The organism is Corynebacterium auris, from assembly GCF_030408575.1.
Classification (GTDB): domain Bacteria; phylum Actinomycetota; class Actinomycetes; order Mycobacteriales; family Mycobacteriaceae; genus Corynebacterium; species Corynebacterium auris.
The window spans coordinates 335,800-391,953 of record NZ_CP047047.1 but is presented as its reverse complement, the minus strand read 5'-3'; the positions used below and the strand labels follow the sequence as shown (position 1 = coordinate 391,953).

At 65.2% G+C, this 56,154-nt stretch carries 56 protein-coding genes and 4 tRNA genes (2 of these 60 cut by a window edge); 19 read left to right on the top strand and 41 right to left on the bottom strand.

Annotated features, from left to right (window positions below; genetic code table 11):
- The 8 genes in view from rpsC to rpsJ are tightly spaced (at most 56 nt apart) and all read right to left on the bottom strand, a layout consistent with a single transcriptional unit that may run on beyond the window.
- Positions 1 to 690, bottom strand: the 5' portion of a protein-coding gene (gene rpsC / locus CAURIS_RS01970; RefSeq protein WP_290342553.1) for a 30S ribosomal protein S3. The gene continues 54 nt to the left of window position 1, outside the view; only the first 690 of its 744 coding nucleotides appear in the window; it begins with the start codon at positions 688 to 690; its stop codon lies beyond the left edge, outside the window.
- Positions 690 to 1,049, bottom strand: a complete 360-nt coding sequence (gene rplV / locus CAURIS_RS01965; protein ID WP_290342552.1) for a 50S ribosomal protein L22 — start codon at positions 1,047 to 1,049, stop codon at positions 690 to 692. The genes rpsC and rplV overlap by 1 nt, the downstream gene beginning before the upstream one ends.
- Positions 1,050 to 1,052: 3 nt before the next feature.
- Positions 1,053 to 1,328, bottom strand: a complete 276-nt coding sequence (gene rpsS / locus CAURIS_RS01960) for a 30S ribosomal protein S19 (RefSeq protein WP_018017481.1) — start codon at positions 1,326 to 1,328, stop codon at positions 1,053 to 1,055.
- A 16-nt stretch (positions 1,329 to 1,344) separates the two neighbouring features.
- Positions 1,345 to 2,181 (bottom strand): 50S ribosomal protein L2, encoded by an 837-nt coding sequence (rplB, locus tag CAURIS_RS01955; RefSeq protein ID WP_290342551.1) that lies wholly within the window; start codon positions 2,179 to 2,181, stop codon positions 1,345 to 1,347.
- Positions 2,182 to 2,206: 25 nt separating this feature from the next.
- A complete protein-coding gene (gene rplW / locus CAURIS_RS01950; RefSeq protein WP_290342550.1) occupies positions 2,207 to 2,512 on the bottom strand; it encodes a 50S ribosomal protein L23 in 306 nt (101 codons plus the stop codon).
- Complete coding sequence (gene rplD / locus CAURIS_RS01945) at positions 2,512 to 3,177, bottom strand: 50S ribosomal protein L4 (protein ID WP_290342548.1); 666 nt, start codon at positions 3,175 to 3,177, stop codon at positions 2,512 to 2,514. Before rplD ends, rplW begins: the two co-directional genes overlap by 1 nt.
- Positions 3,174 to 3,830, bottom strand: coding sequence for a 50S ribosomal protein L3 (gene rplC / locus CAURIS_RS01940; RefSeq protein ID WP_290342547.1), 657 nt, complete (start codon positions 3,828 to 3,830; stop codon positions 3,174 to 3,176). Before rplC ends, rplD begins: the two co-directional genes overlap by 4 nt.
- Before the next feature lie 56 nt (positions 3,831 to 3,886).
- Complete coding sequence (gene rpsJ, locus CAURIS_RS01935) at positions 3,887 to 4,192, bottom strand: 30S ribosomal protein S10 (RefSeq protein WP_290342546.1); 306 nt, start codon at positions 4,190 to 4,192, stop codon at positions 3,887 to 3,889.
- 540 nt (positions 4,193 to 4,732) lie between these two features.
- Here rpsJ and CAURIS_RS01930 point away from each other — a divergent pair.
- The 6 genes from CAURIS_RS01930 to CAURIS_RS01905 are packed head-to-tail and all read left to right on the top strand — an operon-like array spanning position 4,733 to position 7,578.
- Complete coding sequence (locus tag CAURIS_RS01930) at positions 4,733 to 5,191, top strand: Asp23/Gls24 family envelope stress response protein (RefSeq protein WP_290342545.1); 459 nt, start codon at positions 4,733 to 4,735, stop codon at positions 5,189 to 5,191.
- Between the two features lie 2 nt (positions 5,192 to 5,193).
- Positions 5,194 to 5,496: a hypothetical protein gene (locus tag CAURIS_RS01925; RefSeq protein ID WP_290342544.1), complete on the top strand. Its 303-nt coding sequence runs from the start codon at positions 5,194 to 5,196 to the stop codon at positions 5,494 to 5,496.
- A 43-nt stretch (positions 5,497 to 5,539) separates the two neighbouring features.
- Positions 5,540 to 5,740 carry a hypothetical protein gene (locus CAURIS_RS01920; protein WP_290342543.1) on the top strand — a complete coding sequence of 67 codons (201 nt, stop codon included), beginning with the start codon at positions 5,540 to 5,542 and terminating at the stop codon, positions 5,738 to 5,740.
- Positions 5,740 to 6,444 (top strand): Asp23/Gls24 family envelope stress response protein, encoded by a 705-nt coding sequence (locus CAURIS_RS01915; protein WP_290342542.1) that lies wholly within the window; start codon positions 5,740 to 5,742, stop codon positions 6,442 to 6,444. The genes CAURIS_RS01920 and CAURIS_RS01915 overlap by 1 nt, the downstream gene beginning before the upstream one ends.
- Positions 6,434 to 7,021, top strand: coding sequence for an Asp23/Gls24 family envelope stress response protein (locus CAURIS_RS01910; RefSeq protein WP_290342541.1), 588 nt, complete (start codon positions 6,434 to 6,436; stop codon positions 7,019 to 7,021). Before CAURIS_RS01915 ends, CAURIS_RS01910 begins: the two co-directional genes overlap by 11 nt.
- A complete protein-coding gene (locus CAURIS_RS01905; protein WP_290342540.1) occupies positions 7,018 to 7,578 on the top strand; it encodes a hypothetical protein in 561 nt (186 codons plus the stop codon). The genes CAURIS_RS01910 and CAURIS_RS01905 overlap by 4 nt, the downstream gene beginning before the upstream one ends.
- A 5-nt stretch (positions 7,579 to 7,583) precedes the next feature.
- On the opposite strand, the gene CAURIS_RS01900 is transcribed toward CAURIS_RS01905, so the two are convergent.
- The 5 genes from CAURIS_RS01900 to rpsL form a co-directional block, all read right to left on the bottom strand.
- Positions 7,584 to 8,282, bottom strand: coding sequence for a hypothetical protein (locus CAURIS_RS01900; RefSeq protein WP_290342539.1), 699 nt, complete (start codon positions 8,280 to 8,282; stop codon positions 7,584 to 7,586).
- Positions 8,283 to 8,349: 67 nt separating this feature from the next.
- A complete protein-coding gene (gene tuf / locus CAURIS_RS01895; RefSeq protein WP_290342538.1) occupies positions 8,350 to 9,540 on the bottom strand; it encodes an elongation factor Tu in 1,191 nt (396 codons plus the stop codon).
- A 353-nt stretch (positions 9,541 to 9,893) separates the two neighbouring features.
- Positions 9,894 to 12,014, bottom strand: a complete 2,121-nt coding sequence (gene fusA, locus CAURIS_RS01890; protein WP_290342537.1) for an elongation factor G — start codon at positions 12,012 to 12,014, stop codon at positions 9,894 to 9,896.
- Between the two features lie 286 nt (positions 12,015 to 12,300).
- Complete coding sequence (gene rpsG / locus CAURIS_RS01885) at positions 12,301 to 12,768, bottom strand: 30S ribosomal protein S7 (protein WP_019193926.1); 468 nt, start codon at positions 12,766 to 12,768, stop codon at positions 12,301 to 12,303.
- Between the two features lie 6 nt (positions 12,769 to 12,774).
- Positions 12,775 to 13,146, bottom strand: a complete 372-nt coding sequence (gene rpsL, locus CAURIS_RS01880; RefSeq protein WP_019193925.1) for a 30S ribosomal protein S12 — start codon at positions 13,144 to 13,146, stop codon at positions 12,775 to 12,777.
- Positions 13,147 to 13,342: 196 nt separating this feature from the next.
- On the opposite strand from rpsL, the gene CAURIS_RS01875 reads away from it, so the two are divergent.
- Positions 13,343 to 13,936: a DUF1707 SHOCT-like domain-containing protein gene (locus tag CAURIS_RS01875; protein ID WP_290342535.1), complete on the top strand. Its 594-nt coding sequence runs from the start codon at positions 13,343 to 13,345 to the stop codon at positions 13,934 to 13,936.
- A gap of 11 nt (positions 13,937 to 13,947) precedes the next feature.
- Here CAURIS_RS01875 and CAURIS_RS01870 read toward each other — a convergent pair whose 3' ends face one another.
- A complete protein-coding gene (locus tag CAURIS_RS01870; protein ID WP_290342534.1) occupies positions 13,948 to 14,337 on the bottom strand; it encodes a hypothetical protein in 390 nt (129 codons plus the stop codon).
- A gap of 791 nt (positions 14,338 to 15,128) precedes the next feature.
- On the opposite strand from CAURIS_RS01870, the gene CAURIS_RS01865 reads away from it, so the two are divergent.
- The 6 genes from CAURIS_RS01865 to CAURIS_RS01840 all read left to right on the top strand — a co-directional run bounded on the left by CAURIS_RS01865 (position 15,129) and on the right by CAURIS_RS01840 (position 19,677).
- The gene (locus tag CAURIS_RS01865) at positions 15,129 to 15,410 is read left to right on the top strand and encodes an uberolysin/carnocyclin family circular bacteriocin (protein ID WP_290342533.1); all 282 of its coding nucleotides are present in this window, start codon (positions 15,129 to 15,131) and stop codon (positions 15,408 to 15,410) included.
- Between the two features lie 259 nt (positions 15,411 to 15,669).
- Positions 15,670 to 15,999: a hypothetical protein gene (locus tag CAURIS_RS01860; protein ID WP_290342532.1), complete on the top strand. Its 330-nt coding sequence runs from the start codon at positions 15,670 to 15,672 to the stop codon at positions 15,997 to 15,999.
- 715 nt (positions 16,000 to 16,714) lie between these two features.
- On the top strand, positions 16,715 to 17,083 hold the full coding sequence (locus tag CAURIS_RS01855) for a hypothetical protein (protein WP_290342531.1): 369 nt from the start codon (positions 16,715 to 16,717) through the stop codon (positions 17,081 to 17,083).
- Positions 17,084 to 17,088: 5 nt separating this feature from the next.
- Entirely contained in the window at positions 17,089 to 18,639 is a 1,551-nt protein-coding gene (locus CAURIS_RS01850) for a hypothetical protein (RefSeq protein ID WP_290342530.1), read from the top strand.
- Positions 18,636 to 19,301, top strand: coding sequence for an ABC transporter ATP-binding protein (locus CAURIS_RS01845; RefSeq protein ID WP_290342529.1), 666 nt, complete (start codon positions 18,636 to 18,638; stop codon positions 19,299 to 19,301). Before CAURIS_RS01850 ends, CAURIS_RS01845 begins: the two co-directional genes overlap by 4 nt.
- A gap of 67 nt (positions 19,302 to 19,368) precedes the next feature.
- Complete coding sequence (locus CAURIS_RS01840; RefSeq protein ID WP_290342528.1) at positions 19,369 to 19,677, top strand: LiaF domain-containing protein; 309 nt, start codon at positions 19,369 to 19,371, stop codon at positions 19,675 to 19,677.
- Positions 19,678 to 19,688: 11 nt separating this feature from the next.
- On the opposite strand, the gene CAURIS_RS01835 is transcribed toward CAURIS_RS01840, so the two are convergent.
- From CAURIS_RS01835 to CAURIS_RS01815, 5 genes are all read right to left on the bottom strand, one after another.
- Positions 19,689 to 20,078, bottom strand: coding sequence for a hypothetical protein (locus CAURIS_RS01835; RefSeq protein ID WP_290342527.1), 390 nt, complete (start codon positions 20,076 to 20,078; stop codon positions 19,689 to 19,691).
- A 128-nt stretch (positions 20,079 to 20,206) separates the two neighbouring features.
- Positions 20,207 to 24,205 carry a DNA-directed RNA polymerase subunit beta' gene (locus tag CAURIS_RS01830; protein WP_290342526.1) on the bottom strand — a complete coding sequence of 1,333 codons (3,999 nt, stop codon included), beginning with the start codon at positions 24,203 to 24,205 and terminating at the stop codon, positions 20,207 to 20,209.
- Positions 24,206 to 24,313: 108 nt separating this feature from the next.
- Positions 24,314 to 27,811 carry a DNA-directed RNA polymerase subunit beta gene (gene rpoB / locus CAURIS_RS01825; RefSeq protein ID WP_290342525.1) on the bottom strand — a complete coding sequence of 1,166 codons (3,498 nt, stop codon included), beginning with the start codon at positions 27,809 to 27,811 and terminating at the stop codon, positions 24,314 to 24,316.
- 348 nt (positions 27,812 to 28,159) lie between these two features.
- On the bottom strand, positions 28,160 to 29,125 hold the full coding sequence (gene pgfA / locus CAURIS_RS01820) for a cell envelope lipid trafficking protein PgfA (RefSeq protein ID WP_290342524.1): 966 nt from the start codon (positions 29,123 to 29,125) through the stop codon (positions 28,160 to 28,162).
- Positions 29,126 to 29,186: 61 nt separating this feature from the next.
- Positions 29,187 to 30,683: a succinic semialdehyde dehydrogenase gene (locus CAURIS_RS01815; RefSeq protein WP_290342523.1), complete on the bottom strand. Its 1,497-nt coding sequence runs from the start codon at positions 30,681 to 30,683 to the stop codon at positions 29,187 to 29,189.
- A 92-nt stretch (positions 30,684 to 30,775) separates the two neighbouring features.
- On the opposite strand from CAURIS_RS01815, the gene CAURIS_RS01810 reads away from it, so the two are divergent.
- The gene (locus CAURIS_RS01810; protein WP_290342522.1) at positions 30,776 to 31,567 is read left to right on the top strand and encodes an SDR family oxidoreductase; all 792 of its coding nucleotides are present in this window, start codon (positions 30,776 to 30,778) and stop codon (positions 31,565 to 31,567) included.
- 63 nt (positions 31,568 to 31,630) lie between these two features.
- Here CAURIS_RS01810 and rplL read toward each other — a convergent pair whose 3' ends face one another.
- From rplL to CAURIS_RS01755, 11 genes are all read right to left on the bottom strand, one after another.
- The gene (gene rplL, locus CAURIS_RS01805) at positions 31,631 to 32,020 is read right to left on the bottom strand and encodes a 50S ribosomal protein L7/L12 (RefSeq protein ID WP_290342521.1); all 390 of its coding nucleotides are present in this window, start codon (positions 32,018 to 32,020) and stop codon (positions 31,631 to 31,633) included.
- A gap of 67 nt (positions 32,021 to 32,087) precedes the next feature.
- Positions 32,088 to 32,609 (bottom strand): 50S ribosomal protein L10, encoded by a 522-nt coding sequence (gene rplJ / locus CAURIS_RS01800; RefSeq protein ID WP_290342520.1) that lies wholly within the window; start codon positions 32,607 to 32,609, stop codon positions 32,088 to 32,090.
- Between the two features lie 366 nt (positions 32,610 to 32,975).
- Entirely contained in the window at positions 32,976 to 33,686 is a 711-nt protein-coding gene (rplA, locus tag CAURIS_RS01795) for a 50S ribosomal protein L1 (RefSeq protein ID WP_290342519.1), read from the bottom strand.
- A gap of 77 nt (positions 33,687 to 33,763) precedes the next feature.
- Positions 33,764 to 34,192 (bottom strand): 50S ribosomal protein L11, encoded by a 429-nt coding sequence (gene rplK, locus CAURIS_RS01790; RefSeq protein WP_019193905.1) that lies wholly within the window; start codon positions 34,190 to 34,192, stop codon positions 33,764 to 33,766.
- A gap of 179 nt (positions 34,193 to 34,371) precedes the next feature.
- Complete coding sequence (nusG, locus tag CAURIS_RS01785; RefSeq protein WP_290342518.1) at positions 34,372 to 35,316, bottom strand: transcription termination/antitermination protein NusG; 945 nt, start codon at positions 35,314 to 35,316, stop codon at positions 34,372 to 34,374.
- Between the two features lie 140 nt (positions 35,317 to 35,456).
- On the bottom strand, positions 35,457 to 35,777 hold the full coding sequence (gene secE / locus CAURIS_RS01780) for a preprotein translocase subunit SecE (RefSeq protein WP_290342517.1): 321 nt from the start codon (positions 35,775 to 35,777) through the stop codon (positions 35,457 to 35,459).
- A 24-nt stretch (positions 35,778 to 35,801) separates the two neighbouring features.
- Positions 35,802 to 35,877: transfer RNA gene (locus tag CAURIS_RS01775), tRNA-Trp, on the bottom strand.
- A gap of 67 nt (positions 35,878 to 35,944) precedes the next feature.
- Positions 35,945 to 36,016, bottom strand: a tRNA-Met gene (locus CAURIS_RS01770).
- A 31-nt stretch (positions 36,017 to 36,047) separates the two neighbouring features.
- Positions 36,048 to 36,120, bottom strand: a tRNA-Thr gene (locus tag CAURIS_RS01765).
- Between the two features lie 222 nt (positions 36,121 to 36,342).
- Positions 36,343 to 36,424, bottom strand: a tRNA-Tyr gene (locus CAURIS_RS01760).
- Between the two features lie 74 nt (positions 36,425 to 36,498).
- Positions 36,499 to 37,515, bottom strand: a complete 1,017-nt coding sequence (locus CAURIS_RS01755) for a polyprenyl synthetase family protein (protein ID WP_290342516.1) — start codon at positions 37,513 to 37,515, stop codon at positions 36,499 to 36,501.
- 153 nt (positions 37,516 to 37,668) lie between these two features.
- Here CAURIS_RS01755 and CAURIS_RS01750 point away from each other — a divergent pair, with 153 nt between their 5' ends.
- Positions 37,669 to 38,892, top strand: coding sequence for a geranylgeranyl reductase family protein (locus CAURIS_RS01750; protein ID WP_290342515.1), 1,224 nt, complete (start codon positions 37,669 to 37,671; stop codon positions 38,890 to 38,892).
- Here the strand turns inward: CAURIS_RS01750 and CAURIS_RS01745 are convergent.
- The 7 genes from CAURIS_RS01745 to CAURIS_RS01715 all read right to left on the bottom strand — a co-directional run bounded on the left by CAURIS_RS01745 (position 38,889) and on the right by CAURIS_RS01715 (position 46,167).
- The gene (locus CAURIS_RS01745) at positions 38,889 to 39,578 is read right to left on the bottom strand and encodes a demethylmenaquinone methyltransferase (protein WP_290342514.1); all 690 of its coding nucleotides are present in this window, start codon (positions 39,576 to 39,578) and stop codon (positions 38,889 to 38,891) included. The genes CAURIS_RS01750 and CAURIS_RS01745 overlap by 4 nt on opposite strands.
- A 32-nt stretch (positions 39,579 to 39,610) precedes the next feature.
- Positions 39,611 to 40,810, bottom strand: a complete 1,200-nt coding sequence (locus CAURIS_RS01740) for a glycosyltransferase family 4 protein (protein ID WP_290342513.1) — start codon at positions 40,808 to 40,810, stop codon at positions 39,611 to 39,613.
- A 61-nt stretch (positions 40,811 to 40,871) separates the two neighbouring features.
- Positions 40,872 to 41,273: a DUF3592 domain-containing protein gene (locus tag CAURIS_RS01735; RefSeq protein WP_290343279.1), complete on the bottom strand. Its 402-nt coding sequence runs from the start codon at positions 41,271 to 41,273 to the stop codon at positions 40,872 to 40,874.
- 2 nt (positions 41,274 to 41,275) lie between these two features.
- Positions 41,276 to 42,889, bottom strand: a complete 1,614-nt coding sequence (gene menD / locus CAURIS_RS01730) for a 2-succinyl-5-enolpyruvyl-6-hydroxy-3-cyclohexene-1-carboxylic-acid synthase (RefSeq protein ID WP_290342512.1) — start codon at positions 42,887 to 42,889, stop codon at positions 41,276 to 41,278.
- Entirely contained in the window at positions 42,890 to 43,420 is a 531-nt protein-coding gene (locus CAURIS_RS01725) for a hypothetical protein (RefSeq protein WP_290342511.1), read from the bottom strand.
- Between the two features lie 104 nt (positions 43,421 to 43,524).
- On the bottom strand, positions 43,525 to 45,105 hold the full coding sequence (locus tag CAURIS_RS01720) for an SLC13 family permease (protein WP_290342510.1): 1,581 nt from the start codon (positions 45,103 to 45,105) through the stop codon (positions 43,525 to 43,527).
- A 102-nt stretch (positions 45,106 to 45,207) separates the two neighbouring features.
- Positions 45,208 to 46,167 carry an o-succinylbenzoate synthase gene (locus CAURIS_RS01715; protein WP_290342509.1) on the bottom strand — a complete coding sequence of 320 codons (960 nt, stop codon included), beginning with the start codon at positions 46,165 to 46,167 and terminating at the stop codon, positions 45,208 to 45,210.
- Between the two features lie 283 nt (positions 46,168 to 46,450).
- Here CAURIS_RS01715 and CAURIS_RS01710 point away from each other — a divergent pair, with 283 nt between their 5' ends.
- The 4 genes from CAURIS_RS01710 (at position 46,451) to CAURIS_RS01695 (ending at position 53,456) form a co-directional block, all read left to right on the top strand.
- Positions 46,451 to 47,725, top strand: a complete 1,275-nt coding sequence (locus tag CAURIS_RS01710; RefSeq protein ID WP_290342508.1) for an LGFP repeat-containing protein — start codon at positions 46,451 to 46,453, stop codon at positions 47,723 to 47,725.
- A gap of 54 nt (positions 47,726 to 47,779) precedes the next feature.
- On the top strand, positions 47,780 to 48,676 hold the full coding sequence (locus CAURIS_RS01705; RefSeq protein WP_290342507.1) for an AbfB domain-containing protein: 897 nt from the start codon (positions 47,780 to 47,782) through the stop codon (positions 48,674 to 48,676).
- Positions 48,677 to 48,763: 87 nt separating this feature from the next.
- On the top strand, positions 48,764 to 52,465 hold the full coding sequence (locus CAURIS_RS01700) for an HNH endonuclease (protein ID WP_290342506.1): 3,702 nt from the start codon (positions 48,764 to 48,766) through the stop codon (positions 52,463 to 52,465).
- Positions 52,466 to 52,478: 13 nt separating this feature from the next.
- The gene (locus tag CAURIS_RS01695) at positions 52,479 to 53,456 is read left to right on the top strand and encodes an SMI1/KNR4 family protein (protein ID WP_290342505.1); all 978 of its coding nucleotides are present in this window, start codon (positions 52,479 to 52,481) and stop codon (positions 53,454 to 53,456) included.
- A gap of 472 nt (positions 53,457 to 53,928) precedes the next feature.
- Here CAURIS_RS01695 and CAURIS_RS01690 read toward each other — a convergent pair whose 3' ends face one another.
- From CAURIS_RS01690 to istB, 4 genes are all read right to left on the bottom strand, one after another.
- Positions 53,929 to 54,693 (bottom strand): ATP-binding protein, encoded by a 765-nt coding sequence (locus tag CAURIS_RS01690; protein WP_290342504.1) that lies wholly within the window; start codon positions 54,691 to 54,693, stop codon positions 53,929 to 53,931.
- 3 nt (positions 54,694 to 54,696) lie between these two features.
- Complete coding sequence (locus CAURIS_RS01685; protein ID WP_290342503.1) at positions 54,697 to 55,134, bottom strand: hypothetical protein; 438 nt, start codon at positions 55,132 to 55,134, stop codon at positions 54,697 to 54,699.
- A 110-nt stretch (positions 55,135 to 55,244) separates the two neighbouring features.
- Entirely contained in the window at positions 55,245 to 55,709 is a 465-nt protein-coding gene (locus CAURIS_RS01680; RefSeq protein WP_290342502.1) for an ATP-binding protein, read from the bottom strand.
- Between the two features lie 346 nt (positions 55,710 to 56,055).
- On the bottom strand, positions 56,056 to 56,154 hold the 3' portion of the coding sequence (gene istB / locus CAURIS_RS01675) for an IS21-like element helper ATPase IstB (RefSeq protein ID WP_290342501.1). Its footprint extends 642 nt past the window's final position; 99 of the gene's 741 nt are visible here — the last part of the coding sequence; the start codon falls outside the window, past its right edge; its stop codon occupies positions 56,056 to 56,058.

Genomic DNA, 56,154 nt, shown 5'->3' with positions numbered 1-56,154 from the left:
GCGACGGTCGCCGCGGCCACGGCGCTCGTTGGCCGGAGCGTTGAGCTCGGACTCACGAACGCCGCCGACGACGTCGCCCTTGTAGATCCACACCTTGACGCCGATGACGCCGAAGGTGGTGTGTGCTTCTGCAATGCCGTAGTCGATCTCCGCGCGGAGCGTGTGCAGCGGCACACGGCCCTCGTGGTAGCGCTCGACGCGCGACATCTCGGCGCCGCCCAGACGGCCGGAGGTCATCACCTTGATGCCCTTGACCTGCGGGTTGCGCATTGCGGACTGGATAGCCTTGCGCATCGCGCGGCGGAAGGCGACGCGGTTGACCAGCTGCTCGGCGATGGACTGCGCCACCAGCGCGGCGTTGGCGTCGACGTTCTTGACCTCGAGGATGTTGAGGGCGACCATCTTGCCGGTGAGCTTCTCCAGCTCGCGGCGGATGCGGTCGGCCTCGGAGCCGCGGCGGCCGATCACGATGCCCGGGCGGGCGGTGTGAATATCAACGCGGACGCGGTCGCGGGTGCGCTCGATGACCACGTCGGCGATGCCGGCGCGCTCGAGGCCCTTGGACAGGAACTCACGGATCTTGATGTCCTCGGCGACGTAGTCAGCGTAGTTCTTGTCGGCGTACCAGTGGGACTTCCAGTCTGCGGTGATTCCCAGGCGCAGGCCGTGTGGGTGAATTTTCTGGCCCATTACTTAGCCCCTTCCTTGGACTCGACAACGACAGTGATGTGGGAAGTGCGCTTCCGGATCTGGAAGGCGCGACCCTGGGCGCGCGGCTGGAAGCGGCGCATGGTCGGGCCCTCGTTCGCCCACGCCTCGGAGACGACGAGCGTGCGGGGGTCCAGGCCGAAGTTGTTCTCGGCGTTTGCGGCGGCGGACGCGACGACCTTGGCAACCGGCTTCGCGGCGGCCTGCGGCGCGTACTTCAGGATCGCGAGGGCCTCGGCGACGGACTTGCCGCGGACGAGTGCCAGCACGCGGCGGGCCTTCATCGGGGAAGTGCGAACGAACTTGGCCGTCGCGGAGGCAGTGGTGATGGTGTCAGCCATTGCTTATCGACGTCCCTTCTGTTCCTTGACGTGACCCTTGAAGGTCTTGGTGGGTGCAAACTCGCCGAGCTTGTGGCCGACCATGGACTCGTCGACGAACACCGGCACGTGCTTGCGGCCGTCGTGGACGGCGAAGGTGTGTCCGATGAAATCGGGGAGAATGGTCGAGCGGCGAGACCAGGTCTTGATGACCTGCTTGGTTCCGGCCTCGTTCTGAGCGTCCACCTTGTTGAGGAGGTGCTCGTCGACGAACGGGCCCTTCTTCAGGCTACGTGGCATGTCTGTTTACCTCCTCTTAGCGCTTCTTGTTCGCGCGGCGACGGCGAACGATCATGTTGTTCGAGTAACGGTTCGGGTTGCGGGTGCGGCCTTCCTTCTGGCCCCACGGCGAGACCGGGTGGCGGCCACCGGAGGTCTTGCCCTCGCCACCACCGTGCGGGTGGTCGACCGGGTTCATGACAACACCGCGCACGGTCGGGCGCCAGCCCTTCCAGCGCATGCGGCCGGCCTTGCCCCAGCGGATGTTGATCTGGTCGGCGTTACCGACCTCACCCACGGTGGCGCGGCAGCGGATGTCCACGCGGCGGATCTCGGAGGACGGCATACGCAGCACCGCATAGGGGCCCTCCTTACCCAGCAGCTGGATGGAGGTGCCGGCGGAACGGGCGAGCTTGGCGCCCGCGCCCGGCTTCAGCTCCACGGCGTGGATGGTGGTGCCGGTCGGGATGTTGCGGAGCGGAAGGTTGTTGCCAACCTTGATGTCCGCGTTCGGGCCCGCTTCCACGACGGTGCCCTGCGTCAGGCCCTTGGGGGCGATGATGTAGCGCTTCTCGCCGTCGTAGTAGTGCAGCAGCGCGATGTTCGCGGTGCGGTTCGGGTCGTACTCGATGTGAGCGACTTTGGCCAGCACGCCGTCCTTGTCGGAGCGGCGGAAGTCGATCACGCGGTAGCGGCGCTTGTGGCCGCCGCCGCGGTGACGGGTGGTGATGTGGCCGTGCTGGTTACGGCCACCCTTCTTCGGGAGCGGGCGCAGCAGGGACTTTTCCGGCGTGGAGCGGGTGATCTCCTCGAACTCGGAAACGGAGCTGGCGCGGCGACCCGGAGTTGTCGGCTTGTACTTACGAATAGCCATAATGTGTCCTTTTCTATCGAGTCACTTAGACGGCTGCGCCGCCGAAGATGTCGATGGAGTCGCTGCCCTCGCGGAGAGTGACGTAGGCGCGCTTGGTGTCCTTGCGCTTGCCAAAGCCGGTGCGGGAGCGCTTGCGCTTGCCCTCACGGTTGACGGTGTTCACCGAAGCGACGTCGACGCCGAAGATCTCTTCCACGGCAATTTTGATCTGGGTCTTGTTTGCAGACGGGGCCACCAGGAAGGTGTAGGTGTTCTGCTCCATCAGCCCGTAGGTCTTCTCGGAGAGGACCGGGGCGATGATGATGTCACGCGGGTTGGCGATCTTGGCCATTACTTCTCCTCCTCCACGGCGGTAGCGCCGACGCCGCTGGCGGCGTTGACGAAGGTGTGGAGCGCCTCCACCGAGAACACGAGGTCATCGGCGTTGAGCACGTCGTAGGTGTTCAGCTGCGTCGGCTCAAGGATGTGCACGCCCGGCAGGTTCCTCGCGGAAAGTCGGGAGTTGACGTCCTCACGGCCGATCACGAGCAGAACGCTCTTGCGGTCGGTCAGGCGCTCGATGAAGGCGCGGGCGGACTTCGTTGAAGGGGTCTGCCCCGGGACGAGGTCCTCAACGACGTGGATGCGCTCGTTGCGCGCACGGTCGGTGAGGGCGCCTGCGAGAGCGGCCTTGATCATCTTCTTGGGGGTGCGCTGCGCGTAGGAACGCGGCTGCGGACCGTGGACGGTGCCACCGCCGGTGAAGTGCGGGGCGCGGGTCGAACCCTGGCGGGCGCGGCCGGTGCCCTTCTGGCGGAACGGCTTCTTGCCACCGCCGCGGACCATGCCGCGGGTCTTGGTGGCGTGGGTGCCCTGACGCGACGCAGCAAGCTGCGCGGTGACAACCTGGTGCATCAGGGGGATGGATGCCTCGCGGTCGAAAATCTCGGCCGGAAGCTCGACGGAGCCGTTGGTCTTCCCGTCGGCGGTGTGGACGTCAAGCGTCAGGTTCGTCATGCGTGAGCACCGCCCTTCACTGCGGTCTTGACGGTGACAACGCTGCCCTTGGCGCCGGGGATGGCGCCCTTGATCAGGATCAGGTTGTTGTCGCCGTCGATGCGTTGGATCTTCAGGTTCTGGGTGGTAACGCGGTTACCGCCCATGCGGCCGGCCATGCGGGTGCCCTTGAACACGCGGCCCGGGGTGGCGCAGCCACCGATGGAGCCGACGCGGCGGTGCGACGCCTGGTTACCGTGGGCGGCGCCCTGGCCGGCGAAGCCGTGACGCTTCATGGCGCCCGCGTAGCCGTGACCCTTGGTGGTGCCGACCACGTCGACGAAGGTGTCGCCGTCGAAGATGTTCGCGGTGATCTCCTGGCCGACCTCGTAGGCCGAGGTGTCGTCCATGCGGATCTCGGTGACGTAGCGGCGCGGGTTGACGCCGGCCTTCTTGTAGTGGCCAGCCTGCGGCTTCTTGGTCTTACGGGGATCGATGTCGCCGTAGGCGATCTGGATGGCGGAGTAGCCATCGGTCTCGGGGGTACGGATCTGGGTGACCACGGCCGGCCCAGCCTCGACGACGGTGACCGGGATGACCCGGTTGTCCTCGTCGAAGATCTGGGTCATGCCGAGCTTCTTGCCCAGGATGCCCTTGATCTGGTTGTCAGACATGTGTTAGTTCTCCACTGCAGGTAGGGGATCTCGTTGCTGCTTCGTGAGGCCAGGTGCTACTGGATGTTCACGTCGACGCTGGCCGGCAGGTCGATGCGCATGAGCGCGTCGACCGTCTTGGGCGTCGGGTCGAGAATGTCGATGAGGCGCTTGTGGGTGCGCATCTCGAAGTGCTCGCGCGAGTCCTTGTACTTGTGGGGAGAACGAATAACGGCGTACACGTTCTTTTCAGTGGGCAACGGCACCGGCCCAACGACGCGGGCACCCGTGCGGGTGACCGTCTCGACGATCTTCTTCGCAGATGCGTCAATCGCCTCGTGGTCGTAGGCCTTGAGCCTGATGCGGATCTTCTGTTCCGCCACGCTTACCTCTTCCTCGCATCCCCACATTCATTGTCGAAGCGGTGGGGTTGTAGCTTCTAGTTTCTCTATAACGTTGTCCGGGCCGGGCCCATGGCTCAACGCCAGTGTCGTTTCTGACTGTCGTGACACGTCCGGAAGGTGAGGCGCACGGCAACGAACATCGTGCTGTATCAGTGCTTCCGCCACAGCCGCCGGTGTGCCAGCGCTGGGGTGTCAGACTCGGAAGGGTGCGTGACCCTTGCGTACTGCCGCTGTTTATTTGCCATGGCCCTTCTCCGGTTCCCGCCAAGCGGGCTGAAGGTGTCATGTTCGCCGAACCATCGCGCCCAGAGGCGCCATGTTAAGGCAACCGGTACATTAAAACACGCCCGTCCCGTTTATGCAACAAGGCGCCATACTGCAGCTTTTCACGGGCCCGGCCCGGCACGTCTCCCACGGCGCGGCCGCGGCGCTGTGTAGCCTTGGTGGACACGCCTCCGGCGGTGAAACTGCCCGGAGTTTACCAGTTCTAGCTGCACTTTCACCCTCAGGGAGGACCTCATGGCCGACCAGACAACCGAGCCCGCCGCCGAACAGGTGCGCGAGCGCAACCTCAACCTGGAGACTGACCACGGCACCACCGTGATCGACGACACCGTCGTGGGCAAGATCGCCGGCATCGCGGCGCGGGAGGTCTCCGGGGTCTACAACCTCGGCGGCGGCGCCGCCCGCATGTGGGGCGCGGTGCGTGAGTCTCTCACCGCCTCCAGCAACGTCCAGCAGGGCGTCAACGTGGCCCTCGAGCAGGGCCACGTCTCGGTGGCAATCGCGATTATCGCCGAGTACGGCGTGGCCATTCACGAGCTGGCCAGCGCGATCCGGGAGAACGTCACGGTGGCCGTGAGCCGCATGACCGGCCTCATCGTCGACCGCGTCGACGTCACCGTGCACGACGTCCACCTGCCCGGCCAGGAGCACGAGCCGGCCGACCCGGTGCCCGCCCCGCGCGTGGACCAGTAGCCGTGGCCGCGCCTCTCATGACGCCCGCCGCCGCCCAGGCGGCGCGCGCGGCCGCCCTCGCCGTGCCCGGTGTTGCCGGGTTGAGCCGCGGCCGCTTCGGCGAGGTCTGCCTTCTTTTCCCCGGCGCCCGCGTCGAGGGGCTGCGCCCCTGCCACCGGGACGGGCGCAGCGGGCTGGAAGCCCACATCGTCGTGGACGTCGCCGCGGGCCGCCGCATCCACGACGTGGCCGAGGAGGTCCGGGCGGCCGTTGTGGCCGCGGCGGATGTAGATATCGTCGACGTCATCGTCGCCGACGCCGAATAGAAACGGCGCACGAAGACGCTTCTTCAAGGAAAGTGATACCGCAATGAACGTGTTCACCAACAAGATGGCGCTGGGCATCGTAATCGGCGTCGTCGTCGCCTTCTTTGTCACCTTCGGCGGCTGGCTGGGGCTGATGTGGCTGGTTTTGTTCACCGCCATCGGCGGGCTCGTCGGCGCGCAGCTCGACGGCAAGCTCGACCTGGCCTCGGTAATCAGCGCCACCTCCGGCAGGGGCCGAAGCTAATGCCCGCCGCTTTCCGCATCAATGACCGCGCGCTGGCTCGTATCGCCGAGGCAGCGACGTTGAGCGTGCCGGGCTCCGTCGCCGTCGACGCGAAGCTCGCCGGCCTGGCCGGGCGCGGCCTGCCCCGCGTCGACGCCCGCGTTAACCGCTCCGCCGCCACGGTTTCCTTCGCCGTGGAGATGGCCGTGTCCTACCCCTCGCCTGTCGTCGCCGTCACCGAGGCCGCCCGCGCGGCCGTGCGCGCCCGGGTGGCAACGCTGACCGGGTTCAGCGTGACGCAGGTCGACCTCACCGTCGTGGAGGCCCGCCACCAGGACCGGCCGGTCACCCGCGACGAGCTCGACCGCCACCCGGCGGACATCACCCCCACCCCGGTTACGTTTTCGCCCCGCCCTGTCTCCTCCCCCACGGTGCGTTCTTCCTCGAGCTATCTGGCTCGCCCGGGCGTGCCGGTGCCGCGCCCGCTGCGCCGCGTCGAGGCGCCCCCCGCCGTCACCGTGCGCTCCGTCGCACCGCCTCCCCCCATCGCACCCCGGCGGATTGAACGCCGCCATCCGCCGCGGGTGCCGGTGATCTCCACCCCGCTCCCAGTGCGCTCCGTGCGTGCACCAGAGCCGGTGGTGGTCCGCGTCCCGCGGGCACCGCAGCCCGTCGCCCTGTCCCCGATCACGACGAAGCCGGTGGTGAGCAACAGTGAGCACTAAGGAAGCGCCCCCGCAGCGCCTACAGCCCTCCCCCGGCGGTGAGCCCAGGGGCCTGGCGACAGTGCAGTGGCTCACCGTGCTCGTCGGCGCGGTGTTGTGCGCGCTCGCGGGCGTAATTGCCCGGGACCTCGGGGTGCGCTACGGGGCGGAACGCCAGGGCGACTCCTGGGTGGCCGACGCCCTGCGCTGGCTCTCCGGGCTGCCGGTCAACGCGTGGACCGTCGCCGCGGGCATCGCTGTGGCCGCCCTCGGCCTCGGAGTCGCGCTCGCCGCGCTGCGCCCGCGCCCGCGCACGCATGTGCGTTACGCCTCCGGCACCTCAATCTGGCTGCGCCCCGTCGACATCGCGCGCATCTCCACCTACTCCACCATCCAGGAAACCGGGGCGACAAACGTCCGCTCGCAGGCCACCCGCACGCGCCTCCAGGTGCGCGCGCAGGACAACGGCCAGGGGGAGGCCATGGCCACGCGGTTGCGCCAGGCGCTCACCGAAAGGTTCGCGGGGTTACGCCGCCCACCGCGTATCGACGTCCACCTCACCCCTCCGGCCACCGGCAGCGAGGAGGAGGCTGCATGACCCGGAAACTCGCGGCGCTCAACCGCATCGTCACCTTCCTCGTCGGCGCCGTCCTCATCGCCGCGGGCCTCGTCCCCGCGGCGCTGTACTGGAACATTCCCGTCGTCTCCGGCTCCGTCGCGCGGCTCGACCGCGCCCGCCTCGCCGACCTGCCCGACCAGCGCTGGTTCTTCCCCGCCGCCGTCGCCGCGCTCGTGCTGCTGCTGGCGTTCGGGCTGTGGCTCATTCTGGCGAACATCCGCAGCCGGGCCTTCGATCACCGCCCGACCGAGCCGGCGGGCTTGCGTGACGGGTCAACCGTAGTGAACGTCAGGCGCGTCGCAGACGCGGCCTGCGCGGCGCTCGCCGCGCACCCCCTCATCACGCGCGCCGCCTGCCGCGTCGCCTACGTCGGCGCGCGGCCGACGGCCACGTTCACCGTGGTGCCGGCCCCGGCCCTGCCGCTGGAGGAGGTCGCGGGGCTAATCGAGGCCGCCGACGCGCAGTTCGCGGACGCGCTGGAAGGGATCGACCTCGATACCGTGTACAAGGTCGAGATCGACAGGATCAATCGCTGAGGCGTTCAGCCCGCCTCCACCACGATCACGTCTTCCACACGGCCGAGTGCCACGGCCGGGCCGCCGCCAACGGGGCTGAAGACCATGTCCTCCCCGGGCACGCACGCTTTCATCCGCTGCCAGTTGTAGACGCGGCTGGTGACCTCCCGACGGTGCCTTTCCCACACCCGAATGCGCTGGCCAACCACGGCTCGTGCGCCGTCTTGCAACACGACGAGCCAGCGGTGCGCGCCCACCTCCGCGCGCTCCAGCCCGCTAAGTATCGGGGCGGATGCAACATCAAGGCGCGAAATCAGTCGGACGACGCCCAGGCGGTGCTCGATGCCCTCCGTGTCGCGCACGACAAGGGGACGGCCCGGACCGGTGCGGCGCAGCGACTCGAAGGCCCAGACGCCCGGCATCGCCTCCGCGCTCTCGCCGGAGCGCACCACCGCCACGCCCGCGGAGAGCGTGACCAGCCGGGCCGGGGACTCGGTGGTGATGGTGTAGGGGGCGGCGGGGCGGGCGTCGAGAAGCGAGGGGTGCTCTTTTTCCAGCTCCCCGAGGGCGCTGATGAGCTCCGCGTCGGTGGCGCCCCAGCCGACGCCTCGGTTGGCCAGAACCCCCATGAGGGCGGGGAGGCTCAGTTCGGGTTGGCCCTCCCACGCACGCTGCAAGGCGGCGATGACGCGGGGGATGCGGGTGGGGTCCGGACGCTCGTGCACGCACAGAAGTCTACGCACGCAAAAAGGCCGCCCTCCCATTGGGGAAGGCGGCCTTACACGGCGAGTATTACTCGACGATCTTGGTCACACGACCAGCGCCGACGGTGCGGGAGCCCTCGCGGATAGCGAAGCGCAGGCCCTCGTCCATGGCGACCGGCTGGATCAGCTCGACGGACATCTCGACGTTGTCGCCCGGCATGACCATCTCGGTGCCCTCCGGCAGCTTGACGACGCCGGTGACGTCGGTGGTGCGGAAGTAGAACTGCGGACGGTAGTTGTCGAAGAACGGGGTGTGGCGGCCGCCCTCGTCCTTGGACAGGACGTAGACGGAACCCTCGAACTTGGTGTGCGGGGTGTAGGCGCCCGGCTTGATGACAACCTGGCCGCGCTCGACCTCTTCGCGCTTCAGGCCGCGAAGCAGCAGAGCGGCGTTGTCGCCGGCCTCAGCAGTATCGAGAAGCTTGTTGAACATCTCGATGGAGGTGACGGTGGTCTTCTGCGCCTTGTCCTTGATGCCGATGATCTCGACCTCGTCGTTGAGGTTGAGCACACCGCGCTCGACACGGCCGGTCACGACGGTGCCGCGGCCGGAGATGGTGAAGATGTCCTCGATCGGCATGAGGAAGTCCTTGTCGGTCTCGCGGACCGGGTCCGGGATGGAGTCGTCGCAGGCCTGCATGAGGTCAACGACGGACTGGACCCACTTCTCGTCGCCCTCGAGCGCCTTCAGCGCGGAGATGTGGACGATCGGAGCCTCTTCGTCGTAGTCCTGCTCGGCCAGCAGCTCGCGGACCTCCATCTCGACGAGCTCGATGATCTCCTCATCGTCGACCATGTCGCACTTGTTCAGCGCGACGAGGATGTAGGGGACGCCGACCTGGCGCGCGAGCAGCACGTGCTCACGGGTCTGCGGCATCGGGCCGTCGGTGGCGGCGACGACGAGGATCGCGCCGTCCATCTGGGCTGCGCCGGTGATCATGTTCTTGATGTAGTCGGCGTGGCCCGGGGCGTCGACGTGGGCGTAGTGGCGCTTCGGGGTGTTGTACTCCACGTGGGAGATGTTGATGGTGATGCCGCGCTCGCGCTCCTCCGGAGCCTTGTCAATCGCGTCGAACGCGAAAGCCTGGTTCTCCTCCGGGTAGGCGTCCGCCAGCACTTTGGTGATGGCAGCCGTGGTCGTGGTCTTGCCGTGGTCGACGTGACCGATGGTGCCGATGTTTACGTGCGGCTTCGTACGCTCAAACTTAGCCTTTGCCACTGCATGTCCTCCTGGACTTCATGGTGGCTACGACCTTCGCAGCCACGTGGTTTACATTTCGCCTTGACCCGCCCCGGTAAAACCCGGGCGCGACAATGGCCATTTCACAATGTGCCAGTTACACAATCTTAGAGTCATCGGTGCCGTATTTCAAACCACCCGGCGGCCCCTTGCCGCTGCGAGACGGTGTATTCCGGCCCGATAAAAACGCAGATCTGCCACGAGAGTAACGGCCGGCTCAAACCCCGGATGCACCGGGCCCTCAGCCCGGCCGCTACTTTCCCGGCAGCGCCGGGATCTACGCCGAGACCCGCTGGCACACGGACCTCAGCTCCCCCGGCAGACGAGGCGGCTTAGTTGCCGTTTCGCTCGTCGATGATCTCCTGCGCGACGTTGGTGGGCACCTCGCCGTAGGAGTCGAAGACCATCGTGTAGTTCGCGCGGCCCTGCGTACGCGAGCGCAGGTCGCCAACGTAGCCGAACATCTGCGAGAGCGGAACGATGGCCTTGACCACCTTCGCGCCGGAGCGGTCATCCATCGAGTTGACCTGGCCGCGGCGGGAGTTCAGGTCACCAATGACGTCGCCCATGTACTCCTCCGGAGTGACAACCTCGACGGCCATCAGCGGCTCGAGCAGGACCGGCTTTGCCTTAGCCACCGCCTCCTTGAGCACCTGGGAGCCGGCCATCTTGAAGGCCATCTCGGAGGAGTCAACCTCGTGGTAGGCGCCATCTTCCAGAGTCGCCTTGATGTTGACCAGCGGGAAGCCCGCCAGGTAGCCGTACTGCATCGCGTCCTGGATACCGGCGTCGACGGAGGGGATGTACTCCTTGGGCACGCGGCCACCGGTGACGGCGTTCTCGAAGCTGTAGGTCGCGGACTCGCCCTCCTCCAGGGTCTCCGGGTCCGGATCGTAGGGCTCGATGGTGACAATGACCTTCGCGAACTGCCCGGAGCCACCGGTCTGCTTCTTGTGGGTGTAGTCGAGGGACTCTACCTTCTTGCGGATGGTCTCGCGGTACGCCACCTGCGGGGAGCCGATATTGGCCTCCACCTTGAACTCGCGCTTCATGCGGTCCACCAGGACGTCGAGGTGCAGCTCGCCCATACCGCCGATGACGGTCTGGCCGGTCTCCTCGTCGAGCTTGACGGTGAAGGTCGGGTCCTCCTCCGCCAGCTTCTGGATGGCCGTACCCAGCTTTTCCTGGTCGGCCTTCGTCTTCGGCTCGATGGCCACCTGGATAACCGGGTCCGGGAAGTCCATGGACTCCAGGATGATTGGGTGGTCCGGGTTGCACAGGGTGTCGCCGGTGGTGGTGTTCTTCAGGCCGATGAACGCGTAGATGTTGCCGGCGTCAGCGTGGTCGACCGGGTTCTCCTTGTTCGCGTGCATCTGGAAGAGCTTGCCCACGCGCTCCTTGTGCTGCTTGGTGGAGTTGAGCATCTGCTCGCCCGGAATCGCCTGGCCGGAGTAGACGCGCACGTAGGTGAGCTTGCCGAAGAAGGGGTGGACGGCAATCTTGAACGCCAGCGCCGAGAAGGGCTCCTCGACCGAGGGCTTGCGGGTGAGGTTCTCGTCGCCGGTCAGGTCGGTGCCGTGTACCTCGCCGATGTCGAGCGGGTTCGGCAGATACTCCACGACGGCATCAAGCAGCGGCTCGATGCCCTTGTTGCGGTACGCGGTGCCGCAGTACACGGGGTAGATCTCGGAGGCGACCGTCATCTTGCGGATCGCGGCCTTGATCTCGTCGGTCGTCAGCTCCTCGCCGCCGAAGTACTTCTCCATGAGCTCTTCGTCGGACTCGGCGACGGCCTCGAGCAGCTTCTCGCGGTACTCCTCCGCCTTGTCCTTGAGGTCGGCGGGGATCTCCTCGATCTGCGGCGGGGTGCCGGTCTCGACCTTGCCCGGCCACAGCAGCGCTTTCATTTCGATGAGGTCGACAACGCCGTCGAAGTCGTCCTCGGCACCGATGGGAAGCTGCATGACCAGCGGCTTGGCACCCAGGCGGTCGACGATCGTCTGGACCGTGTAGTAGAAGTCGGCGCCGAGCTTGTCCATCTTGTTGACGAAGCAGATACGCGGCACGTCGTACTTGGCAGCCTGGCGCCAGACCTGCTCGGACTGGGGCTCGACGCCCTCCTTGCCGTCGAAAACCGCAACGGCGCCGTCGAGCACGCGCAGGGAGCGCTCGACCTCGACGGTGAAGTCAACGTGACCCGGGGTGTCGATGATGTTGATCTGGTTGTTGTTCCAGAAGCACGTCACGGCGGCGGAGGTGATGGTGATGCCACGCTCCTTCTCCTGCTCCATCCAGTCGGTGGTCGCGCCGCCGTCGTGGGTCTCGCCCACCTTGCGGTTGATACCGGTGTAGAAGAGGATGCGCTCGGTCGTGGTGGTCTTACCGGCATCGATGTGGGCCATGATGCCAATGTTGCGGACCTTCTTCAGGTCCTTAAGCACTTCTTGTGCCACGTTTATTACCCCAACTTCGAAGTCATCGACGCTGTGCCGGGCGGAACGCGGTCCGCTCAGCCGACAGGGAGCGTCTCTGGCGAATATGTATCTTTGTCGATTTTGCCACCTTTTCGTTCAGGCGGCAGCACGGGCGACGAAACACACACAACCCCGCCAGCGTCGCGTGCGCCATCTCAGCAGAAAAGCAGTATGCAGTTCGACCGGGACTGGGCGCACAGGCCACGCGCGGCGGGGTTGTGCTGTGTTATCAATGCCGTTTTCACTGGCGTCGCCGTTTACGGAATTACCAGCGGTAGTGGGCGAAGGCGCGGTTAGCCTCGGCCATCTTGTGCGTGTCCTCGCGGCGCTTCACGGAGGCGCCGAGGCCGTTGGAGGCGTCCAGGATCTCGTTGGCGAGGCGCTCGATCATGGTGTTCTCACGGCGCTGGCGGGTGAAGGTGACCATCCAGCGCAGGGCCAGCGTGTTGGAGCGGGCCGGCTTGACCTCGACCGGGACCTGGTACGTTGCGCCACCGACGCGGCGGGAACGAACCTCGAGGTCCGGGCGGATGTTGCCGAGGGCCTTCTCGAGCGTACCGACGGGATCGGTGCCGGTCTTCTCGCGGCAGATCTCGAGGGCGCCGTAGACGATGCGCTCGGCGGTGGACTTCTTGCCGTCGAGCAGGATTTTGTTGACCAGCTGGGTCACGATCTCGGAGTTGTAGACCGGATCCTTGACGACGGGACGCTTCGGTGCTTGCTGCTTACGCATAAGTGATTACTGTCCCTTCTTCGCGCCGTAACGGGAACGTGCCTGCTTGCGGTCCTTGACGCCCTGGGTATCCAGCGCGCCGCGGATGATCTTGTAGCGAACGCCCGGCAGGTCCTTCACACGGCCGCCGCGGACGAGGACCATGGAGTGCTCCTGCAGGTTGTGGCCCTCACCCGGGATGTAGGCGGAAACCTCGATGCCAGAGGTCAGGCGCACGCGGGCGACCTTACGCAGTGCGGAGTTCGGCTTCTTCGGGGTGGTGGTGTACACGCGGGTGCACACGCCGCGGCGCTGCGGCGAGCCCTTCAGGGCCGCCGTAGCAACCTTGCCACGCTTGTCGTGGCGGCCCTTGCGGACCAGCTGCTGAATAGTAGGCATTCACGCTTCCTTTACGTCGTGCGGAGTTCTTCTTTGTCCATACATGCAAAAATGGGGGCTCTTTTCCGGGGCCCTGCCGCATGTGCGTCGCCCCACGACCTTACCGCCTGTACACCGCGGGACAAAATCGCCCACCGAACGCGGCAGCACCGGCGAGGCCGCGCCCCACCCCTTAACCCCCGTTTATGATACGGGCATGACCGAACAGCCCCGCCCCCGCGCCTCCCGCGCCCAGCGCGAACACGCCGCCAGCACGCTTTCCGACGCCCTCTCCGACGGCCAGATCACCATCCGCGAATTCGACGAGCGCTCCGCCGCCGTCTGGAAGGCAACCTTCTCCGACGAGCTCGAACCCCTCACCGCGGACCTCGCCCCGGTCGCCGCGCCCGGCGACGCCGTGGAAAGACGCAAAACGGGCTCCGGCGAGGCGCACCCCGACGCTTCCGGACTGACGGTGTCCGTGTTCGGCGCAGCCAACCGGGGCGGGGACTGGACGATCGCGCCCAACCACCTGAGCATCACAGTTCTAGGCGGCAACGACCTTGACCTGCGAGAGGCCGTGTTCACCTCGCACGAGACGGTGATTAACTGCGTCGCCCTCTTTGGCGGCATCGACATCATCGTCCCCGAAAACGCGCGAGTGGTTTACGACGGCTTCGCTATCTTCGGCAGTATCGACGGCGCCCCCCGCGACTCCTCCGTCCCCGACACCGACGCCCCCGTCATACGCGTCCGAGGCGTGGTCCTGTTCGGCGGGGTTGACATCGTCCGCAAACCGAAAAGCGCTTAGCACGATGAGAACTAGCCCCGCGGCGCCGCCCGCCGAACCAACTCCCGGATCTGGGCCTCGGTCTGCCCGGTCAGCTCCAGCAGCGCGAAACTCGTCGGCCACATCGCCCCCTCATCGAGCCGGGCTGCGGGCTCGAAACCAAGCGTGGAGTAACGCACATCGAACTTCGAGGCAACCTGCAAGAACACGACCACACCGTCCTTATCCTCCCACGCCGGCATCCCGTACCACGTGCGGGCATCAAGGTGCGGCGCCTCCTCCGACACGATGAGATGGATAGCGGCCGCAAGGGAACGATCCCCGTCAGGCATCTCCTCGATAAGCGCCTGCAACGCTTCCAGGTTTCTGGCCTTCTTGTTGCCGCCCTTTTCGCGGCGCAGCTCCTCCGCGCGCTGACGCATGGCCTCACGTTCAGCGGGGCTAAACCCCGTCCCACCACTCATAGCGCCCAACAATAACTGGAAAAAGGGCCCGGTACGACCCGATAGGCACTGCCACGCGCCGCAACGTGAGGTACCGCGCGAGCCAGGGGCGTTCTTGTAGCCAACACCATTCTGGGGGAAACCTAAAAGTTGAGAATGGTGGGCAACCACACATCGAATTTCGGCGAGACCGAGTCGAGCGGGTTGACTTGACCCGTCGGAATCAAGCGCGATACCACCGACGTCCTCGTTCCCCCTGTCCTGTATGATCGCGCCCATCGGACAACTTTGCATCCGGCTTTTGTCGCAGCGCTAACCAGAACGACAGGCGCCACGGCGGCGCCAGCCGCTCAACCGAAGACGGGGTCTATGCACACCTTCACGCCCCACGGCTACACACACTCGCCAAATATCCGCTAGGAAAACCGCAGGGTTCACGGGCACCGCCCTAGAGAATCGTCTTGGGTTTGGCTCTGCTCCCTTTACCCCCTGCGCGATTACGACCCTGTGCGATAAGGTCCGCTAGGCAAGATAAAACACGGTTTCTGGGGAGGCACAGCCCAATGCCCCGCTCATCCGCCGCCGAGGGATCGGCCTATCTTTGGGGTACTGCGCGGTTCGCGCGAAGCGCTCCCGTTGCGCGATCCTGAGTGCACAACTAAGCTTCACCTTGTTGGGAGCTGTTCAAAAACCCCAACACGACCTGCACCGATTTCTCAGTACTGAGAGAATCTATGCGCCACACTTCCCTCCCCGAAAGGATCAGTCCCATGAACCTCGACGTCGCTGCGAAGAACAAACTCGGCACTGTTCTTCTCGTCATCGCAACCCTCGTCACTGTACTCTCAGCATCGTTCAGCGCAATGTGGCTCACCGGCACCCTCGGCGTGAGCGTGACCACCGCGAACGCAATTGCTAGCGCTGTCGAAGCCGGTAGTTGGGCGATGTTCTTGGCCGCCATTGCAGCGAGCGGTGGCCTTGTCGGTGCCGCAATGTGGGGCACACTCAAGCTCATACTGAAGAAGGCCGGCAAAGCAGCAGTGGTTGCCTAGGCCAGCCCCGCTTGCGCCGCCGAATGGGTGGAGAGGCTAGCGTAACGTGAAAGCTCACCGTCCAGCCCTACTCTTGTCGTTCGGGTGCACGCTACTGCTTCTTGGTAGCGCTTGTTACGCGGGCATCATATCTGGGATAAAGGTCCCGGCGCGCGGCGGGGCAGGCGCGGTAGAAGGCGGCCGTGAATCCTTCACAGCCGCCTTCACGTTTATCGCGGCCGCCAACATTCCGACATGGTGCACTCTCGTTGCGGGAACTGTGACTTTCGGTCTTTTCACATTCATCGCAGCAACCGGTGTCGGGCTTTACCTCGGAGTGTCTATTGGCGTATCTCTCGACACTATGGGGGCGGCCGCCGTCATCCAGGCCACTTGGGCCTATACTCCCTTTGAACTCCTCGGTCTCACTATCGCGTGCGCTGCTGGCTTCTACCCTACTTGCCTGCTGCTCCTACGCGGTGTACCTGAGGAAACAGCCTTTCTTCCGCGCTGGCGCGTCTCCGTGCAGCGCTCATTTCCCCTGATATTGAGCTCGTTTGCTTTTATCTGCATAGGGATCGTCGTCGAAGCTCTCGTCGTCACCCTGTGACCCCCCGTTCGACGCCCCATCACACCTCAGACAGGAGAACTACTGTGACTAGTTCAAATACTGCCGGATCCAAGTCGGCTGCTCTCCGCAATCCAGCCGACAGCTACTTCGCTGTCTGCGATGCCGCGGAGGAGGTGTCCCGAAAAACCCGCCTGCCGCTCACACATGCGGATAGATCCGCGTGGTTGATCCTCGGGCTTAGTCTCCTCTATGCGGCCCTTAACACCCGCCAGGTCGCAGAGGAATCGATGCGGCGACTGCCTAGCGATGTCGCGGTTACCGCAGAAAGCGGGTCATCCAGCATTTTTCTCTTCGGTACTGCCGCCGGTCTGGTCTTTTCAGCGATAGTTTTCACGCTTGTTGCACTGAGTGTACTTCGCACGTTGGGACGCTTTGCCGCGGAAGGCAGCGACCAGACCGGTGTTTTCCAGGCTCTCTCTAGCACAGTAAGTGTTGCCTTTATAGCTCCACTCGCGCTACGACTCATTCCCGGTGGCGATGGCATGGTCGCGACAGTCTGCGCCGTTCTCGTCGCTGGGACCGTGGCCTACACCACACGCAAACATGTCAAACGGGCAATTCACGCTCTCATTCCCGCCGCGGTTGCTCTACTAATCTCAGCACTCTTTTTCCCGGCGTGTATAGCCCACTGTTCTCTAATCTTGGCTCGTAATCGTCTTTTCTCCCTGATAGCCGTTTTCTGTAAGGAAAGGTCATGGATTTCAAATACGTTCCCTTCGGCTGGGCACTGGCTGCCATGGCGCTCGTGTACCCAGCTTTCGCGTCTTGGCACGAATATGCTGAGACGGGACTGAGCGAGAAAAGCATGGGTGCTGCTGTGGCTCAGACCGCGATCTTGGTCGTCGCCGCCCTGTACGCGGCAGTGAGTGAGCGCTCAGCATCGCTGACGTTTTTCCTGGCGATTAGCTTCGCGTTTTCTCTATGGGTACTGGCCTCTTTCGCCGTCGAGGCCGGGACCCTCCCCACGTATGCAGCGGCTGTCGTATTAACCGGCATCGGCATCTGGGCGGCTTTGGAGATGATGAACCGCAACGCTCAACGTCGCACGACCTACCTCTCCTAGCACGCTTGGGTACTGCCGCCTTGTCCTCCACCACAGCATCTCACCACCCTCCCGCGCATGCGAGCCACAGTTGGTCCGGGGCGCGCGTTGCCCGCACGCTTAAGACCACCGAGTTCATCGACCGGATTGGGATGCCGCTGAACCCAATCGTTCTCATGCACTTTCTTCCCGCCATGTTTGGGGTAGTTATCGCGTGTGAGGTATTGGTTTGGGGTTTCGTAGTCAGACGTGCCGCCCCTCAGCTCGCAGCGGACATTCCCACGGTGACCGGCTTCGATGGCGCGGACGGCACCTATTTCCTTTTTGCGTTTGCCTCGATCCCCGCGCTTATCGACGTCCTTGCCCACGTCACCCGCCTAGCTACCAGCGCACGTCTCGAGCCCGGTCCCTTCGTCCAGGCGCTCCCGACCTTGAGCGTCTCCACCCGTGACGCTCTAACTGCATTTATCGCCGTTCCACTCGTATGCCGGTGGGCAATCTTTTGGAGCCCACTCATCGTCGTAGCGGTATTTACTGCCAACAGTTCTGTCTGGCGTTTGAGCGCCGCAGTGCTGTGCTTTTCCATTGCTCTGTACGGAGCGAGCGCTTACCGGCGTCTCATCCTGTTTGTCTGGCTGCCCGTCCCTGCGCCGATGAACTGGTTTGTCGCCGTTCTCATTGTGATCCTTTCAGCGGCGGCAGGCGTAGCGGCGGGGTCGTCAGTTGCGTCGATAGGCGCGGTCCTTCATGTTGCTGGCGGCGCACCGACAGAGTTGTCGGTGCCCCTCGCTCCTGTTCTCTTCTTCGTCACCCGCCCCGCAGTTGCGTGGACGTTGGCATTGCTCGCACTTGCGGCAGGCGTAATCTTCCTCTTATTCACCCGCCGATTGATTCTGACGGCGCCGCGGCTGTATAGCCATCGGGTGCCACGGGTGAAAGCACTAGTTAGTCTGCGCGCTCCGGGGGCCACTGCCGGGCAGCTTGATAGGCTTCTGTTCCCAGTTGTCGGGGAACAATGGGTGCGGATCATGTGGACTCGGCCGTCCACAATTGCCACATGCTTCGCGTTGTCTGCGGCAGCCGGGCTTACGCTCACAAGCACCGGGCCGTTGCCTGAGGCTCTGTCCGTTTTCGTAGTCGTGCCCGCGCTTACCGCTCCCCTAGCCGAACATTTCCGGTCCGTTGACCCGCGGGAAAATCTGCTTCGGTACCGCTTTCATGCTGAGATGAGCTGTACCGCGGAAACGTGGATAGTTTTGCGGCTGTTCATGGCGATCGCGTTAGGGCTGCTTCCATTGCTCGTCAGCTCGGCGCTGTGGCTTGTTGCCTCGGATACCTCCCCCGCCATCGCATTCGGCCCGCTCTTCGCATTCGTGTCTGTGAGGTCCTTTTTCGCCTTTTCGCCCGCAGGTAAAGGAGCTTTGTTGACCCTGATGCTTCTGTGTGAACTGGGAACTTCCTACGCGCTGGGTTTCATCACTTTATGGTCCGCGGTGGCCGGGTGGAGCGTTCTTGTGTGTGTCTTCACCACAGCAACCTTCGTCACTCGCTCCCGGCTCAGGACGGTGAAACTATGACTTTCGGAATCGACGGCCACTCCATGGCCGCTGGATACAAGCGTGATCAGCCGGTCTTTACGGACGTTTCTATCCGCATGGCGGGCCCCGGATTGAGGTTGCTCAGCGGGCCGAACGGAGTCGGCAAGTCAACCTTGCTCGAAGTTTTCTCGGGCTTTCTTCCGTTGCTCTCTGGGAGCCTGGATGTGACCGGAGAGGTCGTCTTTCTGCGACACACGCCGGCGCTTGTGCCGTTTCTCACCGTGAGTGACAACCTGAGCCTGTACACACGCCGGTACGGACTCAGCGCCGACGACGTTCGTCGGTTCGTGGACGCGTTCTGTCTTCAGGAACACCTCTCCAAGCTGCCCTCCGAGCTCTCCACAGGCACTTTACGCAAAGCCTGGATGTTGTGCGGTCTACTCACACGCAGTGACATTCTCTGTCTCGATGAGCCCTTCAACGGCCTCGACCAGTACTCCTGCGACGTTCTCGCCACCGAGCTCCTCCAGCAAAGCGAAGAGCGCTTAGTGCTTGTTGTCGCACATCAGCCTCCCGAGAAGTTCACAATCGAGCAGGACAACCGCTTTGGGGACCTCTGCCGGTCCGTGGCGGGGTTCGGTCTCCACTCGGTGAGCGAGGTTAGTGCCGAAACCCGATCTTTCCCGGCGGAGAAGGGTTGAAGATCAGTACTGCGACACCAGAGCAAAACGGGAAAGCCAATCTCCTCTTTCCTACCACCACGCCGGTGTGTGCGTAAGCAGAGGTGGGAACTCGTTTTTTAAGCGCAGGCTTCTGGGCGGCAACGACCTTGACCTGGCCGAGGCCGTGTTCACCTCGCACGAGACGGTGATTAACTGCATCGCCCTCTTTGGCGGCATCGACATCATCGTCCCCGAAAACGCGCGAGTGGTTTACGACGGCTTCGCTATCTTCGGCGGTATCGACGGCGCCCCCCGCGACTCCTCCGTCCCCGACACCGACGCCCCCGTCATACGCGTCCGAGGCGTGGTCCTGTTCGGCGGGGTCGGCATCGTCCGCAAACCGAAAAGCGCTTAGCACGATGAGAACTAGCCCCGCGGCGCCGCCCGCCGAACCAACTCCCGGATCTGGGCCTCGGTCTGCCCGGTCAGCTCCAGCAGCGCGAAACTCGTCGGCCACATCGCCCCCTCATCGAGCCGGGCTGCGGGCTCGAAACCAAGCGTGGAGTAGCGCGCGTCGAACTTCGAGGCAACCTGCAAGAACACGACCACACCGTCCTTATCCTCCCACGCCGGCATCCCGTACCACGTGCGGGCATCAAGGTGCGGCGCCTCCTCCGACACGATGAGATGGATAGCGGCCGCAAGGGAACGATCCCCGTCAGGCATCTCCTCGATAAGCGCCTGCAACGCTTCCAGGTTTCTGGCCTTCTTGTTGCCGCCCTTTTCGCGGCGCAGCTCCTCCGCGCGCTGACGCATGGCCTCACGTTCAGCGGGGCTAAACCCCGTCCCACCACTCATAGCGCCCAACAATAACTGGAAAAAGGGCCTAAACGGGGCAAAAGCCCGGCCCCCAGTGGGGGCCGGGCTAAGGGCGCCGGATTTAGCTACATCTGGTCGAACCCGTACTCGTCCAGCGGCACGGACGCGCCGGTGAACTCACCGTAGCCGTCGTCTCCGTAGATGGAGTCGCCGAAGCTCGGGATCGAGTACGCGGCGGAGCGCGCCGCCTCGGTCGGCTTGACCTGGATGTTGCGGTAGCGCGAGATGCCGGTACCAGCCGGGATGAGCTTACCGATGATCACGTTCTCCTTCAGGCCGATCAGCTTGTCGGAGCGCTTGTTGATCGCGGCGTCGGTAAGCACTCGCGTGGTCTCCTGGAAGGAGGCCGCAGACAGCCAGGACTCCGTTGCCAGCGAGGCCTTGGTGATGCCCATGATCTCCGAGCGCATCTCCGCCGGCTGGCCGTTCTCGGCCACCGCCGCGGCGTTGACCTGGCGCGCCTCGGCGAGGTCGACCAGCGTCCCCGGCAGGAACTCGGTCGTGCCCGAGTCGATGACGGTGCCGCGGCGCAGCATCTGGCGGATGATGATCTCGATGTGCTTGTCGTGAATCGACACACCCTGCGTGCGGTAGACGGCCTGCACCTCGTCGATGAGGTGCTTTTCCACACCGCGGCGGCCGAGGACCTCGAGCACGTCGTGCGGGTCGGCCGCGCCGCGCAGCAGGCGGTCGCCCACGTCAACGTGGTCGCCCTCGCGCAGGGAGCGCTCGATCATGGCGTCCGGGTTGGACTCCATCGGGCGGCGCACCTGGGCCAGGCCCTGGCGCTTCGACAGCTTCTCGTAGACCACGAGGTCCGAGCCGTCGTCCGGGTGGATCGTCAGCGTCCAGAAGTTGCCCTCGTCCTCGAGCGTCACCGTGCCGGCGACAGAGGCGATCGGGGCGCGGTTCTTGGGCACGCGGGCCTCGAACAGCTCCTGCACGCGCGGCAGGCCGCCGGTGATGTCGCCGCCGACACCGCCCTGGTGGAAGGTGCGCATGGTCAGCTGCGTACCGGGCTCACCAATGGACTGGGCCGCGACGATGCCCACGGCCTCGCCGATATCGACCAGCTTGCCGGAGGCCATGGACTTGCCGTAGCACTTCGCGCACACGCCGGTCGCGGTCTGGCACGTCAGCACCGAACGGACCTTGATTTCGGTAACGCCCGCGGCGACGAGGGCGTCGATACGCTCCTCGGTGAGCTCCGTGCCGCCCTCGAGGACGACGTTGCCCTCGGCGTCCTTCGCGTCGGAGGCGAGGACGCGGCCCGACACTGAGGTCTCCACGAGCTCGTCGCGGACCCACGTGCCGCCCGCCTCGGCCGCAACCGGGACCTTGACGCCCTGGTGGGTGCCGCAGTCCTCTTCGCGGACGATGACGTCCTGGGCGACGTCGACAAGGCGGCGGGTGAGGTAGCCGGAGTCAGCGGTGCGCAGAGCGGTGTCGGCGAGGCCCTTGCGGGAGCCGTGGGAGTTGTTGAAGTACTCCATCACCGTCAGGCCCTCGCGGAAGGAGGTCTTGATCGGGCGGGTGATGTACTCACCGCGCGAGTTCACGACCATGCCCTTCATGCCGGCGAGCGTCCAGATCTGGCGCATGTTGCCGGCCGCACCCGACTTCACGATCATCGGGATCGGGTTGTCGTCCGGGTAGAGGTCCTCCACGGCCTGACCCACCTTGTTGGTGGCGTCCTGCCACAGCTCGACCAGGCGGTCGTAGCGGTTCTCCTCCGTCAGGGCGCCCTTCTCCCAGAACTTGCGCTCGATCTCCTCGGCCTCCTTCTCGTACTGCTCGAGGACCTCGGTCTTGTTCGGCAGGACGAGAACGTCGGACATGGAGATGGTCACGCCGGAGCGGGTGGCCCAGTAGAAGCCGGCATCCTTCATCTTGTCCAGGGTCTGGGCGACGGTGATCATCGGGTACTTCTCCACCATCGACTGGATGATGTCGCCGAGCAGCACCTTGCCGGCGCCGCCGCCCTTGCGCACCATCGCGCCTTCCTGGTACGGGAAGTTGAACGGCAGCAGCTCGTTGAACATGATCCGGCCGAGGGTGGTCTCCGCCATCCACGCCTGGCCGCGCTCCCAGCCCTCCGGGAACTGCTCCGCCTCGATCTCGACGGTCGGGCGCAGGTGATCGATCCGCACGCGGATCGGCGCCTGAAGGCCGAGCACGCCCAGGTCGTAGGCCATGATGGCCTCGCGGTAGGAGGAGTACACGCCGGTGGCGGGGCCGTTGTCGTCGGCCGGGGCGTAGGCGCCCTCGCCGCCGATCTCGGTCGAGCCCTTCAGCATGGTCAAGAAGTACAGGCCGGTCACCATGTCCAGGCGCGGCATGGCCAGCGGCTTGCCGGACGCCGGGGACAGGATGTTGTTGGAGGAGAGCATGAGCACGCGGGCCTCCGCCTGCGCCTCGGCGGACAGCGGCAGGTGCACTGCCATCTGGTCGCCGTCGAAGTCGGCGTTGAAGGCCTCACACGCCAGCGGGTGCAGCTGGATGGCCTTGCCCTCGACCAGCTTCGGCTCGAAGGCCTGGATGCCCAGGCGGTGCAGCGTCGGTGCGCGGTTAAGCAGCACCGGGTGCTCGGAGATGGCCTCCTCGAGCACGTCCCACACCTCGGGGCGCTGGCGCTCGACCATGCGCTTGGCGCTCTTGATGTTCTGCGCGTAGTCGTTGTCCACCAGGCGCTTCATCACGAACGGCTTGAACAGCTCCAGTGCCATGAGCTTGGGCAGCCCGCACTCGTGCAGCTGCAGCTGCGGGCCGACGATGATGACGGAGCGGCCGGAGTAGTCGACGCGCTTGCCCAGAAGGTTCTGGCGGAAGCGGCCCTGCTTGCCCTTGAGCAGGTCGGACAGCGACTTCAGCGGGCGGTTGCCCGGGCCGGTGACGGGGCGGCCGCGGCGGCCGTTGTCGAACAGGGCGTCGACGGACTCCTGCAGCATGCGCTTCTCGTTGTTCACGATGATCTCGGGCGCGCCGAGGTCGATCATGCGCTTGAGGCGGTTGTTGCGGTTGATCACGCGGCGGTACAGATCGTTCAGGTCGGAGGTGGCAAAGCGGCCACCGTCGAGCTGGACCATCGGGCGCAGCTCCGGCGGGATCACCGGAATCGCGTCGAGGATCATGCCGGCCGGGTCATTGCCGGAGCGCTGGAACGCGGCGACGACCTTGAGGCGCTTGAGCGCGCGGACCTTCCGCTGCCCCTTGCCCTCGGCGATGATGGAGCGCAGCTCCTCCGCCTCGGTGTCGAGGTCGAAGTTGCGGATCAGCGTCTGGATCGCCTCCGCGCCCATGCCGCCGGTGAAGTAGTCCTCGTAGCGGTCACCGAGCTCCTCGTAGAGGTTTTCGTCGATGACCATCTGCTTCGGGGCGAGCTTGACGAAGGTCTGCCAGATCTCGTCGAGGCGCTCCACCTCTCGCTCCGCCGCCTCGCGGATGTGCGTCATCTCCTTGTCGGCGGCCTGCTGCACCTTCTTGCGGGCGGCAGCCGTGGCGCCCGAGGCCTCGAGCTCTGCGAGGTCCTCCTCGAGCTTCTGCGCGCGCTCGGCGATCTCGGAGTTGGCGTCGCTTTCGACGTCCTTCTTCTCCAGGATCATCTCGGCCTCGAGGGTCGACATGTCGTTGTGGCGCGCTTCCTCGTCAACGCTCGTGATGATGTTGGCGGCGAAGTAAATAATGCGCTCGAGGTCCTTCGGGGCCAGGTCGAGCAGGTAGCCCAGGCGCGAGGGCACGCCCTTGAAGTACCAGATGTGGGTGACCGGCGCGGCGAGCTCGATGTGGCCCATGCGCTCGCGGCGCACCTTGGACTTGGTCACCTCGACGCCGCAGCGCTCGCAGATGATGCCCTTGTAGCGCACGCGCTTGTACTTGCCGCAGGCGCACTCCCAGTCGCGGGTCGGGCCGAAGATGCGCTCGCAGAAGAGGCCGTCCTTCTCCGGCTTGAGGGTGCGGTAGTTGATGGTCTCGGGCTTCTTGACCTCACCGTGGGACCAGCGGCGGATGTCGTCGGCGGTGGCCAGGCCAATGCGAAGCTCGTCGAAGAGGTTTACGTCAAACACGTAAATTCCCTTTCACCTCCCAGTTCGGGAGGATCGATTGTTGTCTAAGTTCTGTGCGGTTCGTCCGGGCGTCGTAAAGCAATTGCTTTTCGACGCCCGCCTGGCCTCTTAGGCAGTATCCGCTGCCGAGCTCTCGTCGCGCGAGAGGTTGATGCCCAGCGAGGAGCCGGCCTGGTCGAAGTCGTCGTCATCGCCCGACAGTTCCATGGGCACGCCGTCGGTGGAGAGGACCTCCACGTTCAGGCAGAGCGACTGCAGCTCCTTGAGCAGCACCTTGAAGGACTCGGGGATACCCGGGTCCGGGATGTTGTCGCCCTTGACAATCGCCTCGTAGACCTTCACGCGGCCGACCACGTCGTCCGACTTGATGGTGAGCAGCTCCTGGAGGGTGTAAGCGGCGCCGTACGCCTGCATCGCCCACACCTCCATCTCGCCGAAGCGCTGGCCGCCGAACTGGGCCTTACCGCCGAGCGGCTGCTGCGTAATCATCGAGTAGGGGCCGGTGGAGCGGGCGTGGATCTTCTCGTCGACCAGGTGGTGCAGCTTGAGCATGTACATGTAGCCCACCGACACCGGGTACTTGAAGGGCTCGCCGGAGCGGCCGTCGAAAAGCCGTGCCTTGCCGTCGCCGTTGACCATGACGTCGCCGTCGCGGTTCGGCTTCGTGTTGGCGAGCAGGCCCGCGATCTCCTCGTTGGTCGCGCCGTCGAACACCGGGGTCGCGGTGAGCGACTCGGCCGGCACGTCGTAGAGGTGCTCCGGCAGAGTCTCCAGCAGCTCCGCGTTGGCCGGGTCGTCCGGGTTGACCGTCCAGCCGGCCTTTGCCAGCCAGCCGAGGTGGACCTCGAGCACCTGGCCGATGTTCATACGGCGCGGCACACCGTGGGTGTTGAGGATGATGTCCACGGGCGTGCCGTCCTCCATGAACGGCATGTCCTCCTGCGGCAGGATCTTGCCCACGACGCCCTTGTTGCCGTGGCGGCCGGCCATCTTGTCGCCGTCCTGGATCTTGCGCTTCTGGGCCACGTAGACGCGGATCATCTCGTTCACGCCCGGGTTCAGGTCGTCGTCGTCCTCGCGGGAGAAGCGGCGCACCGCGATGACCTTGCCGGTCTCGCCGTGCGGCACCTTCAGGGAGGTGTCGCGGACCTCGCGGGCCTTCTCGCCGAAGATGGCGCGCAGCAGGCGCTCCTCCGGGGTGAGCTCGGTCTCGCCCTTCGGGGTGACCTTGCCCACGAGGATGTCGCCGTCGCGCACGTCGGCACCGATGCGGATGATGCCGCGCTCGTCGAGGTCCTTGAGCACGTCCTCGGAGACGTTCGGGATCTCCCGGGTGATCTCCTCGGCGCCGAGCTTGGTGTCGCGGGCGTCGATCTCGTGCTCCTCGATGTGCACGGAGGTGAGGATGTCCTCCTCCACCACGCGCTGGTTGAGGATGATGGCGTCCTCGTAGTTGTGGCCCTCCCACGGCATGAACGCGACCAGGAGGTTGCGCCCGAGCGACATCTCGCCGTTCTTCGTGCCGGGGCCGTCGGCGATGACCTGGCCAGCCTCGACGCGCTCGCCCTGGGAGACGATGGGGACCTGGTTGTAGCAGGTGCCCTGGTTGGTGCGCTCGAAGGTGCGCAGCATGTAGGTGTCCTGGATGCCCTCGTCGTCCATGATGGTGATGAAGTCACCGGTGACGTTGGTGACGGCTCCGGACTTGCGGGTGATCACGGTGTCGCCCGCGTCGTAGGCGGCGCGCTGCTCCATGCCGGTGGCCACGTAGGGGGCCTCCGAGCGCAGCAGCGGCACGGCCTGCTTCTGCATGTTCGCGCCCATGAGCGCGCGGTTCGCGTCGTCGTGCTCGAGGAAGGGGATCATCGCGGTGGCCACGGAGACCATCTGGCGCGGGGAGATGTCCAGGTAATCCACGCCCTGCGGGCCGACGACGCCGATGTCGCCGTCCTTGAGGCGGACCTCGATGCGCTCGGCGATGAGCTCGCGCTCGGCGTTCATCGGGGTGGCCGCCTGCGCGATGGCGTAGCGGTCCTCCTCGTCGGCGGTGAGGTAGTCGATCTGGTCGGTGAGCCGGCCGTCCTCGACCTTCTGGTAGGGCGTCTCGATGAAACCGAAGGCGTTGACGCGCGCGTAGGAGGCGAGCGCGCCAATCAGGCCGATGTTCGGGCCTTCCGGCGTCTCAATCGGGCACATGCGGCCGTAGTGCGAGGGGTGCACGTCGCGCACCTCGATGCCGGCGCGCTCGCGCGACAGGCCGCCCGGACCCAGCGCCGACAGGCGGCGCTTGTGGGTCAGGCCGGACAGCGAGTTGTTCTGGTCCATGAACTGAGACAGCTGGGAGGTGCCGAAGAACTCGCGGATGGCGGCCGAGACCGGGCGCACGTTGATCAGCGAGGTCGGGGTGATGGATTCGGCGTCTTGCGTGGTCATGCGCTCGCGGACGACGCGCTCCATGCGCGACAGGCCGACGCGGACCTGGTTCTGGATCAGCTCACCGACGGTGCGCAGGCGGCGGTTGCCGAAGTGGTCGATGTCGTCGGTGTTGATCCGCACGACGGCGCCGTTCGGGGAGGTCATCTCGGTCTCGCCCGCGTGCAGGCGCACGAGGTACTCGAGGGTGGTGGCGATGTCCTCTTCGGTCAGCGTCATCAGACCGTCGTGGTCGCCGCCGAGGCCCAGCTTGCGGTTGACCTTGTAGCGGCCCACGCGGGCGAGGTCGTAGCGCTTCGCGCGGAAGAAGGCGTTTTCCAGCAGGGACTGCGCGAGGTCGCGCGTCGGCTGCTCGCCCGGGCGCTGCTTGCGGTAGATCTCCAGCAGCGCCTCGTCGGTGTTGGCCACGCCGTCGGACTCGAGCGTGGACATCATGATCTCGGAGAAGCCGAAGCGCTCCGTGATCTGCTCCGCGGTCCACCCCAGAGCCTTCAGCAGGACGGTGACCGGCTGGCGGCGCTTGCGGTCGATGCGCACGCCGACGGTGTCGCGCTTGTCGACGTCAAACTCCAGCCACGCACCACGCGAGGGGATCACCTTCACGGAGTGCAGCGGGCGTTCGGTGGACTTATCGATGGTCTCGTCGAAGTACACACCCGGCGAGCGCACGAGCTGCGAGACCACGACGCGCTCCGTGCCGTTGACGATGAACGTACCCTTGTCCGTCATCAGCGGGAAGTCACCGATAAAGACGGTCTGGGACTTGATCTCCTGGGTGTCGTTGTTAATGAACTCCGCCGTCACGTAGAGCGGCGCGGAGTAGTTGATGTCCTTGTCTTTGCACTCGTCGATGGTGTACTTGACGTCCTCGAAGCGCGGCTCGGACAGAGACAGGCTCATGTTGCCCGAGTAGTCCTGGATCGGGGAGAGCTCCTCGAGGATATCCTCCAGGCCGCTGGTGACGCGGACGCCCTCGCCGCGCGCGGCCTGCTCGCGCTCACGCCACTCCGGCGTGCCCACGAGCCAAGCGAAAGATTCACGCTGAACATCAAGAAGCCCCGGAACCGTGATCGGCTCAGAGATCTTCGCAAAGGAGTAACGCTGCGGAGCTCCGGGGGTAGTGGCCATTGACATGGTCTGGTGGGAGACTGCCAAGTTGGGTCCTTCCAGCACCTCACGCGGGTCCGCCGAAACTGCTCTGGCATACAGCCTCGCCGGAAAACCGCTGGATAAGTTAGCATTCGGTCTGCTGTGGAAGATCCGCCCCCAAAATGCACAAAGTCACCTTGTCAAATACGGTTGTAAGCACGAGGCGAGCACCGTAGTAACAAGGTTTCTCAACCAAACTGGAGACGGCTTCCAGCGCAACAACCTAGCTTATACAAAAGCCCGCGCATTGTAAAGCCTTCTCTCCCGGGGCTTCGCACCACCCCCCGTGGTGCCTCGGTCTGAGTCCGCGAGACCCGCCCGCCGTCGTGGGCCGGTTACTCGCCTGCGGGGAACTCTACCACCGCGGCGGGCTTAATCCGCAACTTCCCCCTCCTCGCGCTGCGCACGCTTTTCCGAACGCACGGCCAAGCCCAGCCACACCAGCCCCGCCACCGCGAGCACCGCGCCGACAACGATCACCGCGATCGTGATCGCCCACGACTGGCGCTGGGAAAATACGGTATCGAGCTGTCCGGCCATCGCCTCGACCCGCTCGGGCGCCATCCGGGCGTCGTAGGAGAGACCATCCTCCAGCCGCTCGCCGGCAGCATCCGCGTAGTAGTTGTCCACCTTCTCGTCCATACCCACGACGAAGCCGGAGATCTGGTCCACGCTGATGCGCCGCGACGCAGAGTGGAAAAGGAACGCCCTGACGGGCTCCTCCCCCTCCTCCACGATGGTCTTGGTGTTGCGCGGGTCCGCGTAGGACTCGGCGAGGTTCGTCGGGGAGACGGTCTGCTCGAACACGTAGACCGTGCGCCCAGCGATCTCCTCCTCGCCCACGTATTCAGCGGGGACGTTCGCGCGCAAGGCCGGGTCGAACACGTCGTACGCGCCCTTGACCAGATCCGCCGGGAACTTCAACCAGTTGCCCGAGGCCTCGACCTCGGTCGACGGCAGCCCCATGACCGAGCGCAGGGACTTCTCCCCCTCCGGCTCGCCGGTGATGCGGTTCAAGGTGTAGGACCAGGTTTCGGCCGAAACGAGGTTGTCGAAGTCGGCCTCATCCTCCCCGGCCCGCACGGTGTCCCCCACGCGGATGCCCACCGTTTCCTCGTCGGCCGGCCCCTGAATCTCCATGTGCAGCTGCCGCGTCACCGGGACCGTCTCTTCACCGTAACGGCCCTGCGGATCCTCCATGGTCCACGTCGTCTCCTCAAGGTCGAGCGGCAGGCGCCCGTCCCCCAGGAGGAAGCGAGGCGCGACGCCCGCGCCGACCATGAGGGCAACCCCCACGCCGACGAGGAAAATCGGGATAATACGCAACCGAAACAGCATGAACGCCCATTGTATAGGACTACGAAAACCAGCGGGCGCGGGCCGCGCCCGAGCCGCGCCCCTAGCGCAGGATGTCGCGGCCGAGCTTAAGTGCCGTCGCCATCGTCGACGCCCACGTGGGGCGCGGCACGACGTTGTCCATCAGCGTGATCAGGCGGGTCTGCGTGACGTTGCGCTGCTCGGTGTACTTCGTCAGCCCGCCGTCGCCGTGACGCCTGCCCACGCCCGACTTCTTCCAGCCGCCCATGGGGGCGTCGATAGCCGACCACGCGGGCGCGTAGCCCTCGTTGATGTTCACGGTCCCCGTCTCGAGCTGCGCGGCGATCCGGCGCCCGGTCTTCGGGTGCGCCCATACCGAGGCGTTCAAGCCGTACTCGGTGTCGTTGGCACGCGCGATGGCCTCCTCGTCGGAGTCGACGACCTCGATGTAGACCACCGGGCCAAACACCTCCGAGCGGTAGAGCTCCGCCTCGGCCGGGACGTCCGTCAGCACCGTCGGGGCGAAGAAGGCCTCGCCGAGCTCCGGCAGCCGCCGCCCCCCGGTGAGCACCGTCGCGCCTTTGTCCACCGCGTCGTTGACGAAGCGCTCCACAGCGTCCGCGTGCTCCACCGAGATGAGGCTGCCCATGTCGATGTCCCAGTCGTGGCCGGCCCCCACCCGCAGCCCCTGCACCTTGGACACGAAGGCGGGGATGAACTCGTCGGCCACATCGCGGTGCACGTAGAGCCGCTCGATGGAGATGCACAACTGGCCGGAGTTGCCGAAACAGGCGATCCACGCGCCGTCGACGGTGCGCTTCACGTCCGCGTCGTGCGCGACAATCATGGCGTTCTTGCCGCCCAGCTCCATCGAGTAATCGATGAGCCGCGCCGCGGCCTGCTGGGCGAGCTTCTCCCCCGTCGCCGTCGAGCCGGTGAACATGAGGTAGTCGCACTCCTCGACGATCGCCTGGCCGACCTCCGAGCCGCGGCCCGGGACCACCTGGAACACGTCGCGCGGCAGGCCCGCCCGCTCAAGCAGCTCCAGGCCGGCCAGGGCGGACAACGGGGTCTGGGAGTCCGGCTTGAGCACCACGGCGTTGCCCGCGAAAATCGCGGCGAGAGCGTCGCACACGGACAAGGACAGCGGGTAGTTGAAGGGGGCGATCATGCCCACCACGCCCTTCGGGGCGCGCTGCTCCCAGGTGCTGGTCAATAGCGGAACCACGGGCTTGCGCCGACGCGGCTTCAGCAGCTTCGCCCCCTTGTAGCCGTAGTGGCGGGAGGTCAAGGCGACATCGAGAAGCTCCTCGAGTGCCGATAGCCTGCTTTTGCCGTTCTCGTCCTGGATCGTGTCCATCAGCTTCTCGCGGTTATCCAGCACGAGGTTGTGGAAGCGCAGAAAGATTTTGCGCCGCTGCCGGAAGCTGGTCTGCGCCCAGCGCTTCTGCGCCAGGCGGGCGCGCTCGAAGGCCTCCTGGGTATCCTCCTTGGTGTGCTCAGGCACAGTGGCGATGACCTCTCCGGTTGCCGGGTTGGTGATCTCGGTCGTGGCTTGCTCGCGAAGCGCGTGAGTCATTGGTTCTTCCTCTCCCACTGACGAAACTGCGTGAAGAAACTTTTGGCCACGATCCTATACCTGTGACGCCGCCAACATCTAGAGTACGTCTCATGGTTCAGTCACAGAAACCCAGGAAGGCGCTGTTCGTGTCGGGCGGCGCCACCGGCATCGGGAAAGAAACCGCCAAAAAAATGCTCGCGCGCGGGTGGGTTGTCGGGTGCTACGACATCGTCGACGTCGACTGGGGCGCGGAGGTGGAAGACCTGCCGGGCACCCTCGTCACCGGGCACCTCGACGTGCGCTCGTGGGAGGACTGGGAGGCGGCGCTCGCGGACTTCACCGCACACACCGGCGGCAGGCTCCACGCCTTTTTCAACAACGCCGGCGTGATCGTCGACGGGCCGCTGCACACCCAGGACCCGGACAAAATCCAGTGGCTCGTGGACATCAACGCCGTCGGCGCCACCTACGGGGCCAGAGCCTGCCACCCCTACCTCAAGCGCACACGCGGCGCCGTCATGGTCTCCATGTGCTCGGCGTCCGCGTTCTTCGGCCAGCCCGACGTGTCCACGTACTCCGCCTCGAAGTTTTACGTCAAAGGCCTCACCGAGGCGCTCGCCATCGAGTGGGCGAAGGACAAAATCCGGGTGCACGACCTCATGCCGCTGTGGGCCAAGTCGAAGATTTCGGACGTCAGCGCCCGCTCCATCACCACCCTCGGCGTCCGTCTCGTGCCGGAAGACATCGCCAAGAAGGCGGAAAAGGTCTTCACCACAAAGAACCCGTACAGCAAAAAGAAAATGCACCACACCGTCAGCGTCCCCGACACGGTGCTCAAGGTGCTCTCCGATTTCGGCCCCGACATCGCGAAACGCTACGTGAACAAGTTCCTCGTGGGGTAGGGCGTCGAAAAGCAAAAAGCTCCCCACACCGTGCGGTGCGGGGAGCTGGGGGGGGGGACGCGATTACTTGAGGGTAACCTGCGCGCCGGCCTCCTCGAGCTTGGTCTTGGCGGCCTCGGCGTCCTCCTTGTTGGCGCCCTCGAGGATCGCCTTCGGAGCGCTCTCCACCATCTCCTTGGCGTCCTTCAGGCCGAGACCCGGAACGAGCTCGCGGACGACCTTGATCACGCCGATCTTCTTGTCGCCGGCGGACTCGAGAACGACGTCGAACTCGTCCTTCTCCTCCTCAGCAGCGGCCTCGCCGCCAGCCGGGGCACCGGCAGCAGCGACAGCAACCGGAGCGGCGGCGGTGACGTCGAAGACCTCCTCGAACTCCTTCAGGAACTCGGAGAGCTCGATGAGGGTCATTTCCTTGAACTGCTCAATGAGCTCGTCCTTGGACAGCTTAGCCATTGTGGCTTCCTTTCTTTCGCGGGCCCAACCGGGGCCCAAGTGTGTGGGGGATTACGTTGTTCGCGCTTTACGCGGCTTCGTCCTGCTTGTCCTGCAGCGCAGCGACAAGGCGGGCGGTCTTGGATGCTGGAGCCTGGAACAGGCCAGCAGCCTTTGCCAAGGAACCCTGGAAAGCACCGGCGATCTTCGCAAGGGTGGTCTCGCGGTTATCCATCTCGGCGATGGCGTCAACCTGGGAGGCGTCCAGGACGCTGCCGTCCATGTAGCCGCCCTTGATCACGAACGCGTCGTGGTCCTTGTTGAACTTCTTCATCACCTTCGCGGCGTCCACGGCCTCGCCCTTGATGAAGGCGATAGCGGTGGGTCCGGTCAGGAGATCGTCGAGACCCTCAATGCCGTTCTCGTTCGCGGCGATCTTGACGAGGGTGTTCTTGGCGACGTGGTATTCGACATCAAAGCCCAGCTCACCGCGCAGCTCCTGCAGCTGACCAACGGTCAGGCCACGGTACTCGGTGAGAACAACGGAGCTCGCGTCCTTGAACTTGCCCTTCAGGGCCTCAAGCTCCGCAATGTTCTTCGGGTTAGCCATTACACACGCCTCCTTCCAATCCAATAACGTCATGTCCTTCAATCCGCCGGGGCGCCCGCCGCAAAAGCAAAAGCGCCCCGTGCAGAAAGCACGAGGCACCACAACTTTAGGTGAGCCACGTTCCTCCTGCGTAGGCCGTTCCCTGGAGTGGGACACCTTCGGCCCTGCAAGCAGGGCGACCGACGGTCTTCGGTGAAACTTGAGCTCGGGGCGCGAGGCTTTCGCCCGCCCCCGTTCAAACTTCGTGTGCAGAGTTTAGCCGCACCGGCGGGGAACTCAAAATCGCGGCCGGCGGGGCGTGGCAGAGACGCGAAAACCCCCAGAGCACGCGCCGCGAAGCGCGAGCCGGGGGCGAACCGCGGCAGGCTACGCCTTCGTGGCGTAGGCCTTCTGCACGTTCGGGTCGACCGGGACGCCCGGGCCCTGGGTGGCGGAGACGGAGATCTTCTTCAGGTAGACGCCCTTCGCGGAGGAGGGCTTGAGGCGCAGGACTTCGTCGAGAAGCGCGCCGTAGTTCTCGGCAAGCTGCTCGGCGCTGAAGGAGGCCTTGCCGATCAGCGCGTGCAGGTTCGCGGCCTTATCCACGCGGAAGGAGATCTTGCCGCCCTTGACGTCCTGGATCGCCTTGGCGACGTCCGGGGTGACCGTGCCGGTCTTCGGGTTCGGCATGAGGCCGCGCGGGCCGAGGACGCGGGCGACGCGGCCCACCTTGGCCATCTGGTCCGGCGTCGCGATGGCGACATCGAAGTCGAGCTGGCCGTTGTTGATCTGTTCGATGAGCACGTCGGTGCCGACGATCTCAGCGCCGGCCTCCTCGGCCTGGGTGGCCTTCTCGCCCTCGGCGAAGACGGCGACACGGACCGACTTACCCGTGCCGTTGGGCAGGGAGACGGTGCCGCGGACCAGCTGGTCGGCCTTGCGGGGGTCGACGGAGAGGCGGATGGCGACGTCGATGGTGGCGTCGTACTTGTCGGAGGAGGTCTCCTTCGCCAGCGCGACGGCGTCGAGCGGGTGGTAGAGCGCGTTGCGGTCGACCTTGGCCGCCATCTCCTCGTAGCGCTTGGACTTCTTAGCCATGTTGTGTTCCTTTCCCGTCTTGTGCAGACGGCGGGAGTTGTGGTGCGGGCCTGGCCGGCCCTGCCACAGGGGTGTTTTTACTTGGTCACGTCGATGCCCATGGAGCGGGCGGTGCCGGCGATGATCGCGGCGCCGGCCTCGATGTCGCGGGCGTTGAGGTCAGCCTTCTTGGTCTCGGCGATCTCCTTGCACTGCTCCCAGGTGACGGTGCCGACCTTCTGGGTGTGCGGCACGCCGGAGCCCTTCTGCAGGCCGGCCGCCTTGAGCAGCAGCTTCGCGGCCGGCGGGGACTTCAGGATGAAGTCGAAGGAGCGGTCCTCGTAGACGGTGATCTCGACCGGGATGATGTTGCCGCGCATGGATTCGGTGGCGGCGTTGTACGCCTTGGTGAACTCGACGATGTTGACGCCGTGGGCACCCAGGGCCGGACCGACCGGCGGGGCCGGGTTTGCCATGCCGGCCTCGATCTGCAGCTTGATCAGGCCGGTGACCTTCTTCTTTGCCATCGGATTACCTCAATTCCTTGGTACGGCCCACGGCCACGATGCACTGCCGGGGCTGCCGGATGCCCTGCCGCGGCAAAGCGCGGCGCAGGCCACCGGGGATGAACGGATTACAATGGCGTGCCCGCCGGGCGGGCACACGCGTTTGTCCACTCTAGGGCGTACGCAGGAAAAGAAGCAAACTAGATGATGCGCTCGATCTGGTCCGCGGTGAGCTCCACCGGGGTCTCGCGGCCGAAGATGGACACGAGAGCCTGGATCTTCCCGGTAGCCGGGTCGATCTCCGAGATGGTCGCGGACACGGAGGCGAGCGCGCCGGAGAGGATGGTGACGGCCTCGCCGACCTTGTAGTCGTGCGCCGGAACCGGTGCGACCTCCTCCTCCGGCATGGCCACCACCGTTTCGCCCTCGGCGTTGGCCACGCTGGGCTGCCCCTCCGCGGGGGTCTCCTTCGGCATCAGGAACTTGGCCACGTCGCGGTGCTTCACCGGGGTGGCGTTGCCCTCGTTGCCCACGAACGAGGTCACGCCCGGGGTTTCGCGGACGACCGACCAGGCGGCGTCGTTCATGTCCATGCGCACGAGCACGTAGCCGGGCAGAAGCTTGCGCTTCACCAGCTTGCGCTTGCCGTCCTTGAGCTCGATCGCCTGCTCGATGGGGACGACGACGTCGAAGATGGAGTCCTCCACCTCGAGGGTCTGGATGCGCATGTCCAGGTTCGTCTTCACCTTGTTTTCGTAGCCCGAGTAGGACTGGATGATGTACCACTCGCCCGGCAGCTTCTTCAGCTCGCGGGTGTATTCGCGCAGGCGGCGCCGGTACTCGCTGTCCTCGCTCTCCGCGGGCTCGCCACCGAGGGCCTGCTCCGCCTCCGCTACAGACACGTCGCCGGGCTCAGCGGGCTCGACGGGCGCGCCTTCGGAAACCATCTCCTGCTCCGCCTCACCGGCGGGCTCGGCAGCTCCCTCGGCCTCCTCAGACTCCTCGGAATCCTCTGAATCCTCGGCCTCCTCCGCTTCCTTGGCCTCCGGGTCGGTCTCCGGCTGGACTGGTGCACCCTCGCCGACCATTTCGGTTTCGTTGTTCTCGACCTTGGTGTTCTCGGCCTTGGTGGTGTCTTCAGCCATTGCTACTCCCCATTGCTAATCCTCGGTGTGTTCCTGAATGTGGCCCCAGCCTACCGACTGCCTCGCGGGGCGGGGGCAAAAAGTATCCCGCCCTCCCCGGGAGCGGGGCGGCGGGATGAACGTGCGGTTAAAAAGTATAGCTAACGGACGAAGGCTTGCTCAACTACCCAGCTCGTGGCCCAGTCCACGGACCACACGAGCGCGGTAAGGACAATGAGGAAGGCGAACACGATGAGCGTGTAGCTCACCATCTGGCTCCCGGTGGGCCAGATGACCTTACGCATCTCGCCGGCAACCTCGGCGGGGAACTTGGTCACGCCGCCGCCGGGGGAATCCTCCCCCTCGGGCTCGCGGCGCTCGGTGCGCTTGTCCTCGTAGGACTGCGCGGAAACAGGAGAGGCGCCGTGAAGCTGGCGCTTGCCGGTGGGCCGCGCCGCGTTCTGTGCGTTGGGGTCTGTCACAGCTCTCCTCGTTGCTTAACGTCGTGGCAGGGGCGACAGGACTCGAACCTGCAACCTACGGTTTTGGAGACCGTTGCGCTACCAATTGCGCCACGCCCCTCGGGTACTGCCTTCACAACAGTACGCCAACCCTACCACGGGCGCCGAGGCGCCCCGGTTTAGGTGAGTAGCGATGGAGAGAATTGAACTCTCGACACAGCGATTATGAGTCGCTTGCTCTACCACTGAGCTACACCGCCCTGCGTTCACCGCCGGGGCGGCAAACAACAGAGCCCCCTATCAGAATCGAACTGATGACCTTTTCCTTACCATGGAAACGCTCTGCCGACTGAGCTAAGGGGGCACAGCCTCTGTGTTGTGGGACCCACTCTCGCGCGACCCGCTCCGTTGAAGCCTTGAAAAGATTAACCCACGGTCTTTGCACTTAACAAATCGGCTGCTCAGTAGCCTTTTTCGGCCGCTTTTCGACGCTCCCCAGCCACGCGCCTCAGGCACGGGCGCCTCCTGCGGAACCCCCACCAACGCGAAAACCCGCCACCGTGTTGGTGACGGGTTCTCGCTACCGTGCCAGGTAGAAGATTCGAACTTCTGAAGGCAATGCCGGCGGATTTACAGTCCGCTCCCTTTGGCCGCTCGGGCAACCTGGCGAGCACTCAAGGTGCGCTAAACACCTTACAACACACCGCGCGGTACGCAACAAATCGCCAGCTCAACGCGCCGATTAGCCGACGCGCTCGACGGTGTAGCGGCACAGGCGGCGCAGCGCTTCGTTTGCCGGGATGCCGGGCAGGGCGTCGAGGTGCTGCTCGGCGAGGGACAGGTACCTGTGGACGTCGTCAAGCGCGTGCTCCCTGCCCTTCGTGAGGCCGATGAGCTCGAGCGCGCGGGCGACGTCCTCGTCGCGGCTCAAGGGGCCGGTGAGCAGGCCGCGCAGCTCCTCGCCCGCCGGGGAGTCCTCGCGCAACGCGTAGAGGACGGGCAGCGTGAACACGCCCTCGCGCAGGTCCGTGCCCGGCACCTTGCCGGACTCCGCGGTGGTGGAGAAAATGTCGATGATGTCGTCGACGATCTGGAAGACCATGCCGATCGCCCCGCCGATGGCCTCGCAGCGGCGCACGATGGCCTCGTCCGCCCCGCTCAGGCGCGCCCCGAGGTAGCCGGCGGAGGCGATGAGCACCCCCGTTTTTTCCTCGATGACCTTCAGGTAGTGCTCCACCGGGTCGGTGCCGCGCGGCCCGACGGTCTCCCGCATCTGGCCCGTGACCAGCTGGGCGAAGGTGTCGGCGAAGTGGCGCACGGTCTCCGTGTCAATCTCGCTCATGACGCGCGAGGCGTGCGCGAAGAGGATGTCGCCGGCCAAAATGGCCACTGTGTTGCCCCAACGGTGGTTGGCGGAGTCGACGCCGCGGCGCTTGTCGGCCTCATCCATCACGTCGTCGTGGTAGAGGGTGGCCAGGTGGACCATCTCCGTGATCACCGCGCCCTTGACCACGTTGGCGTCTCCCGGCTGCGGGCCGAACTCGCTGCACAGCAGCGCCACGAGGGGACGGAAGCGCTTCCCCCCGGCCTTGACGAGGTGGGTGACCTTGTCGGCGATGAACTCCTCTCCCGCGGAAAGCCGCGCGAGAAGTTCCGCCTCGACTGTGCCCATCCCCTCGGCGATACGGCTGTTCAGCTCGGCGTCGCCGAGGTCCAGGGCGAAATCGCCGGAGGCGGACGGTGGAGTGCCGTTGGTCATCGATGATGTCCTTGCAGGTTGAGTGTCCTTCCCGAGGCAGGCTCGCGCCAGGAAGGGCGAACGATTTTCGCACTTTACCGTAGCCCACCAGCGCGCGCCCGTTATGCAGCGGGTGGCCATTGCCGCCGCGCCCGTGTGCCACAATAGATCACCGTGAACAGCAGCTGGGATGTTGTCGTCGTGGGCGCCGGCCCCGCGGGTTCGGCGGCGGCGCTCGCCGCCCAGAGGAAGGGCCTTGCAACGCTGCTTCTCGACGCCCAGCCGGCGCACCGCGACAAAACCTGCGGCGACGGCCTCACCCCGCGCGCCCTGCGCGCCCTGCGCCTGCTCGGTCTCGAGCACGTCTTGCCGCGCTACCGCAACAGGGGCCTGAAGCTGCACGGCTACGGCGGCTCCGTCACCGCGCCCTGGCCCGCCGGGGCCTTCGGCGACGAGGGCTCGGCGATGGCGCGCACCCGCCTCGACCAGGCGCTCGCCGATGAGGCCGAGAAGGCCGGCGCGACGGTGTGGCGCGAGTGCCCCGCCACCGCCGCCGCATTCGGCCCCCGGGGCATTCGCACCGTCTCTACCGCCCGCGGAGAGATCGGCGCCCGGTGGGTGATCGTCGCCGACGGGGTGCGCTCCCCCTTTGGCAAGCAGCTCGGGCGCACCTGGCACCGCGGCGAGGTCTACGGCATCGCCGCGCGCTCCTACTGCGCTTCGCCTTTCGCCGACGAGCCGTGGATGCACTCGCACGTGGAGCTTCGCGACTCCACCGGCGCCCTCCAGCCCGGATACGGCTGGATCTTCCCCCTCGGCGGCGAGCAGCAGGCGGTGAACCTGGGTTGCGGGGCGCTTTCCACCGCGGCGCGGCCTGCCCGGGTGAACACCAAGAAGCTGCTCAGCCAGTACGCCGCGCAGCAGCGCCAGCGCTGGGGTCTCGGGCCCGAGCGTGAAGTCGCCAGCGCCCTTTTGCCCATGGGCGGTGCGGTCTCCAACGTCGCCGGGCCGAACTGGGCGCTGATCGGCGACGCCGCCGCGTGCGTCAACCCCCTCAACGGCGAGGGGATCGACTACGGCCTCGAGACCGCCGTGGCGGCAGTCGAGCTCATCGCGGCGGGCGGCGACCTCACGCTCGCCTGGCCGGACGCGCTGCGGCAACGCTACGGCGAAGCCTTCGCGCTCGCCCGTACCGCGGCGCGGCTGCTCACCTACCCGCAGTTTTTGCCGCTCGCCGGCCCGGTGGCGCTGCGCGGGCCCATCGGCGCACTGCTCATGCCCGCCGCCGCGCGGCTGATGGGCAACCTTATTACCGGGGAGGACCGCGACCTACTTGCCCGCGCGTGGCGGCGCGCCGCGCGCCTCGCCCCGGCCGGCGCCCCCCTGTGGGACGCCTAGCCCTCCTTGACGGCGCTGTGCAGCGCCACGACGCCGAGGGTGAGGTCCTGCCAGCCGGCGTCGGACCAGCCATTGCGGTTGAGCGCGGCGGCGAGCTCCTCCTGGCCGGGCCAGGCGCTGATGGATTCCGCGAGGTATTCGTAGGCCTCCGGGTTAGAGGAAAAAGCGCGGGCCAGAAGCGGCAGGGCGCGCGGCAGGTATTCCTTATACACGGTGCGGAAAACCGGAACGACGGGGGTGGAGAACTCGTTGACGAGCAGCCTGCCGCCCGGCTTGGTCACGCGCGCCATTTCGCGCAACCCGGCCTCGAAGTCGTGGACGTTGCGCAGGCCGTAGGAGATGGTCACGGCGTCGAAGCTCGCGTCGGCGAAGGGCAGGTGCATGGCGTCGCCGACGACCTTGGGGACGTTCCGCCTCGCCCCCGCGGCGAGCATGCCCTGGGAGAAATCGCAGGCCACGACCCACGCCCCGGACTTGGCCAGCTCAACGGTGGACACGGCTGTGCCCGCGGCGAGGTCGAGCACTTTTTCCCCGGGCCGCAGCGCGAGGCGCTCGCGGGCGCGGCGGCGCCAGTACGCGTCCAGGCCGAAGGACAGGACCGTGTTGGTGATGTCGTATCGGCTGCCCACCGCGTCGAACATGCGCGCCACGTCGAAGGGCTTTTTCTCCAGGTCTGCCTTGGCCATGGGGGCTCATTCTACAGCCCGGCCGCGCCGCCCTAGGAGCGGCGGGAGGTGCGGGGTGAGCGCCGGCGAAAGGGCGCGGCAAAGCGGCGCCCGAACACCGTGATGGTGGGCCGGTTGTAGCCGCGGATGGCGGTGTCGTAGTAGCCGAGGAGCTGCTCGCACAGCGCGTGCCAGGTCTTGTCGGCGACGGACGCGCGGGCGTTGGCGCGAAGCTCGGCGTGGCGGGCGTCGTCGAGGAGGAAGGTAGCGGCGTCGGGGAGGTCGTCGGTGAAGGTGTCGACGTCAAGAAGCAGCCCGTTGTAGCCCTCCTTGATGAGGTCAATGGGCCCACCGGCGCGCGGGCCGATCGTGGGCACGCCGCTGGCCTGCGCCTCCTGAATGGCCTGGCAGAACGTCTCGAACTCCCCGGTGTGGACGAACAGGTCGAGGCTCGCGTACGCCCGGGCCAGTTCGGTGCCGCTCAGCGCCCCGGTGAACACCGCCCCCGGCAGGGTGCGCTCGAGGCGGGCCCGCTCGGGGCCGTCGCCGACGACGACGAGCTGGATGTCCGGGTCCCCCGCCAGGGGTTTCAGGCGGTGCACCCCCTTTTCGGCGGCGAGGCGGCCGACGAAGCCGACGATGTGCTTCGTCCCCGTCGGGTCCCACGCGCGGCGCAACTCGTCCGAGCGCCTGCCGGGGTTGAACAACTCGGTGTCCACGCCCCGACCCCAGTGGTGGACGTTTTTGATGCCGTGCTTTTCCAGCTCGCGGATCGCCTCGGAGCTCGGCGCCAGGGTCAGCTCGCAGCGGTTGTGGATGCTGCGGGTCCATTCCCACGCCATGTTCGACAGCAGCGAGAGCTGGTACTGGGTGGCAAAGCCCGCGACATCCGTCTGGTAGAGCGCCACGGCGGGGATGCTCATCTGGGCGGCGGCGAGCGATCCCGCCCCGCCGAGCACGAACGGGCTGGCCAGGTGCACCACGTCCGGCGCGAAGCGGTGCAGCGCGTTGTTGATCACGGTGGTGGGCACCCCGATCGGCAGCGAGTCAACGAGCGGGATCATCACCGTGGGCACGCGGACGACCTCGAAGCCGAGGTAGTCCGGGACCTCGTCCTGGAAGTCCCGCGCGCCGGGGGCGATCACGATGGCCTCGTGGCCTTCTGCGCGCAGGTACTCCAGCACGCGCAGCACCGAGTTGGTTACCCCGTTGACGTTGGGCAGGAAGGACTCCGCAACGATAGCAACTCGCATGTCCTGCAACCTTTCACACGTGTACTAAAAGGGCGTGCACTGTGGGAGAAATCTGGGTGAATTATGCGCGGCGCCGCGTCCCCACCGCCCACCAGGCCGCGCCGAAAATCAGCGTCGACACGGCGGCGACCGATAGCGCCGGAATGACCGAGAGCGTCCACGCGCGCCCCTCCACTTTCACCAGGTCGGGCCAGGATTTTGCGTAGGTCACCCACACGCTCTGGCCCTCCCCCAGCCCCGACGGGTACAGCAGGCCGTAGCGTGGGGAGTGGTAGCGGCCCTGCTCGTCCTGGTACTCGGCGGAGGTGCGCAGCCAGCTCACGCCCGTCACCGTGGCCAGGCCCCGGCCGGGGTCGCGCGCGATGAGGGCGTCGTTGAGCGCCGGGCCAATCACCATGGCCGCCGAGCCCAGCAGGGCGCACGCGTAGAGGGCCAGGATGAGCTGCAGCAGGCGGCGGCGCACGTTCACCGGCGCAGCCTTTCGGCCAGCGCCCGGCGGGTCGACCGGGTCGTGGGGGCCTCGATCACGGTCAGCGGCTCGGCGGCGTCGTCGGTGAGCGCCTCGATGAGCTCGGGGATCGTCTCCGCCCGCCGGTAGGCCGCGCCATAGGCGGCAGCAAGCTTGTCGACGCCCACCCCGTGCGCCGTCCCGAACGCCCGCTCGAAGTCCCGCCGCACGCTGTCGGCGCCGGCCTCGAGCGTTTCGAAGATGCCGCCGCCGTCGTCGTTGGCCACCACGATGGTGAGGTTGCCCGGCCGCGGCTCGTCGGGGCCGATGAGCAGGCCGTTGATGTCGTGGAGGAAGGTCAAGTCGCCCACGAGCGCCACCATGCGCGGGGCGCGGACCTCCTCCGGGTGCAGCGCCTGGGTGGCCAGCGCGACGCCGACCGCCTGGGAGAGGGTGCCGTCGATGCCGGCGGCGCCGCGGGCGCTGTAGGTATCCACCCCGCCGAAAGGCAAGCCGACGTAGCTCGCGTCGCGCACCGGGTTCGACGACCCGAGCACGAGGGAGTTTCCGACCGCCAGGGTGTCGGCCACCGCCGCGGCGACGTGCAGGCCGGTGAAGCCGTACTCCTCGTCCGCCAGCGCGTCGCGCACCGTCTGGGCGCCGACCTCGCCGGCCGCGTCGCAGATCTTCAGCCACGTGTCGCTGGGCTGGCCGGTGACGTTGGCGCGACTGCCGCGGCGGGTGGGGTTGCCGGTGAAGGTGTCGGTGCGGCTCAGCCCGATGACCTCGATGTCCGGCTGGCTCAAAAGCGCCATGACGTCGCGGTGCAGCGTCGGGTGCCCCACCACCACGACTTGGTCCGGTTTGGTGGCCGCGGCGAAGTCCCCGCCCTCGTGGCTGATGGCCACCTCGTTTTGCGCGAAGAAGCGCGCCGCCAGCGGGTGCACCTGGTGGAAGGGCGTGGGCGCGGTCGGCTCGGCGATGGTGGGCACGTGCTCCAGGCCCGGCACCTCCCACGCCTCGTCGCCGGCGATGACGAGGGTGTCTTTGTCCAGGTCGATGTCCACCTCCCCGTGGTCCACCCAGGCTGGCGGGGTGGCCAGGCGCCCCGGCCCGACGCGGCGCGGCTCGCCCGCGCGCTCCGGCAGGGCGTCGGGCACGAGCGGGGTGTCCAACGCGACGTTGACGTGCACCTGGTCTTCCGTGAAGTCGAGCCGGGTGGCGTCGTCAAGCGTGGTGACCTGCTGGGTGCGCGCGTAGCGGCCGAAGATGCCCTGCTGCCAGATGGTCTGGCTCGCGCCGGTGCCCACGAGCCGCTCGGGACGGTCCGCGCTGACAATGGCGAGCGGGGTGTGAGACATGTGCGCCTCCACCACCGCGGGCAGGGTGTTGGCCACGGCGGTGCCGGAGGTCATCACCACGGCCACGTGGCGGCGCTGCACCCGCGCGATGCCGAGCGCGGTGAAGGCGGCGGAGCGCTCGTCGATGCGCACGTGCACCTTAAGGTCCCGGCGCGCGAGCAGCGCGTACGCCAGCGGCGAGTTGCGCGAACCCGGGCACAAAACGACGTCGGTGACGTGCTCCGCCAGCTTTGCGACGACCTTCGTGGCCACATCCATGCTGTCTGGCATCTACTGCCCCCTGAGTACTCGGTCGGCCTCGTTCAGGAGGTCGTCGATAATGCTGCCGCCGCCCTGGCCGTCGGGCTCGACGGGTTCCGCCGGCTCCCCTGGTTCAGCGGGCGGTGCGGGCTCCTCCGGCGCGTTCGTGGAACGATCCGGCAGAAGAGAAAACCCTCGCGTCGTGGTCGCGGTAGTGGTCTCCGTCTGGGTCTGCGTCACCGTCACGGGCGGCTGGTTCGCCTCCTCGGCGGCGCCGCGCCACAGGAACATGAACACCAGCGCCGCGAGGGTGGCCAGCACCGCGACGACGCCGAGGGCGATCGCCGCCACATTCGAGCCGGACCCGGACGCGGGAGCAGCGCTCGAACCAGCCTGGGGCGGGGGCCCGTACGAGGCCTCGCCCGCGTACGCGTATTCCTGTTCGCTCGGGTCCGGGAAGTACTGCCTGGGCCGCTCCGACTGCGGCGGCTGGTGCGACGCCTGCGGCTCCCGCCGGAACTGGCGGGTTTCGTCGTCGTTGGAGTTCGTCGGGGAGGTCATAGGGACAGGGTAGCGCGCGGAGGGCGCACCCCCGTCACGCCGTGTCTTCGGAGAGGGGGCGCCTGCGCTCGCCGGTTCCGTCCCATCATCCTCGACCATCCGAGCTACAGCACCAACCCGAACACCGGGACCGCGATGAAGTAAGTGGCCAGGGTGATCAGCACCAGGCCGACGAGGTTGAGCCAGATGCCGCCCTTGAGCATCTCGCCCATTGTGACGTAGCCCGAGGAGTAGGCGATGGCGTTCGGCGGGGTGGCCACCGGCAGCATGAACGCGCAGGTGGCGGCGAGAGCAACCGGAATCGTGAGCAGCAACACGTTCATGTCCGTCGCCTCCGTCAGGCCAATTCCCACGGCGACACCGCCCATGATGGGCAGGAAGGTCGCGGCGGTCGCCGTGTTGGAGGTCAACTCGGTGAGGAACAGAACGATCGCTGCGACAGCGGCGACAAGCAGGAAGATCGGAAGCGTACCCAGCCCCTTGGTCGCCTCGCCGATCCACAGCGACAGCCCCGTCGAGGTGAACATGGAGGACAACGAGAGGCCGCCGCCGAAGAGGAGAAGCACGTCCCAGGGCAGCTTGTTGGCCGTTTCCCAGTCGAGGATGCGGGTGCCGTCCTTCTTCGCCGGAACGATGAACATGAGCAGGCCGGCGATGATGCCCACGACGGCGTCGTCGTAGGGGAAGTCCCACCCCAGGTAGTCGAGGCCCAAGGGGATGATAATCCAGCTCAACGCCGCGGCGACAAAAATCACGCCGACCGCAACCTGCGGGAAGGTCCAGGGGCCGAGCTGGCGGATCTCGTCGCTGATGAGCTCGCGCCCGCCGGGGATCTCGTCCACCTCCGGAGCGAAGACAGTAATAAGGACGAACCAGGCGATGAGCAGGAACACCACCGCGACGGGCAGCCCCACGAGCATCCACTGGCCGAAGCCGATGGTGATGCCGTGCGCCTCTTGCATGTAGCCAGCGAGCAGCGCGTTTGGCGGGGTGCCGATGAGCGTGCCCAGTGATCCGATCGAGGCGGAGTAGGCGATCGCGAGCATCAGCGCCGTGGCGAACTTCTTCTGGTTCTTCATCCCGCCGACCGAGTCGGCGGTAAGGGTGAGCACCGACACACCGATGGGCAGCATGACCACGGCGGTGGCGGTGTTGGAGACCCACATGGACATAAACCCTGTGGCCAGCATGAACCCGAGGATAATTCGCTTGGGGCTGGTGCCCACGACCGCGACCACCGCGAGGGCGAGGCGGCGGTGGAGGTTCCAGCGCTGCAAGCCTAGGGCCATGAGGAAGCCACCCATGAACAGGAAGATCGTCGAGGAGGCGTAGGGGCTGGCCACCGCTTTAAACTCAGCCACCCCGGCGAGCGGGAAAATCGCGATGGGCACGAGCGCGGTGGCAGCCAGCGGGATCGCCTCCGTCATCCACCACACGGCCATGAGCACGGTCACCGCAGCGACGACGCGCATCGCCCCGGAAGAATAGGCGGCCTCGGGGTCCGCGCCCGAGGAGTTCGCGACGGTCTCGGCTGCCCCGCCGGGGAAGATGAGGTACACGAGCGCGGCCAGAACGATGCCTGCTATGAGGCCGATGGCTTGGCGGCGCCACTCGCCGGGCGTGGGGGCGGGCGCGGTTTCACCCGGCGCCTGGTGAGTGGATTGTTGGGTCACGGGAGTGGACACGGCTGATCCTCCTACGTCACGGAAACCTTATTGCGTTATGTTTGCACATTAAAAGGCAATTCGCCCCCAAAAGAAAAATTTTCGCCCTTCACAAATTGCGGCTTAGCGCGCGTTGGCCCCAATGTGGGGGTAGCACTCCCGGACCCGATCGAACCACCAGTCGCGGCGTTCGCCCGGGGCGCGCAGCCCGTGGAGCCGTTCCGGGTCGGGAGCGGTGCGGGTGATCTCGATTTTCCCGTCGACGATCGCCCGCGGCTCCGCCACGTCCTCGACGAAGAGACGCTGCGTGGCCAGGCCCGCGGCCCGCGAGCCGGTCAGCTTTGCCGCGACCAGCCCCGCATCTATGCCCACGGCGGTGTCGAGGGCGCTCGCCACGGTCAGCGACAGCCCCAGCTCCTCCCCGACCGCGACCAGCCTGCGCACACCTCCCAAAGGAGCAGGCTTGACGACGCCCACATCCGCCGCCCCCGCCTCCACCACGCGGTACGGGTCAGCGGCGCGCCGGATCGACTCGTCCGCCGCGATCGGAGTAGCGACCCGCCGCCTCACCTCCGCGAGCTCTTCCACCGTCGCGCAGGGCTGCTCGATGTACTCCAACTCCCCCAACACGGCGGCGGCGTGCACCGCCTCGTCGACGGACCAGCCGCGGTTCGCGTCCACACGCAGGGTCGCGTCCGGGCGCGCGCGGCGCACGGCGGTGACGCGGGCGATGTCGTCGTCAAGCGACTGGCCCTTCTCCGCCACCTTGACCTTGAAGGTGCCCACCCCCGGGTAGCGTTCGAGCACCTCGGGGACCCGGGAGGCGGGCACCGCGGGCACCGTGCCGTTGACCTCGACCCAGCCGCGCGCCTCGGGCAGGCCGGTGAACGCGGCCTCGATCCCGGCGGCGAGCCAGCTGGCCGACTCCCCCGGGCCGTACTCCACAAACGGCGAAAACTCCCCCCAGCCGGCGGGGCCCTCGATGAGCAGGGCCTCGCGGATGGTCACACCGCGGAAAGTAACGGCCATGGGCAGGGCGACCACGTGGGCGCGCTCAAGGATGCTGTCGAGGGTGGGGAACATGCTGCCCAGGGTAGTTCCGGCCCCGTTCGGGCAAAGCCGACGTGGAGGAAGAGACGCTTCCGTATTCACAGCCAGGCGAGATTCTCGGGAGTACTCCCTCCGCATTGCGGTTGGTGGTGGGGCGTGCTTGAAGGCTGTGTGCAGCATTTTTCGCATTCGCCGCACATTTTCCTTTCCGAACGCTTATATTGCTGTTTCGTAACAGAAATCAGAGCACGGCATGGCAATTGACTAGTTGAAGGCGTTGAGGATCATGGGGAAGCATCGGAGGCTGTTCGCGCTTGTGTCTGCGGCGCTTGTGTGCGGCTCACTGGGCACCGCTGCGGCGGGCGGGGCCGTTTTTCACGGTTACTGGATCGGCGGGAAGATCGAACAGACCTACCATCGTCTCGGCGGGTGGGCCAGGTTCGGGGATGCCACCACCCCGGAGAGTGTCTCCGCGTGGAACGGACGGTTCCAGGTCTTCGCGCGCGGTTCCTCCATCTATTGGCACCCTAACGTCGATGGCGGCACCGCTCATCAGGTCGGCGGCCGCATCCGCGACAAGTGGGCGGACCTCGGGTGGGAAAACGCAGCCCTGGGCTACCCAGTCACCGACGAATTGACCACCCCCGACCGCGTCGGCCGGTTCAACCACTTCCAGGGCGGATCCATCTACTGGTCACCCGAGACCGATGCCCACCAGGTGTGGGGAGGCATTCGCGACACGTGGGCCGCCCAGGGGTGGGAGACCGGCCCCCTGGGATACCCCGTAACCGACGAGCGCACCACCCCGGACGGAAAAGGAAAATACAACCACTTCCAGGGCGGATCCATCTACTTCTCCACCGCCGGAGGAACCCACCCCATCACCGGGAAAATCCTTAACTACTGGGCCAACGCCGGCTGGGAGAAAAGCCGCTTTAGCTTCCCGTCCTCCGACGCCTACACCGCAGCCGGGGGTACGAAACAAGACTTTATTGGCGGGTCCATCCACTCCTTCGAACCCACCGGTGTGGCCCTGCCCCAGTACGACAACAAGCAGTACTCCAGCTACCGGCAGGTCTACCCTTTGTTCGCGAAGGACGACAAATCACGCTGGCATGCAGCTGGGGCACACCGCGAACTCATCCAACACATGGACATCTACTTCCCGCTGACCGGCTGCCCCAAAGAGCTCATCACCGGCGCCACATGCACCTTCACCGGCATGGGGGCACGGCCTGGCACAGTCACCGTCGAACGCATCTCCGACACCGGATTCACCCTCAAAACAGCTGCCGACCACCCTGAAGGAGCCAACCGGCTGCTCAACATCCGCTTCGACGAGATCACCGCCCCACCGGCCGGTGAGAAAAACGTCGTGTTCGACTCCCCGGATATCAAGGCCCAGTACACCGGCTCCAACAAGACCTGGATCCGTCTTGTCGTCGAATCCTTCGGCCCCGCCCACACCACCCAGGTGCAGGGCCCGTTTAGCTCCGAGCACGTCGCCAACGAGGTATGGGCCCCCTTCGCTTTGAAACTGCGCACCACCCTGGATAAGTCCACCACCAGCTACGTGCCGCTTTCCCGCTAAACCCCTTCTTCCCCTCCTTTCACCATCCCCGCATCCCAAGGACACCCCACACCCATGCGCTACGCCCTGACACACATCGCCGCCGCCGCGTTATCCGCCTCATGTGCCGCACTGATGTGTAGTGCCGCACCGGCACTCGCCCAGGACAACGTCGACCCCATCGCCGGCGACGGCGGATTAGTCGAACAAGCCTGCGGCACCACCCGCGAACAAGTCCGCGTCGACTCCACCTCCGTTGCCGGAATGTCGGCGTGTTTCACCCTTACCGCATCCACCGGGTGGGTGGCGGTCAACATCACCGGCTCCTACGGGGTGGTCAACAACCTCACCGTCCCAGTTGCCGTCGCTTTCAAACTCCCCGGCGGGGCGGTGTACTTCCAGCAGACCATCCATCCCGGACAGGTCAAAAGCGTCGACGTTGACCGCCGCGGCTCCACCATCGTCGAACTGCAGGTCACCCCGGTCGCCACACCCAACGGTGCCTCCACCGCCACCTTGGCCCCATCGGGGCAGGCCCCCACCTACGTCACCCTGCGCTCGGCCGGGCGCATCAACCCCGGCCACGTCATGCGGCTTAGCTGGTCAGGGGTGAAACTATCCGCGCTTGACCGCAACAGCGGATTCAACGACCGCCTCGACGCCTCCTTCAAAGTCGTGCCCGCACTCGATTCCTCCCAGTGCGTCTCCCTCGAATCCGCCGCCTACCCCGGCACCTACCTGACGATGAACACCGCCGGGGCCGTCTCAGTGCTTACCAACCCTGACACCCGCGCCGCGACGTGGTGCCCCACCGCCGCAGCAACCACCCCCACCGGGGTGTATCTCGCCAACGCAACCAACCAGGCCCGCATCCTCACCGCCGGCGCTAACGCCACAGTCACCACAGCAACCACCCGCACCACTGAATCCGTATGGTTTACCGACCACGCACTCGCACTGCCCGGAAAGTAGATAGAAATGCTGAGGCGAATTCTGCCCGCCGGTCACACCCGCTCTATCTGCCGGAGAGCGATCGCAACCATGCTCACAAGCGCGATCGTGGCATCAACCTCCCAGGCCGACGCCATCGCGCAAGACGAAGCACAGCGACTGTCCGAAGAGATCACTGCCTCAGCCGAAGCGCGTTCGTTTGCTGTCAGCATGCTCGACTCGCCCTTCACCTCGTCACGGCAAGCCGCTGTCGATGCGCTCGGCGGCTCCGAAAAACAGTGGTCCGACTACGTCGCAACAAACCGTGATGCAGCCCAGCAACAGGACCTGCGCAGCATCATCACCACGCTGTCATCTGTGAGCGGACCGACGGTGCAGGACCGCGCCAATGAACTTCTCACCTCGGGCACCACCGAACAGATGAGTGAGTTCATCGAGTCAGGGTGGCAACAAGCTCAAGCACAAGACGACCGTGCAGCTGCGTGGGAAGCCGCCGAAGCCCCTGAGGGCTCCACTCTCAAAGCAGCCGCTGACGAAGCACTGCGGATCAACACACCGGACGCGCTCGCCGAGTTCGCGGCCACAGGGCAAGAAACAGCACGCGCGCATGACCGCCGGCGCGAAGTCTACGAGCTGACAAGCTCGCCACTGCCGACAGTTGCTGCCAATGCCGCGGAAGCATTGCAGGTGGGAACAGATACCGCAATCGAGGGGTTCTTGCGCTACGGCCAGTTCGTCGCCGCTACCCAAGATGCCGAAAGGATGGACATTTCCCAGCTTGTCGAAATGGCCATCAAAGAGGCTGAGACCGCCACAAATGAAAACAACAAAGCATGGATGCAGGCCGACCGGGCGGCACGCGCAGCTGAAGCGGCCCGCATCGCGACGGAAAAATCCCGCGATGAAGCACTCGCCGCCGATGCAGCCCAAAACCGGGCCGGAAATGCTGCAATTGCGGCGGGTAACCTCGCTACCCAGTCAGCGCACGTCGCCGATCAGGCAGTAGCCGCCTCACAGGAGGCACGACAAGCCCTCCGGCAAACCGCTGACGCCCTCTCTCGTGCTGCCTCGGCTTCCGCGCGCGCCCAAGCCGCCGCAGCGGCGGCAGCCTCAGCTGCTAACGCCGCAGCATACGATGCAGGTTCCGCTGCGGCAGCGCGCCGCGCTGCTGAACAGGCACGCAACGCTGCTCAAGCCGCGCAGCGATCCGCCGAAGCATATAACTATGCCTCCCAAGCCGCAGGCTATGCCCAATCTGCTGGACGTGCCGCAGGATCAGCGGCAGAAAACGCCGACGCCGCCGCCACAGCAGCAACCAACGCCGCCAATGCAGCAGGAGTCAGCGAAGCCGCCGCGGCCGAAGCCCGAGCCGGAGCAGCCCGCGCCCGCAACGCCGCGGCCCGCGCCCGCAACGCCGCTCACCAGGTCGACACCCTCGTTGCCCAGATTCAGGGCCTGGTCGAAGAGGCGAAAACCGCCGCACGCGAAGCTGCCGACCACGCACGCAGAGCCGCCGACGCCGCCGACGCCGCCGCACGCGAAGCAGGAAATGCACGCTACGCCGCCACATTTGCTGGACAACACGCCCAGGCAGCAACCGATGCAGCGGATAAAGCACGCCGCAACACAGACCTCGCAGTCAAAACGCACCAGATCGCAAACGTAAGCGCCGACCAGCGCCTCGAAGACGAACGTGCATTCCTGAAAGATCAAGCCCTTGCAGCACGCGACGTCCAAGACGCCCAAGATAACGCCGCGGCTGAAGAGCGCAAACGCCGTGGCGAACTTACAGCCCGCATGGAGGCGCTGACCCAGTCGCTTCCTAACAGTGAGGACAGCTTTACCCCCACCGATCAATCCCTTGGCGATATCCGCCAACTCGCGCTTGCTGCAGCCCAAGTCGGATCCCCCGCTGTTGCGGGAGCGGCGAAAGTAGCCCTCGAAGGAAACACCGACGAGGATCTCATTGACTTCGCCTTCTACTCCTATCCCGATGCGGTCGCTACTGATCACCTCAACGAGGTCAGCTACATCGCCCTGTACGACCCGGATGAAAACATCCGCGCCGCCGCCGACGAAATGGGCTACGAGGACGACGCCGCAATCGCGCGCTTTATCAACGACGAGCTTCCCCAGATGCGCCTGCCCGGCCTTATTGCGCAAACCTGGCAACTGCGTGAAAGCGCCGGACCTGCCACGCAAGCCGCCGCAGACGAAGCACTGCGCACCAACACATTTGATGCCCTTAATACCTTTGTCCACGGCGGCGGATACGACCACGCCCGCTACACCGACCAGCTGCAGGAAGCCTACGCCCTGACAGAATCCGGAGGCCGGGAAGTCGCAATCGCCGCCGAAGCGGCAGTAACCGGCGACCGTGCAGGTCTGAATGAATTCATCACTATCGAGCAATACCGCCGCGCGATGTATGACCACCAGCGCGACGCCCACAACGCCGATATTGACGCGCTACTCGAACTCGGTAAAAACGCGGCCCTTACCGCCTCCCAGCAAGCCGCCCACGCACAACAAGCCCACCAACGCGCCCTGGGGTCGGCAGCCCAAGCCGACCAGTACGCACAGCAAGCACAGCAATGGGCAGGACAAGCCCAACAATCAGCGCAACTCGCCCAAACCCACGTCGCCTCCGCGCAACAAGCGCTAACCTTCGCCAAACAACAGCAACAAAAAGCCCACGCCGCCGCAGCATCTGCCGAAGCCGACGCAGCACAAGCAACCAGCAACGCCGATCAAGCCACCGCATACGCCGCCACTGCCCGCACTGCAGCGAACAACGCCGCAGCCTCCGCCTCATCCGCACGCCAATCCGCCAACGCGGCCAGCCACGATGCCGCCGCCGCATCACAAGCCGCCAACGACGCCTACAACGCGGCATGGCAACTCGAACTATCCGAACTCGAACAAGCCCGCTCCGCAGCCGCAGAAGGACTCATCACCACTGAGACGCAAAGCGCCCTCGATAGAATCCGCAACGCGATCGGGAAAGAAAACCTCGACCTCATCCTCGACCTCATCGGGGTAGGCGACGTCCTTAAATGCTTCCGCGGACAAGTAAACGGATGCATCTGGGCGACAGTAGGAATCCTGCCCATCGGCAAGACAGCAAAAATCGCCAAAGCCATGCCCGCCATCCGCAGGCTCATCGCCAAAGCCGGCGACATCAAACACGCGTTCAGTAATTCACATGTCACAAAAGCGCTCAACGAAGCGCTCAACCCCGTCGCCTGCCGCATCACAGGAACCATCGCCCACACCGCAGGAACGCCCACCTACGCCCCCGCGATCTACCACCCTACTGCTGGGACCACAAGCCCCTACGCAATAGCCGCTTCACGATGCCCAATCCCATCCACAGTGCAAAAGGTCGGACTTTCCAACCGTAACCCGTTAAATGCCCAGTTCGCAGGCGGACTTTATAAGAACAATGACCCTAAACAACTTCCGCTAAAATTCCAGCAGGAGTATCCGGAGGGTGTCCGCATCAGCCCGAGAGGATTCCCTGAGTTTACTAGGTACCGGCACCCTTATAACCCAGAAGTAATGACAGGAAGAGCAACGGACACAGACCTTAAGATTAAACCTACCGGGGACAGCCAAAAAGATATTAGAGCAGCGGATAAAGAATTGGGGATAGACGAAGAATATCGCAAGAAATACGAGCTTACATGGCACCATCATGAGGACTGCGGGCGCATGCAGCTCATCCCGAAATACCTACACCAAGAAGTTAGGCACACAGGCGGCATGGCTGTCTGGCCCACGTTACCTAACTGGCCCAACTGCACGTAAGGAGAAAGCAACAATGACCTTTTCCAAATTCTTTTCTGCAACCGGTGAACCGGCTGACGATGCCCGCCTCGCCGAGATCGAGCATGCCATCGGCAGAAAACTGCCCGACGACTACCGGGCCTTGATCAAAGAAACCGGCGGCGGCACCCTCAAACTCGACAAGTGCGTCATGCCGGGCCTCCCCGAAGGGGTCGGAGGCCTGGCAACCGACGACATCTTCGGCAACGGCAGCACAAGTACTGGCCTCCCCCTCGATCTGGCCACAGACGCCACCTACCTCATGGAGGAATGGGAAATCCCCGAGGAGGTTCTCCTGTTCGCCACCACCGAAGATGGCATGCACAACTGCTTCGTCATCAACTATGACCTCCCCGACTACCCCGCAGGGGCTATTCTGCACCTCGACACCGACCCCGGCGGGAAAATGACCCAGGTCGCCGACTCCGTCACCGACTTTTTCACCAAACTCGAACCCTACAACCGAGATGACGAAGAAGACTCCCCAAGCGCAGGCCAAGAGGGGATGGGAATCAAAGGCGTGTGGCACGGAAAACTCTCCGATGACCTCACCCGGGCCATCGCCGCAACTCCCACCCCCGACATGGAACACCTACTGCGCAAAGCAGTCGCACCCCTAGCCAACTCATTTGGGCTCAGTATGATGCACAACAGTAACGAGGGGAGGCGATTTCAAGACCTTCTTTACTGGGTCGCGCAACACGTCCAGCCGCACCCAGATCCGCTGACCTACATGGGACTAAGCACCACCATTCTCACCCCTAACATGTACACGTTGATCGGCAAATCCTTCCTCGCCGACGGTCAAAAATACGGCTTCATTTGGAACCAGCCCACCGTCGAATGGTGGTGGAAAATACGAGTCGAATACAACATCATGACCGAAACCCCCGCCGGCTACATCATCGACGAGGACTACATCAACACCATCATCGACAACCTCCGCAAAGAAGACCCCATAACCGAGATCTAACTCGAATCCTGTTCAGCCCCCTCCGCTAGGTATGCATACCGGCTGATCCGTCCGATCCCGAGTCGGCGGGCCACCTCCGCTTTGGGCACACCACCGGTCACCCACTGGTTGGCCTGCGCAACCCGGGAGTCGGTAAGTACTGGTCAAGTCCTGGGTAGTGGTGTATCTGGCTTCGAATTGTGGTGATGTTTGGGGGCTTGTTGTCAGGGCCCGGGGCTAGGGTCGGGGTGCGATCATGCGGCGGTTTCGTTTCCTTCTGCGGGGGCGGCGTCGATCGTGCTGGCAGCAACGATGCCTTTGGTCTGCTCGAGACTAGGCAGTGACATGTAGCGTTTTTGTTGGATCTTTTTCAATCGTGTTGCTCGGCGAGTACTGTTAGGACCACGTGTTTAGTAACGGTGTGGTGAGTATCGAGTAACGCCCGGGTGAGTATCGAGTAACACCCGGGCGTTTTGGGGTTTCGGTGGGGTTATTAGGCCAGTCGCATGTTGGTGCCTTCGAGTGTGATGATTTCGGCGCCGGCGACGAGTCGGTTGAGGATGGATTCGGCGATGACGGCATCCGGGATGGATTTGTACCACTCGTCGGGTGTGAACTGGGATGTCACGATGGTGGATCCGCGGGGTTCGCGCTCTGCGAGGATGTTGAGCAGTTGGTGTGCGGTAGCGGCATCGATTGGGGTGGTCAGGAAGTCGTCGAGGACTAACACGTCTGTGTGGTGGAGGTCTTCGAGGAATGTGATGCGGGCTGGGTCGTCGTGTTTGAGCACGGCGAGGTGGTTGGAGAGTGTGTCGGTGCGGAAGAAGCGTGCGGAGTAGTCGTTTCGGCACGCCGCGGTGAGCAGTGCTTGGGCGAGGTAGGTTTTGCCGACGGAGGATTTGCCCAGGATGACAATGTTTTGTGCGCTTTGGCACCATCGGCAGTGAGCGAGTCGGGTGATTTGCTCTTTGTTGATGGTGCGGCCGGGCGTGTAAGTGATGTCTTCGATACAAGCATCGGGATTTGGCGATCGGGATGCTTTGAGCAGTTTGTTGACTCGCCTCTCACGCTTGGCCGCTACCTCTTTGTCGAGTGCGTAGAGCACTTTGTCGGAGAAGCTCCAGTCGTCGAATGCGGGATCGGCGGCGATGTCGATGACGCTTTGTCCGAAGGCGGTCATGCGCAGGTCGGTAAAGACCGGCAGGACTGATTCGTCGAGGAAGCGGGCAGATGCTGATGCTGGTTGTGGGTGGGGCATGGGTTATGCAGATCCCTTCTTGGTGAGGTTTTCGAGGCTGAACTGGGCAGCACCACCGAGGTAGGCGCCGCGTGTGTCACGCGCTGTCGGCGCAGGTGCGTCTTGGGTGGGTCTGCTTGTTGGCAGATCGGTTGAAAGGTCAGTGCCTGTAGGCCGTGAGGAGGTGTCTTTGCGCACGGCGGCCATCATGTTTTTCACCGCGGTATACGACACAGCACGCCTGGCGCCGTCGGTGGACACCAACCGCCTGCAGGCTTCTTCGAGGATTGGTTTGTTGGTGTGTTTGCCCATGTTGAGCACGTTGCGGCACGCTTGGTACGCCTGGGCAGGGATCGCTTTGGCTTCGATGAGCTCGGCAATCACCTGGCGGGTGGCCGGCCCGATTTTGGCGGCTTCGCGCAGGAAGTACTCGCTTGTCCACAACCCACGGGTGTCACCCATGTTCGCCGGGATGTGTGTTCAGAAGACCGAAATGGTAGCGGTGTGGTGAGTATCTGGTAGCGCCTGAGTGGGTACCCGGTAGCGGTATCTCACTCAGGCGTTGCCGGTTGTTATGCGTTGGTGGTCAGGCGCATGTTTGGTCCTTCGAGTGTGATGATTTCGGCGCCGGAGATGAGTCGGTTGAGGATTGACTCGGAGATCACGGCGTCGGGGATGGACTTGTACCTCTCGTGTGGGGTGAACTGTGAGGTCACAATGGTTGAGACTTTGCGTTCCCGCCCGGCGAGGATATTGAGTAGCTGGTGCGCGGTCGCGGCATCAACAGGTGCGGTGAGAAAGTCATCCAGGACTAGGACATCGACGTCGTGGAGTTGCTGGATGAACTTCAGCCGTGTGGGGTTATCGGGGCGGAGGACTGCCAGTTCGGCGGCGAGCATGTCGGTGCGGTAGAACCGTGCGGAGTAGTCGTTGCGGCATGCTGCGGTGATGAGTGCTTGGGCGAGGTAGGTTTTACCAACTGAGGATTTGGTTCGCTCGTGAAACCGCGCGGTGCGAGCATCCGAGCTGGTGTTCAATCTGGCGGTAAGAACGCTGCCGAATCAGCAGCGTCATCACCGCACGGTAATCCGTCATAAGCGGACTCCTTCCAGTACGAGCCGCACCCGAGTGGTGCGGCTCGTACTGGAAGTATCACCTTGAGCGCTGTGAGCTGCTACCGGATACTCACTGAAGCGCTACCGGAAAGTCACGACGCTGCTACCAAATAGCCGGTCGCAACAATGTGGTCGGTGTCGGTGACATACACCCCGCGGGCACGTGCGAGTTGTGTGTTTTGTCAAGTTGTTGTAGGCCGTTTCGGCGCGGTTTTTTAGGCCGGGGTGGCGTGGTTTTGGGCCGTTTGGGCGTTGCTGGGTTTTCGGGTTATTTCATGAGGGCGTTTGCCATGCGGTAGGACTGGCCGGTGAAGGTGATCATGCGGCCGTGGTGGACGATGCGGTCGATTGCGGCGGCTGCCATGTC

Coding starts and splice junctions, on each gene's coding strand:
- rplV (WP_290342552.1), bottom strand. CDS start 1,049: ATGGCTGACACCATCACCACTGCCTCCGCGACGGCCAAGTTCGTTCGC.
- rpsS (WP_018017481.1), bottom strand. CDS start 1,328: ATGCCACGTAGCCTGAAGAAGGGCCCGTTCGTCGACGAGCACCTCCTC.
- rplB (WP_290342551.1), bottom strand. CDS start 2,181: ATGGCTATTCGTAAGTACAAGCCGACAACTCCGGGTCGCCGCGCCAGC.
- rplW (WP_290342550.1), bottom strand. CDS start 2,512: ATGGCCAAGATCGCCAACCCGCGTGACATCATCATCGCCCCGGTCCTC.
- rplD (WP_290342548.1), bottom strand. CDS start 3,177: ATGACGAACCTGACGCTTGACGTCCACACCGCCGACGGGAAGACCAAC.
- rplC (WP_290342547.1), bottom strand. CDS start 3,830: ATGTCTGACAACCAGATCAAGGGCATCCTGGGCAAGAAGCTCGGCATG.
- CAURIS_RS01930 (WP_290342545.1), top strand. CDS start 4,733: ATGGCCGACCAGACAACCGAGCCCGCCGCCGAACAGGTGCGCGAGCGC.
- CAURIS_RS01920 (WP_290342543.1), top strand. CDS start 5,540: ATGAACGTGTTCACCAACAAGATGGCGCTGGGCATCGTAATCGGCGTC.
- CAURIS_RS01915 (WP_290342542.1), top strand. CDS start 5,740: ATGCCCGCCGCTTTCCGCATCAATGACCGCGCGCTGGCTCGTATCGCC.
- CAURIS_RS01905 (WP_290342540.1), top strand. CDS start 7,018: ATGACCCGGAAACTCGCGGCGCTCAACCGCATCGTCACCTTCCTCGTC.
- rpsG (WP_019193926.1), bottom strand. CDS start 12,768: ATGCGTAAGCAGCAAGCACCGAAGCGTCCCGTCGTCAAGGATCCGGTC.
- rpsL (WP_019193925.1), bottom strand. CDS start 13,146: ATGCCTACTATTCAGCAGCTGGTCCGCAAGGGCCGCCACGACAAGCGT.
- CAURIS_RS01875 (WP_290342535.1), top strand. CDS start 13,343: ATGACCGAACAGCCCCGCCCCCGCGCCTCCCGCGCCCAGCGCGAACAC.
- CAURIS_RS01870 (WP_290342534.1), bottom strand. CDS start 14,337: ATGCGTCAGCGCGCGGAGGAGCTGCGCCGCGAAAAGGGCGGCAACAAG.
- CAURIS_RS01865 (WP_290342533.1), top strand. CDS start 15,129: ATGAACCTCGACGTCGCTGCGAAGAACAAACTCGGCACTGTTCTTCTC.
- CAURIS_RS01855 (WP_290342531.1), top strand. CDS start 16,715: ATGGATTTCAAATACGTTCCCTTCGGCTGGGCACTGGCTGCCATGGCG.
- CAURIS_RS01845 (WP_290342529.1), top strand. CDS start 18,636: ATGACTTTCGGAATCGACGGCCACTCCATGGCCGCTGGATACAAGCGT.
- CAURIS_RS01835 (WP_290342527.1), bottom strand. CDS start 20,078: ATGCGTCAGCGCGCGGAGGAGCTGCGCCGCGAAAAGGGCGGCAACAAG.
- pgfA (WP_290342524.1), bottom strand. CDS start 29,125: ATGCTGTTTCGGTTGCGTATTATCCCGATTTTCCTCGTCGGCGTGGGG.
- CAURIS_RS01815 (WP_290342523.1), bottom strand. CDS start 30,683: ATGACTCACGCGCTTCGCGAGCAAGCCACGACCGAGATCACCAACCCG.
- CAURIS_RS01810 (WP_290342522.1), top strand. CDS start 30,776: ATGGTTCAGTCACAGAAACCCAGGAAGGCGCTGTTCGTGTCGGGCGGC.
- rplL (WP_290342521.1), bottom strand. CDS start 32,020: ATGGCTAAGCTGTCCAAGGACGAGCTCATTGAGCAGTTCAAGGAAATG.
- rplJ (WP_290342520.1), bottom strand. CDS start 32,609: ATGGCTAACCCGAAGAACATTGCGGAGCTTGAGGCCCTGAAGGGCAAG.
- rplA (WP_290342519.1), bottom strand. CDS start 33,686: ATGGCTAAGAAGTCCAAGCGCTACGAGGAGATGGCGGCCAAGGTCGAC.
- rplK (WP_019193905.1), bottom strand. CDS start 34,192: ATGGCAAAGAAGAAGGTCACCGGCCTGATCAAGCTGCAGATCGAGGCC.
- nusG (WP_290342518.1), bottom strand. CDS start 35,316: ATGGCTGAAGACACCACCAAGGCCGAGAACACCAAGGTCGAGAACAAC.
- CAURIS_RS01755 (WP_290342516.1), bottom strand. CDS start 37,515: ATGACCAACGGCACTCCACCGTCCGCCTCCGGCGATTTCGCCCTGGAC.
- CAURIS_RS01745 (WP_290342514.1), bottom strand. CDS start 39,578: ATGGCCAAGGCAGACCTGGAGAAAAAGCCCTTCGACGTGGCGCGCATG.
- CAURIS_RS01740 (WP_290342513.1), bottom strand. CDS start 40,810: ATGCGAGTTGCTATCGTTGCGGAGTCCTTCCTGCCCAACGTCAACGGG.
- menD (WP_290342512.1), bottom strand. CDS start 42,889: ATGCCAGACAGCATGGATGTGGCCACGAAGGTCGTCGCAAAGCTGGCG.
- CAURIS_RS01725 (WP_290342511.1), bottom strand. CDS start 43,420: ATGACCTCCCCGACGAACTCCAACGACGACGAAACCCGCCAGTTCCGG.
- CAURIS_RS01715 (WP_290342509.1), bottom strand. CDS start 46,167: ATGTTCCCCACCCTCGACAGCATCCTTGAGCGCGCCCACGTGGTCGCC.
- CAURIS_RS01705 (WP_290342507.1), top strand. CDS start 47,780: ATGCGCTACGCCCTGACACACATCGCCGCCGCCGCGTTATCCGCCTCA.
- CAURIS_RS01695 (WP_290342505.1), top strand. CDS start 52,479: ATGACCTTTTCCAAATTCTTTTCTGCAACCGGTGAACCGGCTGACGAT.
- CAURIS_RS01690 (WP_290342504.1), bottom strand. CDS start 54,693: ATGCCCCACCCACAACCAGCATCAGCATCTGCCCGCTTCCTCGACGAA.
- CAURIS_RS01685 (WP_290342503.1), bottom strand. CDS start 55,134: ATGGGTGACACCCGTGGGTTGTGGACAAGCGAGTACTTCCTGCGCGAA.